This window comes from Bacillus sp. JJ1532 (assembly GCF_036965085.1).
Taxonomy (GTDB): domain Bacteria; phylum Bacillota; class Bacilli; order Bacillales; family Cytobacillaceae; genus Cytobacillus.
The window spans coordinates 1-52,027 of record NZ_JBALOW010000114.1 but is presented as its reverse complement, the minus strand read 5'-3'; the positions used below and the strand labels follow the sequence as shown (position 1 = coordinate 52,027).

Annotated in this window: 60 protein-coding genes; 16 read left to right on the top strand and 44 right to left on the bottom strand. The window is 36.6% G+C overall.

Annotated features, from left to right (window positions below; all coding sequences use genetic code 11):
* Positions 1–77: 77 nt before the first annotated feature.
* Positions 78–551, top strand: a complete 474-nt coding sequence (locus V7122_RS24250; RefSeq protein ID WP_335354304.1) for an N-acetyltransferase — start codon at positions 78–80, stop codon at positions 549–551.
* Between the two features lie 103 nt (positions 552–654).
* Here V7122_RS24250 and V7122_RS24245 read toward each other — a convergent pair whose 3' ends face one another.
* The 4 genes from V7122_RS24245 to V7122_RS24230 all read right to left on the bottom strand — a co-directional run bounded on the left by V7122_RS24245 (position 655) and on the right by V7122_RS24230 (position 2,958).
* A complete protein-coding gene (locus V7122_RS24245; protein WP_335347707.1) occupies positions 655–1,248 on the bottom strand; it encodes an RsfA family transcriptional regulator in 594 nt (197 codons plus the stop codon).
* A 100-nt stretch (positions 1,249–1,348) separates the two neighbouring features.
* Positions 1,349–2,107 (bottom strand): enoyl-CoA hydratase/isomerase family protein, encoded by a 759-nt coding sequence (locus V7122_RS24240; protein WP_335484453.1) that lies wholly within the window; start codon positions 2,105–2,107, stop codon positions 1,349–1,351.
* Between the two features lie 105 nt (positions 2,108–2,212).
* Positions 2,213–2,386, bottom strand: coding sequence for a 50S ribosomal protein L32 (gene rpmF, locus V7122_RS24235; RefSeq protein ID WP_003348855.1), 174 nt, complete (start codon positions 2,384–2,386; stop codon positions 2,213–2,215).
* 47 nt (positions 2,387–2,433) lie between these two features.
* The gene (locus V7122_RS24230) at positions 2,434–2,958 is read right to left on the bottom strand and encodes a YceD family protein (protein ID WP_335347709.1); all 525 of its coding nucleotides are present in this window, start codon (positions 2,956–2,958) and stop codon (positions 2,434–2,436) included.
* Positions 2,959–3,138: 180 nt separating this feature from the next.
* Between V7122_RS24230 and V7122_RS24225 the strand changes: the two genes are divergently transcribed.
* Positions 3,139–4,353 carry a nucleotidyltransferase gene (locus tag V7122_RS24225; protein ID WP_335529697.1) on the top strand — a complete coding sequence of 405 codons (1,215 nt, stop codon included), beginning with the start codon at positions 3,139–3,141 and terminating at the stop codon, positions 4,351–4,353.
* A gap of 35 nt (positions 4,354–4,388) precedes the next feature.
* On the opposite strand, the gene V7122_RS24220 is transcribed toward V7122_RS24225, so the two are convergent.
* Together V7122_RS24220 and V7122_RS24215 are read right to left on the bottom strand one after the other, a co-directional pair.
* Positions 4,389–5,405: a SepM family pheromone-processing serine protease gene (locus V7122_RS24220; protein WP_335346310.1), complete on the bottom strand. Its 1,017-nt coding sequence runs from the start codon at positions 5,403–5,405 to the stop codon at positions 4,389–4,391.
* A complete protein-coding gene (locus V7122_RS24215; protein WP_335346309.1) occupies positions 5,402–6,193 on the bottom strand; it encodes a patatin-like phospholipase family protein in 792 nt (263 codons plus the stop codon). The genes V7122_RS24220 and V7122_RS24215 overlap by 4 nt, the downstream gene beginning before the upstream one ends.
* Before the next feature lie 183 nt (positions 6,194–6,376).
* Between V7122_RS24215 and ylbJ the strand changes: the two genes are divergently transcribed.
* Entirely contained in the window at positions 6,377–7,588 is a 1,212-nt protein-coding gene (gene ylbJ / locus V7122_RS24210) for a sporulation integral membrane protein YlbJ (protein ID WP_335346308.1), read from the top strand.
* Positions 7,589–7,634: 46 nt separating this feature from the next.
* Here the strand turns inward: ylbJ and coaD are convergent, their stop codons facing one another.
* The 8 genes from coaD to V7122_RS24170 form a co-directional block, all read right to left on the bottom strand.
* Positions 7,635–8,117: a pantetheine-phosphate adenylyltransferase gene (gene coaD, locus V7122_RS24205; RefSeq protein ID WP_335346307.1), complete on the bottom strand. Its 483-nt coding sequence runs from the start codon at positions 8,115–8,117 to the stop codon at positions 7,635–7,637.
* Between the two features lie 19 nt (positions 8,118–8,136).
* Complete coding sequence (gene rsmD, locus V7122_RS24200; RefSeq protein WP_335346306.1) at positions 8,137–8,691, bottom strand: 16S rRNA (guanine(966)-N(2))-methyltransferase RsmD; 555 nt, start codon at positions 8,689–8,691, stop codon at positions 8,137–8,139.
* 365 nt (positions 8,692–9,056) lie between these two features.
* Positions 9,057–10,475 (bottom strand): stalk domain-containing protein, encoded by a 1,419-nt coding sequence (locus V7122_RS24195; RefSeq protein WP_335484456.1) that lies wholly within the window; start codon positions 10,473–10,475, stop codon positions 9,057–9,059.
* A 182-nt stretch (positions 10,476–10,657) separates the two neighbouring features.
* A complete protein-coding gene (locus V7122_RS24190; protein ID WP_335348471.1) occupies positions 10,658–10,933 on the bottom strand; it encodes a YlbG family protein in 276 nt (91 codons plus the stop codon).
* A gap of 161 nt (positions 10,934–11,094) precedes the next feature.
* Positions 11,095–11,538, bottom strand: a complete 444-nt coding sequence (locus V7122_RS24185) for a YlbF family regulator (RefSeq protein WP_335354524.1) — start codon at positions 11,536–11,538, stop codon at positions 11,095–11,097.
* Between the two features lie 49 nt (positions 11,539–11,587).
* Positions 11,588–12,016, bottom strand: coding sequence for a hypothetical protein (locus V7122_RS24180; protein ID WP_335346943.1), 429 nt, complete (start codon positions 12,014–12,016; stop codon positions 11,588–11,590).
* Between the two features lie 267 nt (positions 12,017–12,283).
* Positions 12,284–12,523: a YlbE-like family protein gene (locus V7122_RS24175; RefSeq protein ID WP_335346942.1), complete on the bottom strand. Its 240-nt coding sequence runs from the start codon at positions 12,521–12,523 to the stop codon at positions 12,284–12,286.
* 16 nt (positions 12,524–12,539) lie between these two features.
* On the bottom strand, positions 12,540–12,941 hold the full coding sequence (locus V7122_RS24170; protein ID WP_335346941.1) for a YlbD family protein: 402 nt from the start codon (positions 12,939–12,941) through the stop codon (positions 12,540–12,542).
* Positions 12,942–13,095: 154 nt separating this feature from the next.
* Between V7122_RS24170 and V7122_RS24165 the strand changes: the two genes are divergently transcribed.
* Together V7122_RS24165 and V7122_RS24160 are read left to right on the top strand one after the other, a co-directional pair.
* A complete protein-coding gene (locus tag V7122_RS24165; protein WP_335346940.1) occupies positions 13,096–13,581 on the top strand; it encodes a PaaI family thioesterase in 486 nt (161 codons plus the stop codon).
* Between the two features lie 15 nt (positions 13,582–13,596).
* Positions 13,597–13,953, top strand: coding sequence for a hypothetical protein (locus V7122_RS24160; RefSeq protein ID WP_335346939.1), 357 nt, complete (start codon positions 13,597–13,599; stop codon positions 13,951–13,953).
* 84 nt (positions 13,954–14,037) lie between these two features.
* On the opposite strand, the gene V7122_RS24155 is transcribed toward V7122_RS24160, so the two are convergent.
* From V7122_RS24155 to V7122_RS24145, 3 genes are all read right to left on the bottom strand, one after another.
* On the bottom strand, positions 14,038–14,904 hold the full coding sequence (locus V7122_RS24155) for a CAP domain-containing protein (protein ID WP_335346938.1): 867 nt from the start codon (positions 14,902–14,904) through the stop codon (positions 14,038–14,040).
* A 432-nt stretch (positions 14,905–15,336) separates the two neighbouring features.
* Positions 15,337–15,768: a CBS domain-containing protein gene (locus V7122_RS24150; protein WP_335347479.1), complete on the bottom strand. Its 432-nt coding sequence runs from the start codon at positions 15,766–15,768 to the stop codon at positions 15,337–15,339.
* Positions 15,769–16,419: a LysM peptidoglycan-binding domain-containing protein gene (locus V7122_RS24145; RefSeq protein ID WP_335347480.1), complete on the bottom strand. Its 651-nt coding sequence runs from the start codon at positions 16,417–16,419 to the stop codon at positions 15,769–15,771.
* 238 nt (positions 16,420–16,657) lie between these two features.
* Here V7122_RS24145 and V7122_RS24140 point away from each other — a divergent pair, with 238 nt between their 5' ends.
* Positions 16,658–17,017 carry a YugN family protein gene (locus V7122_RS24140; protein WP_335347166.1) on the top strand — a complete coding sequence of 120 codons (360 nt, stop codon included), beginning with the start codon at positions 16,658–16,660 and terminating at the stop codon, positions 17,015–17,017.
* Positions 17,018–17,075: 58 nt separating this feature from the next.
* Here the strand turns inward: V7122_RS24140 and V7122_RS24135 are convergent, their stop codons facing one another.
* The 7 genes from V7122_RS24135 to cyoE all read right to left on the bottom strand — a co-directional run bounded on the left by V7122_RS24135 (position 17,076) and on the right by cyoE (position 23,902).
* Positions 17,076–17,543, bottom strand: a complete 468-nt coding sequence (locus V7122_RS24135; RefSeq protein ID WP_335347167.1) for a DUF420 domain-containing protein — start codon at positions 17,541–17,543, stop codon at positions 17,076–17,078.
* 226 nt (positions 17,544–17,769) lie between these two features.
* On the bottom strand, positions 17,770–18,672 hold the full coding sequence (gene ctaG, locus V7122_RS24130) for a cytochrome c oxidase assembly factor CtaG (protein WP_335347168.1): 903 nt from the start codon (positions 18,670–18,672) through the stop codon (positions 17,770–17,772).
* Positions 18,673–18,766: 94 nt separating this feature from the next.
* A complete protein-coding gene (gene ctaF, locus V7122_RS24125) occupies positions 18,767–19,102 on the bottom strand; it encodes a cytochrome c oxidase subunit IVB (RefSeq protein ID WP_335347169.1) in 336 nt (111 codons plus the stop codon).
* Positions 19,103–19,106: 4 nt separating this feature from the next.
* The gene (locus V7122_RS24120) at positions 19,107–19,736 is read right to left on the bottom strand and encodes a cytochrome (ubi)quinol oxidase subunit III (RefSeq protein ID WP_335529693.1); all 630 of its coding nucleotides are present in this window, start codon (positions 19,734–19,736) and stop codon (positions 19,107–19,109) included.
* Entirely contained in the window at positions 19,736–21,619 is a 1,884-nt protein-coding gene (gene ctaD, locus V7122_RS24115; RefSeq protein WP_438823976.1) for a cytochrome c oxidase subunit I, read from the bottom strand. The genes V7122_RS24120 and ctaD overlap by 1 nt, the downstream gene beginning before the upstream one ends.
* Before the next feature lie 26 nt (positions 21,620–21,645).
* A complete protein-coding gene (gene coxB, locus V7122_RS24110; protein WP_335347170.1) occupies positions 21,646–22,737 on the bottom strand; it encodes a cytochrome c oxidase subunit II in 1,092 nt (363 codons plus the stop codon).
* A 226-nt stretch (positions 22,738–22,963) separates the two neighbouring features.
* Complete coding sequence (cyoE, locus tag V7122_RS24105) at positions 22,964–23,902, bottom strand: heme o synthase (protein WP_335347171.1); 939 nt, start codon at positions 23,900–23,902, stop codon at positions 22,964–22,966.
* 599 nt (positions 23,903–24,501) lie between these two features.
* On the opposite strand from cyoE, the gene V7122_RS24100 reads away from it, so the two are divergent.
* Positions 24,502–25,470, top strand: coding sequence for a COX15/CtaA family protein (locus V7122_RS24100; protein ID WP_335490884.1), 969 nt, complete (start codon positions 24,502–24,504; stop codon positions 25,468–25,470).
* A gap of 50 nt (positions 25,471–25,520) precedes the next feature.
* On the opposite strand, the gene pyc is transcribed toward V7122_RS24100, so the two are convergent.
* The 4 genes from pyc to glsA form a co-directional block, all read right to left on the bottom strand.
* The gene (gene pyc, locus V7122_RS24095) at positions 25,521–28,961 is read right to left on the bottom strand and encodes a pyruvate carboxylase (RefSeq protein ID WP_335343870.1); all 3,441 of its coding nucleotides are present in this window, start codon (positions 28,959–28,961) and stop codon (positions 25,521–25,523) included.
* 109 nt (positions 28,962–29,070) lie between these two features.
* Positions 29,071–30,273, bottom strand: coding sequence for an FtsW/RodA/SpoVE family cell cycle protein (locus V7122_RS24090; RefSeq protein ID WP_335343871.1), 1,203 nt, complete (start codon positions 30,271–30,273; stop codon positions 29,071–29,073).
* A gap of 323 nt (positions 30,274–30,596) precedes the next feature.
* Entirely contained in the window at positions 30,597–30,878 is a 282-nt protein-coding gene (locus V7122_RS24085) for a YlaN family protein (protein WP_335343872.1), read from the bottom strand.
* A gap of 91 nt (positions 30,879–30,969) precedes the next feature.
* Entirely contained in the window at positions 30,970–31,899 is a 930-nt protein-coding gene (gene glsA, locus V7122_RS24080) for a glutaminase A (protein ID WP_335343873.1), read from the bottom strand.
* Positions 31,900–32,044: 145 nt separating this feature from the next.
* Here glsA and V7122_RS24075 point away from each other — a divergent pair, with 145 nt between their 5' ends.
* A complete protein-coding gene (locus tag V7122_RS24075; RefSeq protein WP_335343874.1) occupies positions 32,045–32,545 on the top strand; it encodes a peptidyl-prolyl cis-trans isomerase in 501 nt (166 codons plus the stop codon).
* A gap of 46 nt (positions 32,546–32,591) precedes the next feature.
* On the opposite strand, the gene V7122_RS24070 is transcribed toward V7122_RS24075, so the two are convergent.
* The gene (locus V7122_RS24070; protein ID WP_335343875.1) at positions 32,592–33,920 is read right to left on the bottom strand and encodes a PhoH family protein; all 1,329 of its coding nucleotides are present in this window, start codon (positions 33,918–33,920) and stop codon (positions 32,592–32,594) included.
* Between the two features lie 184 nt (positions 33,921–34,104).
* On the opposite strand from V7122_RS24070, the gene V7122_RS24065 reads away from it, so the two are divergent.
* Positions 34,105–34,704: a YhcN/YlaJ family sporulation lipoprotein gene (locus tag V7122_RS24065; RefSeq protein WP_335529690.1), complete on the top strand. Its 600-nt coding sequence runs from the start codon at positions 34,105–34,107 to the stop codon at positions 34,702–34,704.
* 81 nt (positions 34,705–34,785) lie between these two features.
* Here the strand turns inward: V7122_RS24065 and V7122_RS24060 are convergent, their stop codons facing one another.
* A complete protein-coding gene (locus V7122_RS24060; protein ID WP_335343877.1) occupies positions 34,786–35,241 on the bottom strand; it encodes a pyridoxamine 5'-phosphate oxidase family protein in 456 nt (151 codons plus the stop codon).
* 200 nt (positions 35,242–35,441) lie between these two features.
* On the opposite strand from V7122_RS24060, the gene V7122_RS24055 reads away from it, so the two are divergent.
* Entirely contained in the window at positions 35,442–35,642 is a 201-nt protein-coding gene (locus tag V7122_RS24055) for a YlaI family protein (protein ID WP_315668405.1), read from the top strand.
* A gap of 172 nt (positions 35,643–35,814) precedes the next feature.
* On the opposite strand, the gene V7122_RS24050 is transcribed toward V7122_RS24055, so the two are convergent.
* The 3 genes from V7122_RS24050 to typA are packed head-to-tail and all read right to left on the bottom strand — an operon-like array spanning position 35,815 to position 38,303.
* Positions 35,815–36,105, bottom strand: coding sequence for a hypothetical protein (locus V7122_RS24050; RefSeq protein WP_335344760.1), 291 nt, complete (start codon positions 36,103–36,105; stop codon positions 35,815–35,817).
* Between the two features lie 17 nt (positions 36,106–36,122).
* On the bottom strand, positions 36,123–36,440 hold the full coding sequence (locus tag V7122_RS24045; RefSeq protein WP_335344759.1) for a YlaH-like family protein: 318 nt from the start codon (positions 36,438–36,440) through the stop codon (positions 36,123–36,125).
* A 24-nt stretch (positions 36,441–36,464) separates the two neighbouring features.
* Positions 36,465–38,303, bottom strand: a complete 1,839-nt coding sequence (gene typA, locus V7122_RS24040; RefSeq protein WP_335344758.1) for a translational GTPase TypA — start codon at positions 38,301–38,303, stop codon at positions 36,465–36,467.
* A 180-nt stretch (positions 38,304–38,483) separates the two neighbouring features.
* Here typA and V7122_RS24035 point away from each other — a divergent pair, with 180 nt between their 5' ends.
* Positions 38,484–38,669: a DUF5325 family protein gene (locus tag V7122_RS24035; RefSeq protein ID WP_335344757.1), complete on the top strand. Its 186-nt coding sequence runs from the start codon at positions 38,484–38,486 to the stop codon at positions 38,667–38,669.
* 41 nt (positions 38,670–38,710) lie between these two features.
* Here V7122_RS24035 and V7122_RS24030 read toward each other — a convergent pair whose 3' ends face one another.
* The gene (locus V7122_RS24030; protein WP_335344756.1) at positions 38,711–39,508 is read right to left on the bottom strand and encodes an inositol monophosphatase family protein; all 798 of its coding nucleotides are present in this window, start codon (positions 39,506–39,508) and stop codon (positions 38,711–38,713) included.
* 274 nt (positions 39,509–39,782) lie between these two features.
* Positions 39,783–39,977 carry a hypothetical protein gene (locus tag V7122_RS24025; protein ID WP_335344755.1) on the bottom strand — a complete coding sequence of 65 codons (195 nt, stop codon included), beginning with the start codon at positions 39,975–39,977 and terminating at the stop codon, positions 39,783–39,785.
* A gap of 238 nt (positions 39,978–40,215) precedes the next feature.
* On the opposite strand from V7122_RS24025, the gene V7122_RS24020 reads away from it, so the two are divergent.
* Entirely contained in the window at positions 40,216–40,836 is a 621-nt protein-coding gene (locus V7122_RS24020; protein WP_335354283.1) for a YktB family protein, read from the top strand.
* A 73-nt stretch (positions 40,837–40,909) separates the two neighbouring features.
* On the opposite strand, the gene V7122_RS24015 is transcribed toward V7122_RS24020, so the two are convergent.
* On the bottom strand, positions 40,910–41,185 hold the full coding sequence (locus tag V7122_RS24015) for a UPF0223 family protein (RefSeq protein ID WP_335344753.1): 276 nt from the start codon (positions 41,183–41,185) through the stop codon (positions 40,910–40,912).
* A gap of 37 nt (positions 41,186–41,222) precedes the next feature.
* The gene (locus V7122_RS24010) at positions 41,223–42,182 is read right to left on the bottom strand and encodes an NAD(P)H-dependent flavin oxidoreductase (protein ID WP_335344752.1); all 960 of its coding nucleotides are present in this window, start codon (positions 42,180–42,182) and stop codon (positions 41,223–41,225) included.
* A 225-nt stretch (positions 42,183–42,407) separates the two neighbouring features.
* Here V7122_RS24010 and V7122_RS24005 point away from each other — a divergent pair, with 225 nt between their 5' ends.
* Positions 42,408–43,877 carry an aminotransferase class I/II-fold pyridoxal phosphate-dependent enzyme gene (locus V7122_RS24005; RefSeq protein WP_335344751.1) on the top strand — a complete coding sequence of 490 codons (1,470 nt, stop codon included), beginning with the start codon at positions 42,408–42,410 and terminating at the stop codon, positions 43,875–43,877.
* A gap of 69 nt (positions 43,878–43,946) precedes the next feature.
* On the opposite strand, the gene V7122_RS24000 is transcribed toward V7122_RS24005, so the two are convergent.
* Together V7122_RS24000 and V7122_RS23995 are read right to left on the bottom strand one after the other, a co-directional pair.
* A complete protein-coding gene (locus V7122_RS24000; RefSeq protein ID WP_335344750.1) occupies positions 43,947–44,075 on the bottom strand; it encodes a GapA-binding peptide SR1P in 129 nt (42 codons plus the stop codon).
* A 144-nt stretch (positions 44,076–44,219) separates the two neighbouring features.
* The gene (locus V7122_RS23995) at positions 44,220–44,519 is read right to left on the bottom strand and encodes a DUF3055 domain-containing protein (protein WP_335354284.1); all 300 of its coding nucleotides are present in this window, start codon (positions 44,517–44,519) and stop codon (positions 44,220–44,222) included.
* 322 nt (positions 44,520–44,841) lie between these two features.
* On the opposite strand from V7122_RS23995, the gene V7122_RS23990 reads away from it, so the two are divergent.
* Complete coding sequence (locus V7122_RS23990) at positions 44,842–45,276, top strand: DUF1885 family protein (protein WP_335354288.1); 435 nt, start codon at positions 44,842–44,844, stop codon at positions 45,274–45,276.
* Between the two features lie 73 nt (positions 45,277–45,349).
* A complete protein-coding gene (locus tag V7122_RS23985) occupies positions 45,350–45,691 on the top strand; it encodes a hypothetical protein (protein ID WP_335354285.1) in 342 nt (113 codons plus the stop codon).
* A 24-nt stretch (positions 45,692–45,715) separates the two neighbouring features.
* On the opposite strand, the gene V7122_RS23980 is transcribed toward V7122_RS23985, so the two are convergent.
* Positions 45,716–45,958: a hypothetical protein gene (locus V7122_RS23980; protein WP_335354286.1), complete on the bottom strand. Its 243-nt coding sequence runs from the start codon at positions 45,956–45,958 to the stop codon at positions 45,716–45,718.
* A 245-nt stretch (positions 45,959–46,203) separates the two neighbouring features.
* Between V7122_RS23980 and V7122_RS23975 the strand changes: the two genes are divergently transcribed.
* Positions 46,204–46,593, top strand: coding sequence for a small peptidoglycan-associated lipoprotein (locus V7122_RS23975; RefSeq protein ID WP_335354287.1), 390 nt, complete (start codon positions 46,204–46,206; stop codon positions 46,591–46,593).
* A 62-nt stretch (positions 46,594–46,655) separates the two neighbouring features.
* On the opposite strand, the gene lpdA is transcribed toward V7122_RS23975, so the two are convergent.
* The 4 genes from lpdA to pdhA form a co-directional block, all read right to left on the bottom strand.
* A complete protein-coding gene (gene lpdA, locus V7122_RS23970) occupies positions 46,656–48,065 on the bottom strand; it encodes a dihydrolipoyl dehydrogenase (protein ID WP_335348406.1) in 1,410 nt (469 codons plus the stop codon).
* Positions 48,066–48,068: 3 nt separating this feature from the next.
* Positions 48,069–49,367 (bottom strand): dihydrolipoamide acetyltransferase family protein, encoded by a 1,299-nt coding sequence (locus tag V7122_RS23965; RefSeq protein ID WP_335348407.1) that lies wholly within the window; start codon positions 49,365–49,367, stop codon positions 48,069–48,071.
* A 128-nt stretch (positions 49,368–49,495) separates the two neighbouring features.
* Complete coding sequence (locus V7122_RS23960; protein ID WP_335348408.1) at positions 49,496–50,473, bottom strand: alpha-ketoacid dehydrogenase subunit beta; 978 nt, start codon at positions 50,471–50,473, stop codon at positions 49,496–49,498.
* 3 nt (positions 50,474–50,476) lie between these two features.
* Positions 50,477–51,598 carry a pyruvate dehydrogenase (acetyl-transferring) E1 component subunit alpha gene (gene pdhA, locus V7122_RS23955; protein WP_335348409.1) on the bottom strand — a complete coding sequence of 374 codons (1,122 nt, stop codon included), beginning with the start codon at positions 51,596–51,598 and terminating at the stop codon, positions 50,477–50,479.
* Positions 51,599–52,027 lie beyond the last annotated feature (429 nt).

The following is a 52,027-nucleotide window of genomic DNA, read 5'->3' as shown; positions in this document are numbered from 1 at the left end:
TAATAGAAGAAAGCGCCTACATTATTTAGATAAAAAAATCCTACTTATAACTATAGGATTAAAAGGGAGGAATATTCATGGAATACACGGTTGAAAAATTGGTTATTAATTATAAAACACTTGAAGAGTTTAAAAAATTTAAAGAATATGGCTTACAAGAGCTTTCTATGCTTGAAGATCTGGAAGCAAATATAATTGAGAACGATAGTAAGTCACCGTTTTACGGAATTTATTTTGGGGATAAGTTAGTTGCAAGAATGAGCCTTTATCAAGTTGAAAAAAACTTTGACAGATATTTCGAACCTGCTCAAGATTACTTAGAATTATGGAAATTAGAAGTAATCCCTGACTATCAAAATAAAGGCTATGGAACTGCACTTGTTGAATATTCGAAAAGTTTAGGTCTGCCAATTAAGACAAATCCAAGAGTAAAGTCAGCTGAGTTTTGGCAAAAGATGGGCTTTTCTTCTGTTCATTATGACATGGAAAGAGATCGTGGAGAAAACCCTCTAGTATGGTTTCCAGAAGGGGTTAAAGAGCAGACTCATTAATTAGGGATGCTTAAAGCTCCAATGACCTTGACAGTGAAATAGAATATGCAAAACGGACATATGTACGAAGCGGACAAAAATTGTCCGCTTTTATTTTTTCAGATTAAATTTTTTGCTGACTATCTTCATTTTTGATTGCAACCATTTTTCTTGCTCTTTCCATAATTTCAATTAATGACTTGTATTCCTTTTCAATTGAGTTTAATTCTTTGATTAAACGTTCGTTTTCTGATGCAAGATAATACAGCTGCTTTTCAAGCTGTTGAATTCTTGCTTCATTTGTTTTAATATCTTCACTTTGTGAACTGGACTCTTCAGCTTTGTGATAAAGGTTTTTTAAGTAGCTGATCAAATCTTCAAATTCCAACGGTTTTTCATTTCCATGTGAATTTTCTGCAAGAACTTCAAGATTATCCGCTACGTGGTCATTTTCTTGTAACTTTTCTGCCTCTTCAGCTTGAGGGTTGTGTTTTCTTTCCTTCCGCTGTTTTTTGGCTAGCTCAATACCAGATTTATATTGTTTTCTTACAAATGAATTCCAGCGAAATCCGCAAGCTGCTGCTGTCCTTGATAGTTTTTTCCCTACTTTTTCAAAAGCCTGAAGCTGTGTACCACCTTCTCTAATATGGCGAAGCACCAATTCAGCAAGAAGTAAATCTTCATCGTGAGTCCAAGCATCTTGTCGAGTTGAAGACATCAGAATATCCCTCCTAGTGTTTTTTATTTATACATATGCTTATGCTAGAAAAGATAGACTGATATCCTAAATGATTATCTATAAAGAATGTAGAAAAACCTTATTTTTTCTCCAAAAACTTGGCTACTTGCTGATGATGTGCGTCACTCTCCCATAATTTCGCACATCTCCTTACCTCTTCCTTCACTCTCTCTTGAAGCCCGGACTCATTCCATTTATTAATAAACATTGTTTTATAGGCTTTTAACACATCTGACTCTAAACAAAGTATATTTTTTAAGTATTTTCGGGCGCTTTCTAGAATATCCCCCTCGACAATAGATTGAACAAACCCTAGTTCTTTTAATTGTTCTGCTTCATAAGTGTGAGCTTCCATTAGCATTTTCATCGCATTCGCAGGCAAAAGTCTTTCAGATAGAAAGGTTCCGCCTCCCCAGCCAGTAGTAATAGCCAAAGAACCTTGGATAAATCCAGCCTTAACATGCTTACTTGCAATACGAAAATCACAGGCTGAAGCTAGCTCACAGCCTCCTCCAACGGCAGTTCCGTTCAGCAGGGCAATTGTAGGCTTTGGCAACAGCAAAAGCTTGACTAGTAAATCGGACATTCTACTAAGCATCACATAGGCTTCCTCCTCTGTTCTTAAACGATGGAAATCGGATAAATCCCCACCAGAACAAAACGCCTTTCCCCCTTGACCTGTTATTGCCAGAACCTTAATATCATCTTCATTAGCTAGAGACAGGGCTTCTTCTAAACCGTCCATAATTTCATAACTGATTGCATTTCTTTTATCTGGTCTGTTAATCGTAAACACTAATAATCCATCTGCATGCTTTTCCAATATGTATGAGTCCATGAGATCCCCCATCAGCATTTATATTGTTCTTTCTCCTTCTAATAGTAGCTCAAAACGATAAAAGCACAAGAACATTATGTTCTTGTGCTTTTATCTGATTGGAAATTAGTTGTTAACAACTTCTTTTCCTTTGTATGTTCCGCAAGCCTTACATACGCGGTGAGCAAGTTTCATTTCACCACAGTTTGGGCATTCTACCATACCAGGTACCTGTAATTTAAAATGGGTACGACGTTTTCTTTTCGCAGTTTTAGAAGTTCTTCTAAAAGGTACAGCCATTAGTCCCACCTCCTTAAAGAGATTTAGAGAGTGTAGTTTTCCTCCAATTATGAATCGGAAGAAGGATCACTATGATCAAAAAAATGAGCAAGTCCAGCAAGACGAGGATCTATTTTATCCTTTTTATCTTGCTCCTGAATGACCTCCCAATCCTTTCCAGACTGAGGAGCTCCTTCTTCACTGCTATCTTCGCAGAATACTTGCATTGGAACCTCGAGTAACAGGATCTCATGAATGACCGGCATTAGGTCAATCACATCACCTATTACTTGGTGAACTTCCTCATCGGTTTCATAATCTAAACCTTTTAAGAGAAAAGTTTCAGTTGTTTCTACATTAATTGGATAGCTTACGTCAACTAACGTACGAGAACAAGGAAGAATTATTTTCCCTTCCATTTTTAAATGGAAGGATACCTTTGCAGAATCAATATCCGCTCGGCCAGTGACCCTCATCGGTGATGCATCTCTAATTGTCGGATCAATGTTTTTAATCTCGTCAACTTCAACTAATTCATCAATGAGCAATTCCTTGCTTCGATATTTTTGTAACTGACTTAATGTCCATTTCATATAAATCACCCCAAGGCAACAAAGGTAATTATAGCTTTCAAATAATTATTTGTCAATAAAAAATCTTTACAGTATAATGTGTTCATTATCAGATTATTTAAACCCTTTGTCCTTTCTGCTTTTTTATTATCCTTCACCTCCCCACTCTCTTTTAAACTAATGTAAGGAGACAAAATGAAAATGAATGCTGTTGGCGTAATTGTAGAATATAATCCTTTTCATAATGGACATGCTTTTCATCTGCAGGAAGCAAAAAAACTTGCAGATGCTGAAGTTGTTATTGCGGTGATGAGCGGTAATTTTCTTCAAAGAGGCGAACCCTCCCTAGTATCAAAATGGAAGCGCACAGAGATGGCATTAAAGGCCGGAGCTGATATTGTTTTTGAACTGCCATATTCCTTTGCTACACAGCAGGCTAATTCATTTGCAAGCGGCGCAGTTTCCATTCTCGAAGCTTCAGGATGTCATTCCCTTTGCTTTGGAAGTGAATCAGGAGATATCGAAAGCTTTTACCGGACTATCACCTTCCTTGAAACAAATAATGAACATTATCAAAGACAAGTGAAATATTATTTAGAACGAGGAAATAGTTATCCGAAGGCAACTTCTTTATCTTTCCATGATCTATCCCCACATAAAGAGTTGCTTGATATGTCAAAACCTAATAATATATTGGGTTTTCAATATATAAAGGCTGTTCAAAAACAAGGTGCTTCTATTCAGCCTTTGACAGTGTCTAGGAAGAGTGCAGATTATCATGATCCTCATTTTTCTTCTGAAACGATTGCTAGTGCAACAAGCATTAGAAAAGCCTTATTCTCAGAGGAAGGTAATATGGCTGACCTTAAACAATACATGCCTAAAACATCCTATCAAGCACTACTTGATTATAGACAGGAATTCGGGCTTTTTCATCAATGGGAGACCTATTGGCCGTATTTAAAATATAGAATTCTGCATTCCACTTTGAAGGAATTAAGCTTTATTTATGAAGTGGAAGAAGGTCTAGAAAATCGTCTTGCTGACGCTGTACTCGTATCGAATAGTTTTAATGAGTTTATGAAAAAAATAAAAACGAAGAGGTATACGTGGACAAGGCTTCAAAGGGCATGTTTACATATTTTAACAAATACAAGAAAGAATGAAATGAATAATCAAGCTGAAAAAGCAGAATATTTGCGTCTATTAGGAATGACTTCTAAAGGGAGACAGTATTTAAACAAGAAAAAATCACGGCTGCAGCTGCCTTTAATTTCAAAAATTTCCTCAGTGCACAATAATCAACTAGCACTTGATATTAAAGCTTCCCGGATTTATTCAATGGGTGCCTTAGGAAATGCCCAGCAGCGCCTGTTGGAAATGGAATTTAAACAGCCGCCGCTTTTCCTGGAATAACAAAAATTCAACATCAAAAATAGCGGTTTATGCCGCTATTTTGATTTTAGTTTATATAAATAATCAATGGCTTCATCAAATGTATCAACGGGAACAACTTTCATTTTTGAACCAATATCCTTCGCCGTCTTTACTGCCGCATTATAATTAGAATCTTGTGCTCCACCTTCTTTTGGAGCAAAGAAAATTTCTGCACCAGCTTTATCAGCAGCAACAATTTTTAGCTCAATTCCCCCAATTCTCCCTATCACTCCTTTTGAGTTAATCGTTCCAGTTCCGGCAATTTTATATCCTCTCGTATAATCTTCTTCCACTAACTGATTATATATTTCCAACGAGAACATAAAGCCTGCGGAAGGTCCGCCAATATCCTCGCTGTTTATCGTTACATTTGGCTTTACCTCAATTTCCTTATCATCCACTAAGGCAATCCCAACACCAGCTTTTCCAGTCTCTTGAAGTTTTTGTAACGCAATCTTGATCTCACTTATTTTATTTTGGCGTTCAAATGTAAACTCTACTTCGTCACCTTCATTTTTTCCGGAAATATAAGTAATAAATTGATCTGAGGATTCAAATTCCTTCCCATCAACTTTAAAGATGCGGTCACCTGCTTTCAGTTTTCCATCAGCAGGCATACCAGGCTTCACATTCAAGACAAAAATGCCATGATACTTATAATGAATGGGAATTTTCGCTTTCTTGTATGCCGTTTCAATGGCTGACTGTTTAGAAGAAGACATTAAATGAAGCTGCCGAACATTATATTCTTCATCCGTTTCGTTTTCCCTCCTGATTTCATCAATTTGATATAGTTCATGATATGGGTTTAGCTTTGCAATGGCATATGAATATATATTTGCTTTCCCCATCCTCACAGTCGTCAGCATGAAGCTTCCTGCTTCCTCGTATCCGTTTTCGACTTGAATGATTGGTCCAAGTTCTTTTGCTAAGCCTGGCTTAGACACATAGTACGGTAAGGAATAAAAAGAACTTAATATTAGAATGATTGCTGCGGTCATGAAGGAACGTATAATGTATTTATTTCTCATTCACTTGCAGGCTCCTTCCACTGGTTGATTACTTCTTTAATTTGTTTAATTTGCTTTCTCGTTTCTTCTTCCCCAATTCGAATGATATCTTCAATATTTGTAAATGCTCTTGAACTATACATTTCAACCCGTGGCTTAATCATAAAATCCGAAACAATTTCCCGATGAGTGACTAATTCCATCTGCAAAATATCCAAACTCTGCATAATTACATCGTAAATGGATGTAATTTCAGCATTTGTTTTGACATGTGATACATCTATCGCAATGACAATATCTGCACCCATTTCCTTTACAACAGATACGGGGACACGGTCAACAACCCCGCCATCTACAAGGAGACGACCGTTAAGTTTTTCAGGAACAAATATCCCAGGAATTGATATACTGGCACGAACTGCATCAGCAATGGGACCTTTTTCAAAGATCACCTTTTCCCCAGTCATTAAATCTGTTGCAACTACCTTAACCGGCAGCTCTAATTGCTCTAAATGTTTGCCGTGAGTAAAAATACGTATAAGCTCCTTCACTTTTTTCCCTGCAATAAAACCCATTTTCGGAACAGTAAAATCCAGATAATATTTACGTTTAAAAGCTTTAGCTAATTTATATAAGCGGTTAATATCCAATCCGGCCCCGTAAAAACATCCAACCATCGCGCCCATACTGCTCCCAGCTATAAAATCAATCGGAATTCCTTCTTCCTTCAATACCTTAATAGCTCCTAAATGTGCAAACCCTCTAGCTCCTCCTGATCCAAGTGCCAATCCAATTTTCGGCCTTTCCAAAAAGATTCCTCCTTCGAGGCTATTTTTCTTTGTGTTATGAGCTGTATGCCTAAATGTGAGGTAATTAATGATTCATGTTCAATCTTATGGTCTATTTTACTGTTCTATGAGTATATTGATTTATAGAGGACAAGGCTTATTTGAAGTAACAGTCAGTTCAACTTTTGAGGGAGGCTCTGCCTAGTGTTACGTTCTAAAATAAAAACAATCATTCTTGCCTTATCCGTAACGATGATGGCCATATCACTTATATCTTTTCCTCAAGAGTCTGTAGATGCTTCCATAAGGGGCTTGAACATGTGGTGGGAAATCGTATTTCCTTCCCTTTTACCTTTTTTTATTGTTTCTGAAATGCTTATAGGGTTTGGAGTAGTCAGGTTCATTGGTGTACTCCTTGAGCCGCTTATGCGCCCATTATTCAAGGTTCCTGGTGTTGGCGGGTTTGTTTGGGCAATGGGCATGGCATCCGGGTTTCCTGCAGGTGCAAAATTAACTGCACGACTAAGACAAGAAGGTCAAATATCCAAAACTGAAGCTGAACGATTAGTTTCCTTCACTAATTGTTCCAATCCATTGTTTATTTTCGGTGCTGTGTCTGTCGGTTTTTTCCATAATGCAAAGCTTGGTGTAATCCTTGCATTAGCTCATTATTTAGGCAATATTACAGTTGGACTTTCAATGAGATTTTATGGCCGTAAAAACGAAGCGACTAACGAGAAGAAACAAAGAAAGCCCTCTATTAGATATGCATTATCCGTCCTTCATCGTACGAGAATTAATGATAATCGGCCGATTGGCAAGCTACTTGGCGATGCAGTCATGTCGTCTATTCGAACATTATTAATGATTGGCGGATTTATTATTCTTTTTTCTGTCATTAATAAATTACTTTACCATCTTGGAATTACCGCCTTTTTAGCTGGCGGATTAGAATTTATCCTGTCAGCATTTAGTCTTCCAGTTGAATTAAGCACTCCATTTATTTCGGGTATTTTTGAAATCACTCTTGGGAGTCAGTTGACCAGCCAAGTTCAGGAAGCAACTCTAATGCATCATGCAATCATTACAAGCTTTATTTTAGCATTCAGCGGCTTTAGTGTTCAGGCGCAAGTCGCAAGTATACTAGCACAGACTGATATTGATTTTAAGCCGTTCTTCATTGCACGGATATTTCATGGTTTTTTTGCTGCTTTATATGCAGCCCTTCTCTGGAATCCTGTATATGAGCGTTTTTACAATACTGAACAGCCTTCGAATGCAGTGCCAGTTGCCTTTTTGGGTGAAGGCTCCTGGATGCATAAATGGTTTACAAGTCTTTCGGAAGCCGGTCCTCTTATCACGATCTTCGCATTGCTATGTTACACAATATTACTTGCAAGAAGATTAGGAAGATAGCTTTAATGTAATGTAAATTAACGAGCACGAAATGTGCTCGTTTGTTTTATTTATTAAATTTATCCTTAAGTGCTTCTTCTACAGCAGGGGGAACAAGCTCAGAAACCTTTCCATTATATTTGGCAACTTCCTTTACAATACTAGAGCTTAAAAAAGAATATTGATTGTTTGTCATGATGAAAAAGGTTTCAATTTTATCATTTAGTACACGGTTCATGGAAGTGATCTGCATCTCATATTCAAAATCCGAAACTGCACGCAGACCGCGAATAATAGCGCTTGCATTTACCATATTCGCATAATCCACAAGCAAGCCCTGAAAGGCAGAAACCGTCACATTTGGTATCTCCTTAGTCACTTCCTTTATTAACTTTAACCTTTCATCAACAGTAAATAATGGATTTTTCGAAGAGTTATTTAATACAACAACATGAATTTGATCAAATACTTTTGCTCCTCTTTTAATAATATCCAGATGTCCATAAGTAATTGGATCAAAACTACCAGGGCAAACAGCAATACCGCCCATAATTATCCCCCTCGTATATTTATATCGGCATATGATAGATTGTTATCGCAATCATACCGTATTTTTCATATTTTCGCTTTTCAAGTCTTCCAACAGTGTCAGGTAATTGAATATCAGAGCCATGCTCACATACAATGGTTCCGCCTTCAACAAGCACATTTTCTGTATTAATTATTTCCATCAGTTTTAAAAGCTGCTGTTTTTTATAAGGAGGATCCATAAAGATAATATCAAAAGATAATTCTCTTTTTATAACTGCCTTCAAAGCTCTTTCCGCTTCATTTCGATAAATTTCTGCTCTGTCCTCAAAATCACATGTATTCACATTTTCGTGAATAGTCTGAATCGCTTTCCCATCCTTGTCTACAAAAATCGCCTTCTCAATGCCACGGCTTAAAGCTTCTATGCCAAGCCCCCCGCTCCCGGCGAATAAGTCAAGGACAGTTCCCCCATTAAAATAAGGTCCAATCATATTAAACATGGCTTCCTTCACTTTATCAGTTGTTGGTCTTGTTGAACTTCCAGGTACGGCCTTTAGTGCCTTTCCTTTTCTAGTTCCTGAAACTACTCTCATTATTCATTATCACCACTAATCATTACTCTGTCTATTTTTTCCTTCCTATCCTATCATAATTATTATCTGTCGCCAACATGTTATTCGATTCATCCCACCAAGGTGTAAAAAAATGATGATTGATCCATTTAATGGACCACTGGAAAAAAATATCCCTAATAGTGTATATCCAGAGCTATTGTGGAAATAATGTAATTAACAACATCTATTCGAGGATGTTGTTGCCAACCGCGGAGAAGACTTACGTTTCCCCATAAGTTCTTCCTCCGGTTTCTCCTCTCCCTTTGCCTTCTATCCTTAATGAGGATATAGAAGGACCCTGCAGAATTTCTGCAGGGTTTTTTATTTTTTCCAAACCTGTTATCTTAATAAGAAAAAATAATTTCATCATCCTCTTCTTCAATCGTAACCTTAAACAATGTTTCAATCCATTGCCCGCTCATATATATATTTCCATTAATGACCGCTAATGGTCTTTCTAATAAACCATAATCATCTTCGTTATATATAAAAATATTTCTGTTTAGAAAAAAACGGTATGTATTTGACCCTTTCTTTAGAAGAATAGTTTCCTTATCAGTAAGAACTTCTGCTTCATAATCTAATGCTATCATTGTATTAATAAAAGGAAACATACTATTTCCTTCTTCAAAAATAACCTCTAATCCTTCATTAGCAGTACCATTTACAACAACTTTTCGAGAATCGTAAAAATAAAGAGGAACAAGAGAGTCGACTTTCCCTTCATTCAATGTGAAAAATCGGGTACTTAAACCTCGGATTTCAGAAACAAAGTTATCTAAATTTTGTAAGGTTAAAGGTTTAGAACTACTATTAATAGCAGTAAAGAAATCCCCTATTTCCTCTTCTGTCAGCTTATTCTTCATTTCAAGTAAAACTTGATTGCCCTTTGCAGTGCCCGCTTGTAAATTAGCCGAATAGGAAGTAAGAACATCAATGACCCAATTTTCTTCATTTGGGAGATTTTTTAATTTTTTCTCATAAAAATAGTTAAATATTTTCCGTTTAAAAGCATCTTCTTTAATATCTGGTTTTGAAATTAAAAGACCTTTGCTAGACTGTTCATTAATTTGATTCGTAAAAATGACAGATATGTAAGGAAAATCTTTTAGACTTTGAATCTCCTTAATAATAGTATTGTTAATTTCTTGATTGCTAAAATAAGTAACCAGCCCATTTTTGCTTTCTGTAGCTAGGAGAGGTTCAGACTGCCAATAAACAGCAGGAGCGCTTCCGATTCCCTCAAAATAATAATAATCAATTAAATCCATTTCTTTGAATCCCTTCAGCATTGCCCCTGCTGCCCATGTACCGCCTTTTTTAACAGAATCAACAATAATAATAGATGATCTTGTTACAGCAACCTCAGACAAAGATGTGGTCCAATCTTCAAGTAAAAAGGCCTTACTATCCTTTGTAATCGGGATTATATATTCAAATACGAGCTGATTCTGTTCAGGGATTAAAATTAATGCCTGATCCTCCTTTGATTCGCAAGGTTTATTATTAATATTGATACATGACCAGCGAAAAAGGCTTTCAGGCTTTTCAACCTTATATTCATTCCCGGCTGTAAGTCCTGTTATCTTTTGTGTGATAGACAGCTCATTTGCGTTCGATTTAACAGTTATTTCTTGGACTGCTCTCTCAAAAGTTTCATTTGTGAATTCGTTTTGCTTTGAATATGCCTTCCATTGCCAAAACAACATACCTCCGATAACTGTTGTTAACACGATAGAAATTAGAACAAATGTTTTCCACATACTAATCCCCTTCACTAACTTTCCTAATAATAACCATAGCAAATCCGAGTGCATCAGTACATGAATTTTGTATAAATATGACGAAAAAATAGTTTTTTTCTTCGATCTGTTTATTTAGGTTAAAACAGTTAATAGCATGTAATGGAAAAATTGAAAAAGGCAAGGACTAATGCCCTCACCTTTTATATGCCCATCTTATAATCGTATTCCTTTGCTTTATCTGGCTTTGAATTCTCAAATTCCAACTTCAAGAAAGGTTTATACGATGGTTCAACCTTTTTTACAAATGAAAAAGCACTTATTTTTGCCATTATTTCCTCTGTTTCGTCAAGATTACAATATAACACTACATATTTTAATCTTTTAGAAACATAATGAACATTTCCGAATCTTCTTAACATTTTTGCCTGTTTTAAAGAATAAAGCCAGACAATAATCCCTTGCCGCTGACCCAGCATAATTTCTTCCCCTTCAAAAACAACTATTTTCATAAGTCTAGCACAAAAAAACATGATCTTTCAATGGGCTTGAATAGGAATACAAAATCTTTGCCATATTTGCTAAATGACTGTAATAAAAAAGAAAAACGGCATCGGAGTAATCCAATGCCGTATGTACATTAAGAGCAGCCACAGCTTCCTCCCGATCCGCAGCCTCCGCCACAGCTAGACATGCTGTCAAAAAAGGGATTTCCGGTTGGGACTTTTATCTGTTCGGAAACGGCATGTCCTATTATTACACTTACGTCATCTAGAATAAATTGAAGGTCATTTTCAGCCTTCCTAAACTCAGAAACATGTTCATCCATATCCATCTCTCTTTTTAATTCCCGGATCGATTTCATGACAGATTTATATTCAGGATGATACTTTCCAAATCGCTGAACTTCTTCGTAATGCTCTTTCATATTTACAAACTCACGAATTTTTCTTTGTGTTTCCTTGCTTGTCTTTAATCTATATAAACATTGACGGTACCTTTCCGCCTCCACTGAATGAATGATCATAAAAGCAATTTGTTCGGCAGACTCAAGAATTTCTACTCTTTCAGTTGTAGCAAGCATCAGTTCACCTCCGTTTCATATTTTACCACGAAACAGCGGAAATCAAAAGTTATGGGATTGTTACATAAAACTCCTTTTTCATGATTGGCTTCTTATGATTATCCTTCACTACCTCTAACTTTATTCGGTGTGTACCTGTAGGTACTCCCTTAACGATAAAAGCTGCTGATGAAATTTTCTCTTTCTTTTTCCCATCTACATATAAAATAATCGAGCCTTTATTTGCATTGTTTGATTCCCTAAAAGTAATACCTGGAACTACACATTCAATAAAGATATTTTTTCCTTTCACCTGATGGTTAACATAAAATAAATCCTTATTGCTTGTAGTTAAAGCTAACACAGGGACATCATGATTAAAATTAGATATGTTAACTGGCTGAATCTTTAACTTTGTTTCTGGCTTTGGCTTGTCATTTTGGCAACCAGCTAATCCCACGAATAAACATAGTATATATAAATAAATAAATCGTTTCACTTCGAGTAACACCCCTTTATTAAAAAAGCCTTTCATATGGAATTATTGTTTGCTTCATTAGCTATTTTTACTCTTTCCTGTCATGTCTTTTTATAAAGAAAACTCGCTGATTGGCGAGCCTTGAAAAGGTGAAGACAGATGCGTAGTTGCACTTATACTTAATTCCTAAAATTGGCAACTACGTTGAATCAACTTATGCGCTGACAATTTATACTTTCTTAACGTACAAAAATAAAAAGCTCTCTCAGTTTTACGAGAAAGCTTTCTTTAAGTTTGTGATTTCATTGCTTGGAACATACTCATCATCATAGAGGCCATTTGTACACTATTTGTAAATTTTTCAACTTGATGCGGGATTGTTCTTTGATAATAATGTAATGCGGCTATTTCAAGTGCTTGGATATCATTAGGATTACGTGATAATCGCCTATACCATAAAGGCTGCTCTCTCAAAAACCTTTGTAAATCCTTATTTTGACTGACATGCTCCATAACCTCTTTTCTCATCTCGGACCCCTTTTACCTAGTCTTTTTTAAACTTAAATGGGTTTGGAGGCGGTTGATTTGAATTGGTCAATTTATTCTGTGGGCTGCCTCCCTGAAATTGTGATAGAACACCTTGAACTGCTGCTAATGCCTGATTAAGATTTTGAATATACCCTTGTACCTGGTTTGAATCCATTTTCTTCAATGAGCCTACCATTTGGGACATCCAATCAGATTTTTTTTCTTCTGTTGTGCTTTTCACTTTCTCTTCTGATCGCACATTTTCCCATTTCGGATCATCTTCACCCAATAAATACCAGTCTTCATATAACTCCTGCCAAGTTTTATTTCCTTTTCGAACTTCTTGAACAATTTTTGGATTTCTTTTCACGAATTCTTTGAATTTTTCAACGGAAGGGTGGAGCTTTTTTTTAGTCATTTGCCTCATTCACCTCGGTTTGTTACAAATGCCTATCTTATTTTATGTTAGATTGAATAAAAGGTGAAAGGACAATTTAAAAATCAAAATATTCAACTTCAGACAAAAATGATAATATGTATACAGAATATAATGCTTGAAAGGTGAATATGAAATGAAAAACCAAGTAAGAGAGATTGTAGAAGACTGCTTAGAAAATATAACACCAGATGAATTAAATATTCTAACGGATTTATTGCGCGGTTTTCAAAAGAAACAACAGAAAATAAACAACTCATATGTTGACGGTTTAATACATATGGAAAAAACGGTGACGAACGAGCTTTGCGAAATAACTGTCCCAATTAGCCCTCTTCTATATAATTCATTTGGGATCGTACATGGTGGAATTACAGCCACTATTATCGATACGGCAATGGGAACATTGGCAAATTCATTATTGCCAGATGGCTATGGTGCTGTAACAACCCAATTGAATATTCATTATTTAGCTGTCGGTAAAGGGGATTATCTTCAGTGCAAAGCTCATCTTGATCATAAAGGCACGAAAACAATGGTTTTGTCAGCATATGTATATCGATCAGACGGCAAGAAAATTGCACATGCTACCGGAAGTTTTTTTATTATACGAAATAAATAAACAGGTGGTGTTCTAATGGTTACTGCCATTGTTATTCCAATTATTTGTATTTATTTTTACTGGCTAACAAAAAAGGAATTACGTGAAAGTAACGAAAAGTGGCTTAAGTTAAAAAATGTCCCTGAAGAAGCAATCATTTCGGGAACCATCGTCAATTTGAATGAAAGCAAACAAAGATTTTCTTATTACCGCTATGTTTATGTAATGGATATAAAAATTAAATCAGACCATTCTTATTGGGATGTTAAAAGAATGATTCCAATTGATAAAGAGTCGATCATTCCCCAACTCAATAAAGGCGAAATGATTCGAGTGTTCGGTAACTGGAAGGAAGATTATTTTCTCGTAAGTAGAATTGAACAATTAGGTTGAATCGTTTTTCAATTTATTCAATGGAATAAAAAGAGCTTGTTCATTCGGAACAAGCTCTTTCTAATAATATAAAATTATGATTGCTTATTCCTGCCATTTCTCAATAAAGTTTTGCGTATAATGCTTTTTATAAACGCCTACTCCCAAGTGGGTAAACTGTTCATTTAATAAACTTTCACGATGTCCCTTACTATTTAGCCAGCCTTCTACAGCAGCGGGTGCATCCATATAATTAGCAGCAATATTCTCCCCTGCTATTTGATAAAAGACATTTCCTGCTTCCAAACGATCTGTCAAATCCCCAAATTCCTCTGAAATATGGGAAAACTGCTGACTTTCATACATATCCTTACTATGTGCAAGTGCTACCTCAGCCGTTTGTTCATCCCATTCCAATGGTTCCAATTCATTACGTACTCGAAATACATTAGTAATATCAAAAACCTGTCTTTCTTTCCCTCTCTCCACTGCTTCCTCATTTATGTTCGTTTCCTGAAATCCCTCAAGCAGTTCTCCTCTATAGACCATTTCGTATGGATGCTGTTTTATCAAAGTTTCAGTATCTAGTAGGCGAATGCTGGAAAGAGTGCCGCTAAATTTGTCCAAATAAAGCTGTGCATAAACATTTCCAATCATAATTAGCGGACGCGTATTCAAATCATCTTCAGAGAGTTCAAATTTATAAGAACTATTATTATATTCAAGACTAATATTTGTATCAAACACTGTAGAGGAATAAAGTTCTGCCACTGGCTGTCCAATTTTGAATGGCGGGATTTGAATGTCTGTACCAGTTGCAAAAATAGTAACTATTACATCATCTTTGATGCCAGCCTGAATATATTTATGATAATTAATAGGGTAAATCCACCAATCAAACCCATACAATGATGGATCAATTCTTGCAGGCTTGCCCAGCTTATTAATAATATTACTGGTGGGCTTTCCCATTAAACTAACTAGCCCTTCGTTTGGCATCTTAAGAACGGAGGTATTTTCAGAACCTATTTCTCCTAAATCATGATCAACTTTTGGCTGGGTACTAACTTCATTTAATAAAATATCATTATTAGGAACTGTATCATTATTTAAGTAAAGTCCTACTGCAAGAAGAATGGAAATAATAATTAAAATCCTAATTAAGGTCCTCAGAGGCTTGCCTCCTTCCTGTATTTTATATTATATATATATGATAACTCTCAATTATTAGTATAACATCATTTACATTCTTTTTAATATAAAGGGCAGAAAATTCTAATAAATTTCACGAATTTTGGATAATAATTCTCTGTCCTTATATATAAAATACTTTGCTTTTGTCGTCATTCATTTCCTAGTTGTTACTATATTAAAAAAGAACACCCTAATAAGGTGTTCCATGCTTTAATGCTGAATTTCATTGCTTGCTTCGGAAATTTCAGTAAGGGCTTCCCCTGCCTTTTGGTCAGTTAAATGGTGCACAGCAAAATCACCTAAAGAAACAATTCCAACTAATTTGTTTCCTTCAACTACAGGTAATCGTCTAATTTGGTGCTTTGCCATTAAACTAGCTGCCTCATGAGCATCCATATCTTTTGTAACAGTTATTAAGTCTTTACTCATGATTTTTTCAACCTTTGAAGATGGCGGATTTTTCTCAGCCACACACCGTAATACGATATCCCGGTCAGTGATCATCCCAACAAGTTTTTCATTATCAACAATTGGAATTGCACCAACATTTAATTCCTTCATTTTAACAGCGACTTCAAATACATTGTCTAACAATGAACAACTATCAACTTTATCAGTCATAATATCACGGATCTTCTCCATCTAACTTCCTCCTTCTACTCTTTGAATAATTAGTACTGTCCAATAATGGCCATGAAGACCACCTTCTGCATGACCAACACCTATATGGGTAGACAGTTTATCTAATAGCTTTGACTGGTTAACGGAAGAATTCATCCATAGTGTGAAAATCTTTTCTGGTGAACTATATCCTGCACCAATACTTTCTTGGACCTTTTCAAATGGAATTTGAAAGGCTTTTAACATATTTGAAGAATCTCCATAGCTTGGTGAAATATGCGACACATATTCTTTTTCCATCATATCCAGAGCTTTTCTTCTCGCTGCTTTAGTCAAGTTATAATCAACTATTAAGGGCTTCAGTCCTGCATTTGCCCTCTTCGTGTTTGTAAGCTCCAAAAGACTTCTTTCGGAAGAAGATAATGAGATCCTCTTTTCTATTCTCTTTAGGTCCGGAATTGTTATTATTTGTCCTGGAAAAATTAAATGCGGATTTGATACTTGTGGGTTGCTTTGAATGATTGTTTTAAGCTCAATTCCATTAATTAAAGCAATTTTCCAAAGGGTATCCCCACGATTAACTACATATTGTGTTTCTGCCTCAGCATTGCCCATAGGAGCATAATAAAGGAATAGACATAGGCAAATAAAATATTTAATGATCCTCTTCATTCATAACCTCCTTCTCTTTCAATCATTATGTTCTCCAAAACTGCAGGAAAAATTTCCTGTTTAGTCATTGTAAATGCAAAATAGTGAATAAAAGATGAATTTCATTTGTTTTCTTCATGTATACATTGCATCTTCTAGCTATTTCTACTATTATAAGATTTGGATAGTAATTGTTGTTAATTTTGACTTAATATTAGCTATAGTCAGCTAATAATGGATTGTTTTAGGAGGGATACATATGAAGTTTGAAAATACGGGGATTGAAAAAAAGAAAGCGGACCTAGTTCGCTTAGATGAAGTCATGAATTCAAAAGGTCTTGTCCGTGAGGGTCAATGGGACTATGAAAGGGTCACATATGATCGTAGATTTGATTTAAAAGAAGGAACCTTCTATTTACGTGTATTTGGTCAAGCAGTTGAAGGGGATGTTGACACTTTCAAAGCCGTTATTCAATTAAAGACACCAGTGCTGGGTAAATATTATTATCCTCACGGTGTTGAATATGGCGAAGATGAGGTTTTCCCTAAGTCACTCGTAAATCAATGTGAAAAAATCCTTAGTGAACTTAATTCAGAGATAGAAAAGTTTGCAAAATAATGAAAAACGGACTCATGGCAACCATGTGTCCGTTTTTCATTATCTACAAAAATTGTTATCAAAAACCTAGAATGGCTTTAATAGCAGAGGTTGTTTCGCCTCCATGATAAATAACATATAATAACAAGTAAACGGCAACACCGGTAATGGCAGTAAAAAACCATACGATACTAGTAACCGGTCCTAGCCTTCTATGTTTACTCAACTTATTTTTGTAACCAGTATAAAGAGTTACAATGCCTAATACAGCGCCTATAGTCGCGAGAGTTATGTGGAAAATTAGGAATATAGTATAATATATCTTTATTTCGTCAGGTCCACCGAAGGCAGTATTTCCAATAAATATTGTTCTGCTAGCATAAATAATAAAAAATATTATTGCGAATACTGCGGCTAACATCATCGTCTTTTTATGGCTTTCTATTTTTCTTTGACGGATCTGCGCCCATCCGATTGCAACTGCAATGGCACTCAAAACAATAAATGTCGTGCTTATTGTTGGTAAAATTGGCAGTGAATAATTCATAATAACTTCCTTTCTATTCTCCCTATTCTCATCCACCTAAATTTAAGAAAGTCTCTTAATAATAAGAATGGTTCACAACGTTAATTCTATTAAAGTTCTGCTCCATAATCAACAAACATAGACCCCTTTTCGCAAAAGTTCCTAATTTGTTCAAATATTATATAGAGTAGCGTGATTATTTATACAGACATATTAAAAAACCTCATCCAAATAGATGAGGCACAAATCATTCAATGATGTGAGGGTTAAGGGAATGCTGTTTTTCAAGTTCGGTTTCTTCTTGCTCTTTACGATACCAGCTAAAGAAAATTTGCGCTAACGCCACACCGTAAACAACTTCTTGAATGATTTTCATAATAATCCCGCCTAGCTGCTGATCGTTTAATAAGGTCATGGAACTAAACATCTCTGGCCCGCTTAAAGTTAAGCCTGCCAGTGTGGAAGCAGGTACACAAAGCTCTAATGATTTCGCCCAAGCATCTGGATCAGAAAAAGAAGAGTATAATGGAGTATCAGCAAAAATGATCAAAGCACATGCTGGTAATAATAAGGCACTGCCTGCGAATATATATCCTACTTTCTTAAGGCCGCTTAAAGATTGACGATCTTCAAGTTTATTGTCAATTGGCCACCAAAAAATGATCCCCATAACAAACAATAAACTAGTATAGGCTGCGTGAAGCCAAAAACTTGTTTTAACTAAATCAAACACTAGAGGAATATGATAGATGGAGAATATCCCATTAAATAATAATAGGGCTACAACAGGCTTTGTCAGAAATGTAAAAACATTTTTTAATGCTGATCTTTTAAACAAATAACGCCAAATCCAGGCTGGTACTCCCAAAATAATAAATTGTGGGATAACTAGGCAAAGGATTGCCATCTGAATCATATGTGCATAAAACATAAGATGACCCATTAAATCAATTGGAGAGCCTTTTATTATATATAAAAGGACAATAGCTATAGAAAAGTGAATAGCTTGGCCTATCCTTAACGGTTCGCTGTCAGCAAATTTCTTTCTAAATTTAATTGTTACTAAAAAATAACCAACTAGCACAAGTGCTAAAAAAATAAAATAGTATGGGCTCCATAATGCTCGAAAACCAAATATTTGTATCGCCACTGCATAATCACCCCTTCGAAAGAAGTCCTAATATTAGTACTATTTCGTTAACATAAAAAGAAAACCGGCTGACAGCCGATTTCCCTTCTATTTATTACCACCAAATAATTGTCGTATAGCAAAGAATTGTTACAAAAGCAATAAGCATACCAGAATACATAAACAATTTTGGTGCTTCATGACCTTCATTGCTCATATGCATGAAGTAATATAACTGGAAAATTACTTGAACACATGCAAGGATTAAAATGAAAGGAACAATAAACCATCCAGAAAATCCTTCATACCCAACCGCCACGAAGGCAACGAGCGTTAAGAAAATCATTAATGAGAAAGATATAATATGATGCTTCATTTCTTCAGCACTTTTTCTGCGGCGATATTCAATGTCTACTCGAGGGTTGCCTGAGTTTAATTGTTCATTTGTCATCAGTTTATCCCACCATTCCCATTAAATATACAACTGTAAAAATAAATACCCAAACTACATCAATGAAGTGCCAGTATAAACTAGCTACATAAAACTTTGGTGCATTGTAAAGGTTTAATCCACGTTTGCTGTTACGGATCATTAATGAAATAATCCAACCTAATCCAAAGGCAACGTGAGCTCCGTGGAACCCTACTAATGTATAGAATGCTGATCCGAACGCACTGCTTGTAAATTTATGATCAAATTCATGAACATAATGATTAAATTCATAAATCTCTAATCCTAAGAATGCAAAGCCAAGCAATACTGTAATGCCAAGCCATAATTGCATTTTCTTAAAATTAAAGTTTTTCATATGGTACATTGCATAAACACTTGTTAATGAACTAGTCAATAGAATCATTGTCATCGCAAAAACAAGTGGAATCTCAAATAGATCCTTTGCTAATTTCATATCACTGCTAGGGACTGAATCTTTTAATGCAAGATATGTTGCAAAGAGGGAGGCGAAGAGAACAGTCTCTCCACCTAGGAATAACCAAAAACCTAAAAACTTATTTTTCCCCTCGAGGGTTTGCAGTTCAGGCGAAGCAGGCCATTTTTCAACCGTCATTTTTTCTTCTGCGTGCATTATGCCTTAACCCCCTTATTATCGTCATCCATATCATCCATTAAATCTTCTTTATGAATATGGTACCCATGATCATCTTTTATAGAACGTGTTAGCATCGAACCAAAAGTAATCACTAAACCAAGAATTAATACTGGAATACCCCACGTATTTCCTTCATCACCATGATACATTGCACCAAATGCGGCAATGAATAAGCCTAGTGAGATAACGAAAGGAATAAATGAATTATTCGGCATATGAATATCACCTAGCGGCTCAGCAGGCACCATGCCTTTTTTGCCTTCCATTTTCTCGATCCAGTATGCATCTAGACCACGTACTAGTGGAAGTTGCTTAAAGTTATAGAATGGAGGCGGAGATGAAATTGCCCACTCAAGTGTTCGGCCGTCACCCCAAGGATCATTGCCAACCTTAACATTTTTCACACTTGTCATAACAATGTTGATTAGCATAATTACAACTGCTACAGCCATAAAGAATGCCCCAATTGTACTTACAAAGTTTCCAGTTTCAAGACCTTGACCTGGAAGGAATGTGAAAATGCGTCGTGGCATTCCCCATAATCCTAAGAAATGCTGGATAAAGAATGTTAAATGGAAACCAATAAAGAATAATACGAATGTAATTTTTCCAAGGAATTCATTTAGCATTGTACCAAACATTTTAGGCCAGTAAAAATGTGTTCCCGCAAGCAAAGCAAACACAACCCCACCTACAATTACATAGTGGAAGTGAGCAACAACGAAATAAGTATCATGATACTGATAATCCGCTGCGGCAGCACCAAGCATTACCCCAGTTACCCCACCCATTAAGAAGGAAGGAATAAATGCCACGGCATACAGCATTGGTGTTGTAAATGAAATACTTCCACCCCAAAGCGTAAACAACCAGTTGAAAATTTTAATTCCTGTCGGTACTGCAATTGCCATTGTAGCTACGGCAAAGATCGCATTAGCAATTGGGCCTAAACCTGTTGTAAACATATGGTGAGCCCAAACCATGAATCCTAAGAAACCGATTAGTACGGTTGCGAATACCATTGAAGAGTATCCGAAAAGACGCTTTCTTGCGAATACTGCCATAATCTCAGAAAAAATACCAAATGCCGGTAAAATTAAGATATAAACTTCAGGATGTCCGAATATCCAGAAGAAGTGCTCCCAAATGATTGTATTTCCACCCATTGAAGCATCAAAGAAATTCGAACCGAACATTCGGTCAAACATTAGTAAAAAGATACTTACTGTTAATGGAGGGAATGCAAATAGAATTAACGATGAAGCAACAAAAGTCGTCCATGTAAACATTGGCATACGCATATAAGTCATTCCCGGTGCACGCATATTAATAATGGTTACAAGGAAGTTAATTCCACCCATTAACGTACCAAAACCTGAAATTTGCAATCCAAGTACATAGAAGTCTATTCCATGTCCTTCAGATGCAAGCGATAAGGATGCATAGGAAGTCCATCCAGCATCAGGAGCTCCTCCTAAAAACCATGAAAGGTTTAAGAATACTCCCCCAAAGAAGAATAACCAAAATCCTAAAGAATTAAGGAAAGGGAATGCTACGTCACGGGCTCCAATTTGGAGTGGCATGACGGCATTCATAAATCCTAATAACAATGGCATCGCGGCGAGAAATATCATCGTTGTTCCGTGCATTGTTAGCATTTCATTAAATAATCCAGCACTGACAAAATCATTATTTGGTTTTATTAGCTGAATACGGATAATCATAGCTTCTATTCCACCGAGAAGGAAGAAGAATCCGCCAGCAAAAAGATAAAGGTGTGCAATTTTCTTATGGTCTACAGTTGTTAGATAATCCCAAAGAACCGCACCAAAACCTTTCTTTTGAGCAATGGTACTCACAATTTTACCTCCCTTTAGCAATTACACTATTTCCCCTGAACTTTTAATCCCATCAAATATTCAGTTAAGGCATTTAATTCATCATCTGTTAATTCACCATTAGGACCAGAACCAGTATACGTACCAGTCATTTTATTAGCTGGCTTATATTTTTCAGGATCAGCTAACCAATTCTTTAAGTCCTCTTCTGTATGATCCAAGATGCCGGCAATCTTCTCACGCTCACCAAAGTTTGTTAAGTTTGGTGCTAGTCTTGCTGCCTCTGGAGTTGTGTTTGCAGGAGTTACTGCATGACATCCGATACAGCTTTGATTAAAGATTTCCTGCCCTTGCTGTGCAGAAGCAGTAGTAGCCTTAATTGGCTCTTTAACACTTTGCATATCACTTACCCATTGGTCGAATTCAGCCCGTGGAACTGCTTTCACTTTAAAATCCATTAGAGCATGTGACGGACCACAAAGCTCAGCACATTTCCCGTAGAATACATTATTGACGTCCGATGATTTTTCATCATTAAATTCCAGCCAGAATTTATTCACGTTATCCGTGTTAGTATCTAACTTTCCACCAACAGCTGGAATCCAGAATGAATGCTTAACATCTGAAGCGATTAGGTTAAAGTAGACCCTTTCATCGGTTGGTACAACAAGATCTTGGCTTGTAATAATTTCTTCGTTTGGATATTCAAATTCCCACCAATATAAATTGGCGCGTACATTTACTACAAGAGCATCTGTTTTGCCATCTTCATTTTTCTTTTCCATAGGAGACACATCAGCTAATTTAAAAGTAGCTGAAACTGTTGGAACAGCTAAAACAAGAACAAGTAAAATCGGAATGACTGTCCAGATAATTTCTAATGCGTGACTTCCTTCTACTTGCTTTGGAATTTTTTCGTCCTTACGACGGAATTTCACCAAAACGATAATGAAAATCACTGCTACAATTGCAATTACCCCTACCATAATTGCAGTACTTAGCACCATCAAATCATATTGTTCTTGTGCAACCTCACCTGCAGGCTGTAAAGTAGATAAATTCGCATTACCACATGCAGATAGTATGAGCGCCAGAATCGCGAACAACGAAGCCAGACGCCATTTTGCAAGCCTTTTCATAGCTTAATCAAACCCCTCTTTCGTATAATTTCTGTTTGAAATGTTTGATCGAAAAAATTATATATAAATTCTTTCTAAGATATAGGAAAAGAAAGAATTTCCTAACAAAGATTATTATGTAGTATGCCTAAATAAAGGAAACTAATATTATGATATCTGTTTTTTTTTGATAGGGTTGGAGCACAAGCAATAAAAAAAAGCCATGTAGTCCCCCCCTAAAACTATTTTATATTAATGTGATAATAACCATAGCTACAAACATAATTGTCAGATATTGTAGTGAATATACAAACATTAAAGTAGCCCATTTTATATCGTCTTTAAACTTTCTTGCATAAATCCCTGTTGCAATCCAGCCTATGTTCAAAATTGTTGCGAGAACCAGAAAAGGAATTCCTAATTCTGGAAGCAAAAACGGAAGAGGCAATAACCCTGCCACCCATAAGTAAATAGAGGTTTTTGTTCTTTTAAATCCTTTAACAACAGGAAGCATTGGTACATTAGCAGCACGATATTCTTCACACCTTCTCATAGCAAGCGCATAAAAATGAGGAGGCTGCCAAAAAAACATAATTAAGAATAATCCCCATGCCATAATGTCAAGATTAGCATCAACTGCAGCCCAGCCGATAAGCGGAGGTGCTGCACCAGAAATACTTCCTATAATAGTGTTAGAAACGTATCTCCGTTTTGACCAGATTGTATATAGAACAATATAGCTAAATACTCCTACTAAACCGAGCAAAGCGGCAGTTACAGTAGTGAGCAGAAGCAATCCTGTACCAATTCCGATTAACAAAAAGCTTAATATCGCCACTCTGGCTGGTGAAACCCTTCCAGTTACGGTTGGCCTATTCTTCGTTCTTTCCATATAAGGATCTATATCTCGATCAATATAATTATTTAGGGCACAGGAGCCAGCTATAATTAGTGATGATCCTATTACAGTATAGAGAACAATATCCAAATTATTCAAAAAGCCTTTTCCTGTAAAGTGAAGTGCAAGCCATAAACCAGTGAAGGTTGTTATTAGATTCGAGTTTACAATTCCTATCTTAATCAGTGATAAAAAATCCTTCCAAACTGTTGTCCTTGGCACTTCATTCTCTAGGCTCCCACTGCTGTTTTCTAAACGAGCATTAACAAAGGCCCTCGAGTTAGACATATTTTTTCCTCCTTTATCCCTTATCACAAATACGACAATGATACTACAACTACTATAAAGCATTCTAGCTGACAATGCTATATTTGCAATAAAAAACGAAGAGCATTTCCAATATGATGACAACCTCAATAGTTTTCTACTATTGTAATTGTAATAATACTGTTAATTAAATATCATGAAAAAGACATCTTCCTCTGTATATTAAATCACACTTCAATGGTTTTTTGTGAATAATTTTCGAATAAATTATGAATAATTTGTGTCTTTGTGTTTTTTCGCTTAAATAATTGTTGCTTTTCTGCCATAATATAAATGGCGTGTAAAAATACAATAGTACCTTTCATTAAATATAAACGAAGAATTAATAATGTACATAACGTTTTTAATATAAAGACAGTGAATACTAATTAATTAATTGTAAAACAAGTATAAATGCTGTAGTATTCGATAGGGTTGTACTCATTTCTATTTCTCTTCTATACTATTTATAAATATAAGATAGAAGTGGAAAAATACTTTCTAATTTTATTATGCTGATTATATTAGTCAATTACCTCCTATTACAAATTAAAGAATTATTTAGAAGAGGGTGTAGCACTTTGCAACGATCACTTAAATGGTTCGCCGTTTTAACAACAATTGGGATGCTGTTAGTCCTTTTAGGCGGAGCTCTTGTTACAAAAACAGATTCCGGCATGGGGTGCGGAGATTCTTGGCCGCTCTGTCATGGTGAAATTCTTCCAAAGAATATAACACCTGAATTAATTATCGAGCTTGCCCATAGGGTAGTCTCGGGTGGTGTAGGGATCATGGTTCTAATCCTTTCTGTTTGGACATGGCGCGCTATTGGCCATATTCGTGAAACTAAATTTCTATCTATTACTTCTTTCTTTTTTCTAGTCCTTCAAGGATTAATTGGAGCTGCCGCTGTTAAATGGGGACAATCTGATTTTGTTCTTGCCTTGCATTTTGGTATTTCATTAATTTCCTTTTCAACGGTTCTGCTGCTCACACTTCTCATTTTTGAAGTTGATAAAAAGTTTGAAGCCGAAAAGATTGTCCTCGACAATAGAATGAAGAAGCATATAATTGGCGTTACAATATACAGCTATATTGTCGTTTATACAGGAGCCCTTGTCAGACACGTTAATGCAAGTTTAGTGTGCAGAGATTGGCCGCTCTGCATTAACAACTCCTTTTCCTTACCTACAAATATGTATGAATGGGTACAAATGGGGCATCGTGCCGCAGCTGGAATCATATTTTTATGGATTGCCTATATTACCTATATTGCTGTTAAACATTATAAAGATCAAAAAGTGGTTTACTGGGGCTGGATTATTTCCTTTATTCTAGTGTCTTTACAAGTGATTGCAGGTGCCTTAGTTGTATTATCGAAATTAAATTTATATATAGCATTGGCACACGCCTTCTTTATTTCTTGTTTATTTGGTGTTTTAAGTTACTTTATTCTTCTTTCCTCACGCAGCAAGAGAAACGCCCTTTCACTTGAGAAAGTAAAGGAAGATAATAAGCTCCCTTCAGCACCGCCAGTTACAGTACAATAAAGAACAAAAAGGAAGAGTTGCAGTTCATTTCAACTGCAACTCTTCCTTTTTTATTTTGAAATTTCGATTAGCAGATCCCCTGTTTGAATGGCTTCCCCGTTTGAAACATAAATATCTTCAATTACTCCAGAAAACGGAGCTTGTACGGTTGTTTCCATTTTCATTGCTTCTGTAATCATTAAATGATCGCCTTTTTCAACCTTTTCGCCCTTTTTAACTAAAACCTTAATAACCGTTCCTGGCATCGATGCCCCAATATGGCTTTCATTATGTGGATCTGCCATTATTTTTGACACTACTGTTGCTTTAATACTTTCATCCTTAATAACAACTTCACGAGCTTGCCCATTCAATTCAAAATAGACAATTCTTGTTCCATCAGCTTGTGGCTGACCGACTGAAATAAGCTTTACAATTAATGTTTTTCCAGTCTCTATTTCTATCTCAATCTCTTCACCTAACCTCATTCCAAATAAAAAGGTTGGAGTATCAAGGACAGAGACATCCGAAAATTTCTCTACTATTTTAGTATAATCAATAAAAACCTTTGGGTAGAGGGCATATGCAAGCATGTCAAAGCTTGTCACTTGTCTGCCAAGCTCTTTGAAGAGCTTTTCTCTCAATGCTTCGAAGTCAACATCTTCTAATAGCTCCCCAGGACGAACTGTAATTGGCTCTTTATTTTTCAAGACTACCTTTTGAAGTTCTTTTGGAAATCCGCCATATGGCTGCCCAAGATATCCTTCAAATAGCTCAACAACTGAGTCTGGAAAATCTAAAGTCATCCCTTTATTAATAACATCTTCTTCTGTTAATTGATTTTGAACCATATATAATGCCATATCCCCAACTACCTTAGAAGATGGTGTAACCTTTACAATATCACCAAACATAAGGTTTACACGGGAATACATTTCCTTAACTTCATCCCATTTTTCCCCAAGCCCCACACCTTTAGCTTGCTGCTGAAGATTACTATACTGACCACCCGGCATTTCATGCTTATAGATTTCTGTATGTGGAGAAATCATACCGCTTTCGAAATCTCGATAGTATTTTCTTACATCTTCCCAATAGTAAGATAATTGTTCTAAAGCATCGATATTAATATTTGGTTTTCGGTCAGTACCCTCTAATGCATAATATAAGGAATTGGCACTAGGCTGCGAGGTTAATCCCGCCATTGAACTAACAGCAACATCAACGATATCAACTCCAGCTTCAATTGCTTTTGCGTACATAAATATTCCATTTCCACTTGTATCATGTGTATGAAGATGAATTGGAATATTGACCGTATCTTTTAATTCAGAAATTAACTGGTAGGCTGCCTGCGGTTTTAATAAGCCGGCCATATCCTTAAGGCCTAAAATATGCGCACCTTGATTCTCAAGTTCTTTAGCTAACTCTTTATAATAATTAATATGATATTTCGATCTTGAAGGGTCGGTAATATCACCAGTATAACAAATAGCAGCTTCAGCAATTTTCCCATTCTGGCGTACAGCATCAATCGCTACTTCCATCCCTTTGATCCAGTTAAGGCTATCGAAAATTCTGAATACATCGATTCCAGCTTGTGATGACTTTTCAACAAATTCACGTATAACATTGTCTGGATAATTCGCATAGCCAACAGCATTAGAACCCCGTAAAAGCATTTGGAATAAGATATTTGGTATTTTCTCTCTTAACGTCAGCAATCTTTCCCAAGGATCTTCTTTCAAGAAGCGGTAGGCGACATCAAATGTAGCTCCTCCCCACATTTCAGAAGAAAACAGACCTGGCAATAATTTTGCTGTTGGTTCAGCTATCTGTTTAATATCATTTGTTCGAACACGGGTGGCTAATAATGATTGATGAGCATCACGGAATGTTGTATCAGTAAGAAGTACTTCCTTCTGTTCTTTTATCCATTTAACAAGACCATTAGCTCCATGTTGTTCTAAAATTTGTTTCGTTCCTTGCTTGTATTGCAATTCGCTGCTTAATGTCGGTATTCTTGGCTGATCAAATACTGGCCGCTTTCTTTTTTCAATACCAGGGAAACCATTCACTGTAACGTTCGCAATATATGAGAGCATTTTTGTTCCACGATCTTTTCGTTTTGGGAACAAGAATAACTCTGGAGTTTTGTCAATAAAGGAAGTGTTGTACTCCCCTTTAATAAACTTTTCATGTTTTACTACATTCTCTAAGAATGGAATATTTGTTTTGATTCCGCGGATTCTAAACTCCTGAAGATTCCGAACCATTTTTGCAGCAGCTTGTTCAAAAGTCATTGCCTGTGTTGATAATTTAACAAGCAATGAGTCATAGTAAGGTGTAATAACCGCACCTTGAAACCCATTACCCGCATCAAGCCGAACTCCAAAGCCACCGCCAGATCGGTAAGCCATAATCTTTCCAGTATCAGGCATAAAATTATTCAATGGATCTTCTGTTGTTACACGAGATTGAATGGCATACCCATTCACATGAATATTTTCCTGTGTTGGAACTCCAACTACTCCACTATGAAGAGAATGGCCCGCTGCAACAAAAATTTGGGTTTGAACAATATCAATCCCTGTAACCATTTCAGTAATTGTATGCTCAACTTGGACACGCGGATTCACTTCGATAAAGAAAAATTCATCACCAGATACTAAAAATTCAACTGTACCTGCATTAATATAGTCAACCTTTTTCATCAATCTCAATGCAGCTTCACAAATCTCATCTCTTAGTTTAGGAGAAAGAGATACACATGGGGCAACTTCAACTACTTTTTGGTGACGGCGTTGTACGGAGCAATCCCTTTCATATAAATGAACGATATTTCCGTGCTTATCTCCAATGATTTGAACCTCGATATGCTTCGGTTTATCAATAAATTTCTCAACATAAACCTCATCATTGCCAAATGCAGCTTTAGCTTCTGATTTTGCACGTTCGTATGATTCCTTAACTTCCTCAAGATTATTAACAATTCTCATCCCTCTGCCGCCGCCGCCGAGAGAAGCTTTAATAATAATTGGGAATCCATAATTCTTTCCAAAGCTTATTACTTCATCTAAACCGTTTACTGGGCCATCACTGCCTGGGATAACAGGGATTTCTGCAAGCTGTGCTTGTGTTCTAGCTTTAACCTTATCTCCAAACATATCCAAGTGACGAGATTCCGGGCCAATAAAGATGATCCCTTCTTCCTCACAACGTATAGCAAAATGGATATTTTCGGACAAAAATCCGTAACCCGGGTGAATAGCATCTACATCACTATTTTTAGCAATTTCAATAATTCCATCAATGTCTAAATAGGCATCGATCGGTTTTTTTCCTTCTCCTATTAAATAGGCTTCATCTGCCTTATATCGATGATAGGATCCAGAATCCTCTTTCGAATATATAGCTACTGTCCGGATATTTAATTCAGTACATGCTCTAAATACCCGAATAGCAATCTCACCTCTGTTAGCCACTAACACTTTGTTGATACGTTGGTTCAAGAGAAACACCTCATCTTTACTTTTTGATTTTTCTGGAAATTGAAGCTGTGCTACGGCTGTTGTATAGCCGTTAGCCGTAATTTATTAACAAGTGCAGATATACTGACACTTATTTACGATATTGATAGACCCGATTTAGAACATTTCTTTTTTGCCCCTGCTGCTCTTTCTCTGCAGTCCCTTTATACTTTTGTTCATAAGTAACAAACATCGAAATATTGACAAGAATCCCCATTGCCATAGAAAGCTGTAAAATGGATGATCCTCCGTAGCTTATGAAAGGCAACGGAACACCTGTTAAAGGAATAACGCCTGAGATTCCAGCGAGATTAACAAAAGATTGAATACCTATCATACTAGAAATCCCAATTGCTAGTAAACTGCCAAAAGGATCCATACATTTTAGCCCTATATACAACCCTCGAAGAACTAAATATCCAATAAGAAGTAATACAAAGCAAACACCAAAAACACCAAGCTCTTCAGCAATAACCGCCATAATAAAGTCAGTATGGGATTCAGGTAAATATCCTAGCTTTTGAATACTTTGGCCTAGTCCTAAACCTTTTAGTCCACCAGCACCGAGTGCTAAATATGAATTAACCAAATGGTAGCCAAAATCGGTTTGAAATGGGTCTTGAAATGCTTCTATACGCCCCATACGTACCTTTGTAAAAATCTTATCCTTCATGATAAGTACGAGAGGCGCTACAATTAGGATGCCAATAGTACCAAGTTTAAGGACATTTTTATAGCTCATACCTGAAGAAAAAATGATAACCACAGCAATAGCAAAAATGATAGCAGCAGTTCCAAAGTCAGGCTGAATTGCTACAAATAAACAAGCAAGAAACAAATAAGCAAGCGGGGGGACTACTCCCTTATTAAACTCGTTTATATAAGATTGTTTCTTTGCATATACAGCAGATAAATAAATAATAACTGTGAGTTTAACAAATTCAGAAGGCTGAATACTTCTGCTGCCAAACTTAAACCAGCTCTGAGCATTATTGGTAGCATGTCCAAAAAGATAGATTGCAAATAAGCCAGCTAATGAAAGAAAAACCATTGGTACGAGAATTTTATTGCTTAACATTGCTTTATACGGAAAAATAGCCATAAACATAAATGCAATTGCTGATAAAATAAGATGAAGCTTTTGCTTATCATAAAAATAATCGCTTGGATACCCCCAGCGCTGTACAGCTGTAACCATACTTGCACTATAAATCATGATCAGGCCAAAAACCGATAATAGTATAACAGCAATAACCAAAGTATAATCATATGATTTTAAGATTTTTTTTAACATTCGACCTCTTCCCTTATCTTCTATGTAGAGTAATTTATTCAATTAAAGCATTAAAACATCCTGCATCGAAGAAAAGTTGTTATAAATGTAACACACTATTTACGAAAAATCTATAATTATGTCATACTAATTAAATTATTTTTTACATTTTTTATATCTTTTCAGTCATACTCAAGATGTTTGAGTTATACTAATTTAATTATAAAAAAACTCAAACAATCCATTTAGAATGTTTGAGTTTTTCTACTGTCCAGCTTCAGCGCCTACCCCCGATGTACAGGACGTACAAGTGTCGACAACGCGAAAGGACGTCGCGTTTCTTTTTATTTTCTTACAGAGGCATCGTGCAGAATAGATAGTTCCTTTTCTAATTCAGCCATAATTGCCTTTCCATCTTTTTCTTCAATGAGGCCAAGACGGACCGCAAAATCTATTTCCCGAGACAACCCAAACATTTGCGTATCAAGCACCTCTTCATATAAAGGGCATTGAGGCATGGTAAGATTGTCCATCTGCACTTTAATTAATTTCAATATTTTATCTGCGTCAGCCTTTAATAGGGCATTTGCTCTTTCCTTATGGTCAATAATCATTTCTGAAGCCAACTTTCAATCCCCCATTTCCGAGCGATTATCTTATCTATAAATTTTATACTTTAGATGAGAAAAAAGCAAGAATAATAAGGATTGAATCCCTTTAAAATATACTAAAATCATAACGCAGAGCAAGTTCCTCTAACAACTTTATACCTGCTATGCTGTTCCCTTTTTCATCGAGTGAAGGACCGAATATACCGATCCCGAACTTATCGGGAACGACAGCGAGAATGCCTCCAGAAACACCGCTCTTCGCTGGTATTCCTACTTTAATAGCAAATTCTCCTGAAGCATTGTACATCCCGCAAGTGACCATAAACGTTTTACAAATCCTTGCAATTTCCAAAGGCAAAAGCCTTTCACCTGTTTCAGGGTCAATTCCATTTAAAGCAAAAACCGCTCCTATCTTCGCTAATTCAAAGCAATTCATTTCGATGGCACATTGTTTCGTATAAAGCATCATTAATTCTTCGATATCTCCTTCTATCACTTTATGCTGCTTCATAAAATAGCATAATGATCGATTAAGCCATGCGGTTTCAAGCTCAGAGGCAGCCACTTCCTTGTCATATGTCAGATCCTTCTTGATTCCTAAACATTGTACAAATTGAAGGATTCGCCCCCATCTTTCAGCTTCATTATTCCCTTTTATCATATTTGTAACAGCAAGTGCCCCGGCATTGATCATCGGATTTAAAGGCTTTGATGGAATAGAGGTTTCAAGCTTCGAAATAGAATTAAAAGGATCTCCAGTCGGCTCCATTCCAACTCTGTCAAACACATAATCAACACCCCTGTCTTGTAAGGCAAGTGCTAATACAAGGACTTTAGAGATGCTTTGTAATGTGAATTTTTTCGTGTAAGTACCCGCATAGAGACATTCATTATTACTTTTATAGATGGCAACAGATAAATCACTTTTGTTTGCCTTGGCAAGCGCTGGAATATAATCTGCTACCTTTCCTTCCTCTGTTATTGAATAAACGTCATTTACAATCATTTGTAAGTCTTCATTTGTTTGACATACCAACGGAACTTCCCCCAAACATCGCTAAATATTTTGGTTGATACTGGAATTTCCATTTTATCATTTGAACGAATGTATGACAATTCCATCAATAATCTGTATACTTACCTTTGTAAATAAGTTTTTTGCCTTTTTAGGAGGAATTTTAATGGAAAATATTATTTCATTAAGCGGGAAAGTTAAATATTCGATTACACTTGATCCAGGGGTTTGGATATTCGATGATCGCCGAGTTGATTTATTATCATTTTTTGAAACGGATCAAGAATTGCAGGATGGTCTTGAGGAATATACAAAATCAATCTCCAAGCATTGGGATAGAGAAATTATGGAAGGTGCTGTTTTTCCCCCAACTTTAAAAACCGAAAAGAAATTTGAAAAGGAAAAAGTATTGAATGGAACTTTTGGCATCCCTTTAAAACCATTTATCCAAAATGCAGAACCTGAAAGAGATGCAGCCACACTCATTATTGTAAGTGAAGAAGAAGGAGAGATAAGTATGCCCCTTCATGAGGGCATGGGGCTAATTCTTGGCTTTTCCATTAATGGCAAGCCTTTAAAAGAGGATGGTCCGGTTTATGTTTATTATAGCGATGGAAGAAATAAAGATAACCCAATAAAAAAAGTTAAAGCTTTGAAGATCAGTTAATCCCTGCGGAAGGGGCGATAATTCCGCCCCTTCTTCATACTGGACGCTATAATAGATCAGCAGCTAATTGTGCAAGTCCAGATCTTTCTCCCTTTATGAGCTTAACATGACCCGCGATTGTTTGGTCCTTAAACCTCTCTACCACGTATGTTAATCCATTATTATAAGCATCTAAATAAGGGTGATCAATTTGTTCAGGATCTCCCATTAACACTATTTTACTTCCCTCTCCTACGCGTGTAAGAATCGTTTTAACCTCGTGTTTTGTTAAATTTTGTGCTTCATCAATGATGATATATTGATCTGGAATGCTCCTTCCTCTAATATAAGTTAATGCCTCAACTTCAATGGAACCCATCCCAGCCAATATGGCATCCAACTCCCCAGGCTTTTTAACATTAAATAAATATTCCAGGTTATCAAAAATCGGCTGCATCCATGGCCTAAGCTTTTCCTCTTTTTCACCAGGCAGAAAGCCTATATCTTTTCCAACTGGTACAATCGGGCGGGCTACAAGCAGCTTTTTGTAATATCCATAGTCTTCTGTCTGCATAAGTCCAGAGGCAAGAGCAATAAGTGTTTTTCCGGTTCCTGCCTTCCCTGTTAAGGTAACAAGAGGAAGATCCTTTCTTAATAGAAGTTCCATGGCTATCGTTTGCTGAACATTTCTAGGTTTAATTCCCCATATATGGTCATAATCAAAAATAAGCTTCTTAACTTTTTTTCTTGTTTTATCTACAATTCCTATTGCTGACGACGATGATCCTAATGCATCCTTCATTACAAGAAATTGGTTAGGGAATACTGGAAAAGTGACGGCTTCTGAGATGGAAAGCTCACCCTTTTCATAAAAACGATTCAACGTTTCCTTCGCAATATATACTTCCAAAAATCCAGTATATAGGTGATCATTCTCAATAACCCGATCACTAAGGTAATCTTCACTTATTAGACCGATTGCATCTGCTTTAACCCTTACGAGTGCATCTTTACTTACTAATATGACCGTTTTTCCATCTTCCTTTGTTTCTTCCTCTAATGATAAATTTTTTGCTACTGCCAAAATTCGATTATCATTCGTTTTTTCAATAAAAATATCTTGTAACTGTTGAAATGAACGATGGTTTAATTCAATTCGCAAGCTTCCGCCATTTTCAAGAGGAATTCGTTCATGAAGTTTTCCTGTACCCCTAAAGCTGTCAATCAGCCTTGATACGTGTCTTGCATTCCTGCCAATCTCGTCCATATATCTTTTCTTCGAATCAACTTCCTCTAGCACTACGGCTGGAATAACCACTTCATTTTCTTCAAAGGAAAAAATTGAATGCGGATCTTGTAACAAGACGTTTGTATCTAACACATATATTTTACTCAATCTGATGCCTCCTGCTCCTCTTAGGTCTATTAAACAGTGGAACGAATGGAACTTTGGTAAAATATATGATTTACCGTATAAAGATAGACGAAATTTTGCACAATAACCGTTAATGATTCCTTTAATAATGCTTTAGCTTTCTGAAATGGACTAGCTAAAGCCTAAGTATAGGAGATGGTGAAAATTGAAAAAGCAGTTGTTTATCGGACTTGCAATCATACTGATGGCGGGATGTGGAATCAATAATAATCAAAGCCAAGAAAATCCAAATCAAAATTTAGTAAATGTCAAAAACAGTACTATACAAGAAGTTGATCGTACAACTGGGCAGCATATCTCAAAGCGTTTAGTCAACCTCGCTACAAGCATTCCTAATGTAAACGATGCTACCGCAGTTGTTCTCGGCCGATATGCGATTGTCGGAATTGATGTCAACAAAATCTTGGAGAGATCAGAGGTTGGTGCCATTAAATATTCAGTAGCGGAAAGCTTGAAAAATGATCCTGACGGAGCAAGAGCTATTATCATTGCTGATCCTGACATAAATGCACGTTTAAGAGAAATTTCAGATGATATTCAAAACGGGAAGCCTATTCAAGGAATAATGAATGAATTAGCAGACATTGCCGGCCGTTTAATGCCTGAAATTCCAGCAGACATTATAGATCCTAGACCAAAGAATGCCCCAGAGGAACCGAAAAAGAAATTAAATAATCCTGATGAACGAAAGCTTGAGAATGAACAAGAAGAACAGTCAAACCACTTTAAGGATAAACATGAATAAGTAATCAAATAAGGAAAAGCGGCCAATGGACTTTGTCGATGACAATTTCTAATAGCGCACGAAAAAGGCCCAGTCATTCGACTAGGCCTTTTTCATTGCGTCCATTACCTGTTTATCTAGACGTGCTGCTGCATCCTTATCATATGTTTTGTCATATTGGGGTTCAGAAATAATCTTGGAACCGTAGAACATGACATCCCGTACTTCATGAATAGACAATTCTAGAAGAGCAAGCTTTAATGGAACACCATCTAGCTTTTCCTCCTTAACAGTAACATCTCCTGTTATGGAATATGTAGATTCATTTGCGATTAAATTAATTACCGCCTTTTTGTTCTCTTTTATGTTTTGAACAATTCTTGAACGATTATCAACCGCAAATTGAATAGTCCCTTCATCTTTGGCCAGTACCCATGAAATGGCACTAACATTTGGTCCGCCCGTTTCGAAATCAATTGTCGATAACGTGACAAACCTTTCTTGCTGCAATGCATCAAAAAGTGGTTTAATTAATTTTGGTTCTACTTGATTTGCCATTCAAATTCCTCCTTCATTCTACATCATATTATGCCCATCCTTAACTTTCAACCGATACATATTATCAGCATACAAAAAGAAAGTCGTATTAAAGATATACATCATATATAATTATAATAGGCTTTAGTGAACTTACCAAACGAATAGGATTACAAGGCAATGAATAAATCATTTATGAAAATAGTTTTGAGGTGTACGCGATGAGAGTTAAATGTGTTTTATGTGATAAAATTGAATCCATTGAAGATCAATCATTTCAGGCAAAAAGACTTAGGAACAGGCCGATCCATACTTATATGTGTAAGGATTGTGAAGCTAGAATAACAGCAAATACCCAAAAAAGAATGGAAACTGGCAACTTTAAATTGTACCAAAGCAAAGTAAAGGAAGAAGAATGGTAACAAGAAAAGCGGAAGCGCCTTGTTCACCCCCGACAAGCACAAGACGAGCCTTTCGGAAAGGTGTTCTTTACCTTTCTGGAAGGATTGGCTTGTGACCTCGAGGGGGTAGGCGCTGGAGTTAGACAATTCAAAAGAGGGAGGCCTTTGCCTCCCTCTTTTGTCATATAAAATCCTACTCTTCTGGGTAATTTACATATTTTTCAGGTTCCGATTTAATCTGATTCAGCATGACTTCAATAAGTTCTATTGGAAAACGGGATTTTTTTCTTTCTCCGTCTTGATCAAAGTGAACATAGTACATGATTTCATCTTTTTCAATTTGAATATCTGATAGTCCGTGCTCTTCTATTAGCATATCCTCAAACATTTTTACTGTTTCAGCTGCAGCTTTATCATCTGGCCGTTCCAAAATAACAACTTTAATCGATAGCCAATTATACAAAGTATCTTGTAATGATTTCATATTATATCATCTCCATCCTACACCTGTTTTCCTTCTTGCTTTTTTGACTGATGAAGACGGATTTTGTAAATAATTAATATTAATGCTGCAACTACTAAGCCTTCTGTAATCGGGAGGAATACTGCAAAGAATGTCAGGACAGTACACCCTAGAATAAGAAAGAGATAGATAATAGCCGATTTTGCTAACGGCAATTTTTTCGCAAAACCTAATTTAAATACAATAATACAGAGCAAAATAATGGTCAAATATAACATCCACATTCCTAAGCTTGAATTTTCTTGCACTTTAAATAAAGCAGCGAAAAAAGACAGCCGTTCATTTATATCAACCATTTTCTTCTCCCCCTTAAAAGTTTTTTAGCTCATTTCAGCATATTTTTTCTTTTTCGCAATTCTTTCACGTTCATTTTTATCAAGGATTTTTTTACGTAAACGAATTGATTCTGGTGTTACTTCACAATATTCATCTTCGTTTAAATATTCTAAAGCTTCTTCAAGCGTCATAATACGCGGCTTCTTCATTGTTGTCGTTTGTTCTTTCGTTGCAGAGCGAACATTTGTAGCTTGCTTAACTTTCGTAATATTAACTGTGAGGTCACTTTCACGATTGTGCTCCCCGACAATCATTCCTTCATAAATTTCCGTTCCTGGCTCGACAAAGATTGTTCCACGATCCTCTACCTGCATTATCCCATAGGTTGAAGACTTTCCGCTTTCCATGGAGACGAGAACACCTTGACGTCTTCCGCCGACCTGTCCTTGTGCCATTGGCTGATAGCTATCAAAAGTATGATTGATGATTCCGTAACCGCGTGTTAATGTTAGGAATTCAGTTGTGTAACCAATTAGCCCACGGGCTGGAACATTAAAGATTAAGCGTACTTGACCATTCCCATTATTAATCATATCAATCATTTCGCCTTTTCTAGCTCCAATTGATTCCATAATAGAACCTGTATGCTCTTCAGGTACATCGATTTGCACACGTTCAACAGGCTCGCATCGCACACCATCAATTTCCCTTACAATGACCTCTGGCTTGGATACTTGAAGCTCATATCCTTCACGGCGCATATTTTCAATTAATATAGATAAGTGTAATTCTCCACGGCCTGAAACAATCCACGCATCTGGAGAATCTGTATTATCGACTCGAAGACTTACATCTGTCTGCAGTTGTGAACGGAGTCTTTCTTCCACTTTTCTAGAAGTAAGGTATTTACCTTCTCTGCCGGCAAACGGACTATTGTTCACAAGAAATGTCATTTGCAATGTTGGTTCATCGATACGAAGAATTGGCAAAGCCTCTTGATGTTCAACAGGACATACGGTCTCACCAACATTGATATCCTCCATGCCTGATAGAGCAATTAAATCCCCGGAATAAGCTTCTTCAATTTCCTGGCGTTTAAGACCAAAGAAACCAAAGATTTTTGTTACCCGAAATTGTTTAATGGAACCATCTAGCTTCATTAATGCCACTTGCTGACCAACTTTAATCGTTCCACGAAACACTCGTCCTATACCAATTCTACCTACATAATCATTATAATCAAGTAAAGCTACTTGAAACTGTAAAGGTTCTTCACGATTGTCTACTGGTGCCGGAATATGATTTACTATCGCATCATATAGAGCCTGCATGTTCTCGTCTTGTTTAGATGGATCCGTACTTGCTGTACCATTGATACCTGATGCGTAGATAACCGGAAATTCAAGCTGATCTTCAGTTGCTTCCAGTTCAATAAATAAATCTAGCACCTCATCAATTACTTCCTCTGGACGGGCAAAATCACGGTCAATTTTATTGACTACAACAATCGGTGTTAAATTTTGCTCTAATGCTTTTTTAAGAACAAAGCGTGTTTGTGGCATGCAGCCTTCATAAGCATCAACGATAAGCAGAACACCATCAACCATTTTCATGATACGCTCTACCTCACCGCCAAAATCAGCGTGTCCAGGTGTATCAAGAATATTAATTTTTGTATCTTTATACTGAATCGCGGTATTTTTTGCTAAAATAGTAATTCCGCGTTCTCTTTCAATGTCACCTGAATCCATTGCACGTTCTTCAACATGCTCATTAGATCTAAAAGTGCCAGCCTGCTTAAGCAGCTGGTCAACCATTGTTGTTTTACCATGATCAACGTGAGCGATGATAGCAATATTTCGAATGTCTTCTCTAAGTTTCAAGGAAGTTCCTCCTACCTGTATTTAACAATTAACATCAATTTCACTTTTTCAAATCTATAACTGAGACATTATATCATAAATATAGTGGAAACTTAAATCGTTTTTGTGTAAAATAATTATTTGTAGACAATGTTTTTCATAAGAGGCAAAATAAACACCCAAAATGGGAGGTTACATAAAATGAAACAAATCAAATGGCCATTATTAGCTTTTGCGATTGCGGCCGCACTATGCATGATGGGAATTGGAGTTGCAATTGCTGAAAAAAGTGTTGCAGGGATTATTGGCGCAATCATATTATTAATTTTGACAATGGGCTTTGGATTTAAAACAAAGAAGAAATTGAGAGAAAGCGGACTTCTATAAGATAAAAAAACGACCGCCAAGTTTATTGGACGGTCATTTTTTTACCATTTGCCATTATTTAAATACTTCTCCATTATTTCCTGATGAAGGCCTGGTTTTGAAATAAAAACTGTATTATTTTCAAGCATGCTTAAAGCATCGCCCTTTAATGTAGTGGCAAGACCGCCAAGTTCTTCAACCAATATAATCCCAGCTGCAATATCCCATGGTGCAAGACGCATCGTGATATAAGCATCTAGCCTGCCTGAAGCAATATACGCCATCTCCAAAGCGGCAGATCCATATGAACGAGTTCCTCGTGCATCCTTCACTAATGGAGATAAGAGAGCTGGATCAATGCGTTTATTTTCAGTAACCCATGTGGCATTTATTCCAATAACGGCTTCCGAAATAGACACTTTCTCTAGCGGAGGCAATGGTAGATCATTTAGAAATACCCCGCTCCCCTTCATTGCATGATAAAGCTCATCGTGAACAACATCGTATATTAAACCAACCTTCCCAACACCGTCTTCATAAATTCCAATAGAAATTGCAAAATTCCTCTGCTGATGTATGAAGTTCATTGTCCCATCTATTGGGTCAATGATCCAAACAACACCAGTTAAATTATTTAACTTGTCACCAAAACCTTCCTCACCTAGGATTTTATGGTCGGGAAAACTTTCCTTTATTTTTTTAATGAAAAATTGCTCTGTACTTTTATCAATATCTGTTACTAAGTCATTTGCATTCGTTTTTGTTTGAATGACTAGGGTTTTACTAAAGGACCTTTTGATATTTTCTCCAGCTTCTTTAATCCATTTCGTTGCACAATTATTAATTTCTGTCCAATTCATTGTGGTTGAACCCTCCCCATCATCCCGCATACTCGCTATTTCACCTAAAGGGATATTTATTAATCATACAATAAATAACAATAGCTTAATTGAAGCAGAATGACACTTCAAGCATTATCCTTTCACAGTAGTAATAAATTTAATCGTTTATTGAAAAAACAACAAAACGAACTCCCAAATTTGGTGAAGGAGTTCGTTGTTATAGGTTAAGTCTAATTTCAATATACATTTTCTATTTTCTTTCCCCTTTACCTCTTTCATTCAGACACTTTAGTTAAAGTGCTTTAAGGCGTAAAAGTTCTTGTCTGATTTTTTCAAGTTTTTGTTTACTTTTCAATTGTAAATCTTCATTCTTATCATTCATTGCATCAAATAATGTTGCTAGTTCGTAATCTAATTCTAATCGAAGGACTGCGGTACGTTCTCTTTCGCCTGCTTTGTTTTTAACTGTGTTCATCAGTTGTTTCATAAAAATCACCCCTTTCTAAAAATCTAGTTTAAATTTTCTGACTATTATTTATTTATAATATGAGGAATTTGAGTCAGTTGCAACAAATATGTGTGAATACCTATATTTACAAAAATGCCTGAAGCATAGCGGTTTTTGTTTATGAACAGGTATGCTACAATATTTCAGAATATATTTTTTTTGATAATGACTAAGTATTTTGGATAATTAATACTGTTTAGTTTTGAGGAGGTTGCAAATGTCATTTTCAGGATTTACGAATAAAGATTTTGATGTTTTTAAGATCGATGGACTAGAGGACCGGATGGAGGCCTTAATTACTCATATACGACCAAAACTTGATGAATTAGGACAATATTTTGCTCCAATGCTTGCCATTCAGACTGGAGATGAAATGTATCCACATGTAGCCAAACATGCACGCCGGACAGTAAACCCTCCTAAGGACACCTGGGTTGCCTATGCAAGTAATCCTCGGGGTTATAAAATGCTGCCTCATTTTCAAATAGGACTTTGGGAAACACATGTTTTCATCTGGTTTGCTCTTATATATGAAGCTCCTAATAAAGAAGACTTCGGAAAAAAATTAGAAAAGAATTTAAATAAAATTTATAAACAAACTCCTAAACACTTTGTTTGGTCTGCAGATCACACTAAACCGATGGGACAGCTGCATGGAGAACTGACTAAAGAAGACTTAAAAGACATGTTTATTCGGTTACAAAAAGTAAAAAAAACGGAGATTTTATGCGGCTTACATATTCCAAGAAAAGAAGCAATAGAAATGGATCCTCATGCTTTTCTTGAAAATGCAGAATCTGTTTTTAAAACATTAATACCTTTGTATAAAATGTTTTAAACAAAAGAGAGAGAAAATAGGCAGTGGCCCCTATGGCTTTTTTAGGCGGCCACATGCCATTATTCACATTTTTTTATTTCTTAATTCTAACCTCTTTTCCTGCTTCTGACTCTTTTACAGCCTTTAATGTATGATATGCTGAAAAGCCGCTTACCTCTTCAAACTCATTGCAAATATTTCGTTCCTGGGCTTTACCTGGAACGATTTCTTTAAATCTTCTATACGCATCTAAATATTTTTCACGGTTTACACCTTTCCCATAGATCTCCTCAACTAACTGAAAGTAATGAATAACATCAATTATTTCATCTGTTGACCAATCTGGGTCAATTGGGTATTGGTATTCCATTTCTGTCACCTCTTTTGCCTAAAACATTATTTATGTATTACATTGTCCATTTTTTGCGAATACTCTCTCCATCTGAGATCATTCGACTAAATAGTTCTTGTACAGTTGGAACATCATTAATTAGTCCCATTACTTGCCCTGCCCAAGCAAATCCTTCTTCCTCTATCCCTTCGTGAATATATTTTTTATTAGCCTTCCCGCTAATCAAGTCTTTCAATTGCTCAAAGCCGCCATTTTGCTCCTCAATTGCTAGAATTTTCTCTGTCCATGAATTAGAAATGACTCTGGCCGGAGCCCCTATTGTTTTTTTAATAACAACAGTATCATTTTCACTTCCTTCGACAAGCCTTTTTTTATAGATGTCTGATGCATGAATACACTCCTTAGTCGCAATAAATCTCGTTCCCATTTCAATGCCCTCTGCACCAAGGCTAAGGGCCGCCATAAGCCCCCTGCCATCCCCAATCCCTCCTGAAGCGATTACAGGGATGGAAACTGCATCTACGACTTGAGGGGTTAATACGAACGTTCCAATATCGTCTCGTCCTAAATGACCTCCCCCCTCTTGTCCGACAACCATAACCGCATCTGCACCAAGCTCTTCAGCTTTCACTGCCTGCCTTTTTGCCGCAACGAGAACTAGCTTTTTCACATTTACCCCTTTTAATTGCTCAAAAATGGGAGCTGGGTTTCCACCAGTCATCGAAATAACAGGAACCTCTTCCTCAATCGCCACATCTAAATAGTGTGAAAATGGCCTGCCATGCTGCCCGATGGCAAAATTAACACCAAATGGCTGATTCGTCAATATCTTCACTTTTCGAATTTCTTCTCTTAAAGCATCCGGGCTTTCTAATGACATTGCCGTTACTTGTCCAAGTCCTCCAGCATTCGAAACAGCAGCTGCTAAATCTGAGTAAGCAAGATGGGCAAGCCCTCCCTGTATGATCGGGTATTTAATGTTTAATAATTCTGTTACTCTTGTATTCCAGTTCATAAAAAAACCTCCTTCAAACCCTTATGTATGTTAACTTCTATTTTACTGTTATATTTTCCTGTTAACATCTAAAACTAAAGAAGATAAGATAATTTTCTCCTAAAAAAAATAATACGATTATTACTCATCAAATTTTCTATGCAAAGAAAGGGAATAGTGCTATAATTCAAATGTTTTATGACTTTTTGTGATGCAAAATTATAATTAAAGAGGTGTGGAAATACATTGTCACAATTAGAAACACCGTTATTTAGCGGCTTACTTGCACATGCTAAAAAAAATCCAATTCAATTTCATATACCAGGCCATAAAAAAGGAGCGGGAATTGATCCCGAATTCAGAGAATTCATTGGCCACAACGCACTTTCAATAGACCTTATTAATATCGGTCCTCTTGATGATCTTCATCAGCCTAAGGGTATGATTAAAGAGGCTCAAGATTTAGCTGCAGAAGCTTTTGGTGCAGACAGAACCTTCTTCTCTGTACAAGGAACAAGCGGAGCAATTATGACAATGGTCATGGCCGTTTGCGGACCTGGAGAAAAAATAATTGTTCCAAGAAATGTTCATAAATCAGTCATGTCAGCGATTGTTTTTTCGGGTGCAACCCCGATATTTATTCATCCCGAAATCGATAAAGAACTTGGGATCTCTCACGGAATTACAACCGAATCTGTCTCGAGGGCTCTTGAACAGCACCCTGATGCAAAAGGAGTTCTCGTCATTAACCCAACCTATTTCGGAATTTCGGCTGACTTGAAGAAAATTGTTGAAATTGCTCATTCATATCAAGTCCCCGTTCTTGTAGATGAAGCGCACGGTGTTCACATTCATTTTCATGATGAATTACCGCTATCCGCCATGCAAGCAGGCGCTGATTTAGCAGCAACTAGTGTTCATAAGCTTGGCGGATCGATGACACAAAGCTCGATATTAAATATGCGTGGAAACCTTGTTTCAGCCAAAAGGGTACAGACCATTCTAAGTATGCTTACGACAACATCAACATCCTATTTATTGCTTGCCTCCTTGGATGTTGCTAGGAAACGCCTAGTTAATGAAGGAAAAGAATTAATCGATAAAACAATAGAACTTTCACAGTCTATACGCCGGCGCATAAATGAAATTGAGCATGTCTATTGTGTTGGAGAAGAAATCCTTGAGTCTGATGCTGCACATGGCTATGATCCAACAAAGCTGATTATTTCTGTTAAGGATCTTGGGTTAAATGGGTTTGATGTAGAAAAGTGGCTACGTGAAAAGTACAATATTGAAGTCGAAATGTCTGACCTATATAATATCCTTTGTATTATTACGCCTGGAGATACTGAATATGAGGGGGATATGTTAGTAAAGGCGCTTCAAGAATTATCTGCGGAAAGACACGGATTAACTGAAAAGCTTGATACTCAGGTATTATTGCCTGATATTCCTGTATTGGCCGTTTCTCCTCGCGATGCCTTCTATGCTGAAACTGAACTCGTTCCTTTTGATGAATCAGAAGGAAGAATCATTGCAGAATTTATTATGGTCTATCCTCCTGGTATTCCTATTTTTATTCCGGGAGAAATCATAACGAAAGAAAATCTTACTTATATTAAAACAAACATGGAAGCTGGCCTTCCTGTTCAAGGGCCAGAAGATTATGATTTTAAATATTTGCGAGTGATTAAAGAGTATAAAGCTATCAGATAGAAAAGAAATTCAAAGAAAAACCTTCCCGAAATAAATTGGGAAGGTTTTATTTATAAACGAAATTTATTATTATATTTCTTCTTGATGATGGCTTCCCTCACAGCAGCTGCAATCTGCCTTGGAATATAGAACTGTTACTTTCTCATCTTCGAAATAATCAATTGTAGAATTACACGCTTGGCATACAATTGTACCCATTCTTTCATTCCCCTTTGTAATTAAGATCAATTTGAAAACGCTTAATCATCGTTAATTACATAATAATATAACACAATTGTTTTATCAAGGGTTAATTGTATGTCACATTAAGAAATAAAACAGGCTATTTTCAGCCTGTTCTTCTCATTCATATTGGGTATGGAAAGTAGTCGCTGGTAAGGTGAGCTTAAAAAATTCACATAAGTCTTCTGCTTGGTGGCGATTATCCAATTTAAAGGCGTGTTGCAAATGTTCAGCATCTTCGAGGTCCTTAGGGTCGAGGAGTGTGGAGCGGCCAGTTTGCATACATACAACAAGAGGTTTTCCGAAAAATAAATTTGTAAACACAATCCCAAAATCATAGCGTGTTAGTTCAGTAGTAAAACCAACAAATCGGACCTTCACATTTTCATGCTCATCATAGAGCTTTTCAAATAGATCCATATTACTCCTCCTTTAATTTTAATATTTAGAATATTATTATAATTTAAATTCAGTTGCATTACAAGGTTTTTGTGAAAAATCTTTGTTAAAGCTGTTATTCGTTTTTATTCAGTGCTAGAATGAAAGGGAAAGTATTATAAGAAAAGCGGAAGCGCCTTGCCCACCCCCGACAAGCACAAGACGAGCCTCACGGAAAGGTGTTCTTTACCTTTTTGTGAGGATTGGCTTGTGACCTTGAGGGGGTAGGCGCTGAAGCTAGACAGTTCTCAAATTCGAGAAAAGTTATACTTTCTTATCTTTTGAAAAAATGGGGGGATGGATGTTGGCAAGTAACGCATACATAAAACTCGTGCCTTCATCAGAAAAAGAACATATTACGACAGATGAAGTAAAAGAATTATTTCAATACTATAAAGCCATTACTGCGAAAACAGGTGACCAAGTTGATTGGAAGTACAATGAAGCTGCTTTTCCATATGAAATAAAAGAAAAACCCGAGGGAAAAGGGAAATGGTTCTATCTGCACTCCAACAATGACAGGTATCACACAATTTTACTAGGAATAGACCAAGAAACAATTCGGAACGAAGATGGATCCGATCGGGAACAATCATATATTCAAGTAACGTTGCCGGAATCAGCTACATTCGGCGATAAAGGGAAAGCTAACGAGTTTTGCCGCTATTTAGCAAAGAAGCTAAAAGGCGAATTGCATTTATTCAATGGAAGAGTTATGTATTTTTATCCCAGAAAATAATAGAAAATAGTAAATAAATAGAAGAACAGCAAAAGGCTGTTCTTCTATTTTGCAATCTAATGAGGTGAATAAATTGTTAACAAAAAAAATAATTTTCTTTGGAGTATTAGCTCTTGTCATCACTTTAAGTACTCCTATTATTTTCGTCTCCTATTTCGAGACAAAACCTGCACAATTAAGTCAGGACATTTTATTTGGCGGACCTTTTCCTTTCGCTGAACAACGGAATTCTCTGCCTGAAGCTGAACATGATTACCCTTTAGAATTAAAGTTTACCTCTCCTCTTGAGAAAGAAACAAACTTTAAGGTAATACCCTTCCTATTTTCGTTTATTTGTTTTTATCTATTTTTCTTCTCTTTATACTACATCATTTCTAGATTTTTCAGTGGACGTCAATTAAAAGAGCCAAAATAAGGGCTCTTTTTCCCTTCCCTCAGCTCAAACTCCCATTAAAGTCATTGTAAAATGAAACGATGCATATAAAGACAAGCTAAGTGCTGTAACAAAGAATGTTTTTTTTACTGATCTCACAATGTAATTTCCAATGATGATAGCTAAATATAAAAATACGAAGAACATCAGTACTTTAAAAATAAGCTGATCGTACCTCGATAGCCACTCAATAAAGGTGTAGCCGCTCCATATAATTAGCTGCAGCAGCAATGCAGTATATACCTTCATTTTTCCACCACCAGATTTGTTATTTCATATCTCTTATTAGCAAAAATTGATTGAGAGCCAAGTTCCAAAGATATATGTCTAAGTAATATATGTTGAACCTGCTCATCTTATTTTTCATTTCTGTAACATTTAGGTGACAAGTCACTAATATCCATTTTTTATGATAAAATACTTATTAATCTCTAATAATTGGATAATTAAACTTAAGTAACTGATACAAATAATGAAAAAGTGAGGAATAGAATATGAAAGTGTTTTTGCTTTTTTTCATAGCCTCTTTCTTGTTTATTACCTCATGCAATCATTTTAAACCTCAAGATGAACTGATTTTTGATAATAATAGAAAGCAAATTATTTTCTTTTCAAATGAAAAGGATTATGAAGAGGAAGCCTCCTACTATGATGCGATTATCGAGCTAAAGAAGGAATTTCCAGACGAAATTAAAAATATGAAAATTATCTCAAGCGACAAAGCCAAAAGATATTATGAAGCATTTGATGTCCAGAGCAGCCCCACTATCTTAATCATTCATCAAGAAAAAGTAATCGTCAAAATTAAGGGTGATACTTCAACAGAACAAATAATCAAACCTTTATCAGATGCCTTAAAAAGTGAATGGTCGACAAGCAATTAACGTATAGTCCTATACATATAAAAAAGTCCTTTTCCAATTGGAAAAGGACTTTTCTGATTATGTTATTTAATAATATGGATCGGACTGCCTAGTGCAACTTCTGCAGCTTCCATTGTAATTTCGCCTAATGTTGGGTGAGCATGAATGGTCATTGCAAGATCTTCAGCCGTCATACCCGCTTCAATAGCTAAGCCTAATTCTGCAATCATATCTGATGCACTTGCTCCAGCAATTTGAGCACCAATCACCAAGCCATCTTCTTTACGTGTGATTAGCTTAACAAACCCATCTGTTGCATCTAACGCAAGTGCACGGCCATTTGCCGCAAATGGGAATTTAGAGGCAATTACCTCAATACCTTCTTCCTTAGCTTGCTGTTCAGTATAACCTACTGAAGCAAGTTCTGGATCAGAGAATACGACTGCAGGAATCCCTAGATAATCAATTTCAGAGCTATGTCCTGCAATGGCTTCAGCAGCAATTTTCCCTTCGTATGAGGCTTTATGTGCTAATTGAGGACCTGCAACAACATCACCAATTGCATAAATATTGCTGATATTCGTACGGCATTGCTTATCTATTTCTATTACGCCGCGGTCACTCATTTTTATGCCTACTTGCTCTAAGCCTAATTCGTCAGTATTTGGGCGTCTTCCTACCATAACGAAGAGATAATCTGCTTCAAGAGTTTTCTCTTCACCTTTAACCTCATACTTCACAGTGACACCATTTTCACTCTCTTCAACACCTTTTGCAAGTGCTTTCGTGATAAATTCGGCACCTTTTTTCTTAAGGTTACGTTTGACAAGAGCCGTCATTTGCTTTTCAAAACCAAGGAGGATATCATCTGCGCCTTCAAGGATTGTTACCTGTGTTCCGAAATTCGCATAAGCACCGCCAAGTTCAATTCCAATTACCCCGCCGCCAATAACAACGATTTTTTCAGGGATTTCTTGAAGAGAAAGTGCCCCTGTTGAATCTAGAACACGTTTTGAATATTTAAATGTTGGAAGCTCAATTGGACGTGAACCTGTTGCAATGATTGCATTTTTAAAGGTATACGTTTGCGCTGAGTTTTCATCCATAACACGGAGAGTGTTGGCATCAACAAAATATGCTTCACCACGTACAATATCAATTTTATTTCCTTTTAATAGACCTTCCACACCGCCAGTAAGTTTTTTCACTACACCGGCTTTAAATTCCTGTACCTTTGTAAAATCAACAGTTACATTCTCAGCTGTAATCCCAATTGAATCAGAATGCTTAGCTGTTTCATAACGGTGTCCTGCAGCAATCAATGCTTTAGATGGGATACATCCCACGTTTAAGCAAACACCGCCTAAATTTGCCTTTTCAACGATAGTCACTTTCTGGCCGAGCTGTGCTGCACGAATAGCAGCCACATACCCGCCAGGACCTGAGCCAATGACAATTGTATCTGTTTCGATTGGGAAATCTCCTACTACCATGTTTTATGCCTCCATTAACAATAGTTCAGGATCGTTTAATAAACGTTTAATATGATTTAACGCATTCTGGGCAGTTGCGCCATCAATGATGCGATGGTCAAAGCTTAATGATAATGTTAATACTGGAGCTGCAACAATTTCACCGTCTTTTACAATTGCCTTTTCCGAAATACGTCCAATGCCTAAAATAGCAACTTCTGGGTGATTGATAACAGGGGTAAACCATTGTCCGCCTGCTGATCCAATATTTGTAATTGTGCAGGAAGCCCCTTTCATTTCCTCAGAAGATAACTTGCCATCACGCGCTTTTGCAGCAAGCTCACTAATTTCATTTGAAATTGCAAACATAGATTTACGATCAGCATCTTTTACAACTGGTACTAAAAGACCCTTTTCAGTGTCTGCTGCTATACCAATATTGTAATAATGCTTTTGTATAATTTCTTGTGCGGCGTCATCAATTGATGTATTCAATACTGGGTATTCACGTAAAGCACTTGTTAATGCCTTCACTACATATGGAAGGAACGTTAACTTAATTCCTTTATTTGCAGCAACTTCTTTGAACTTTTTACGATGAGCTACAAGCTTTGTCACTTCAATTTCATCCATTAAAGTCACGTGTGGAGCTGTATGTTTTGAGTTTACCATCGCTTTTGCAATTGCTTTACGGATGCCGCTCATTTTTTCGCGAGTTTCAGGGTATTGCCCTTGTGGAATAACTTTTTGAACTGGAGCAGCTGCCACTTCTTCAGGTGCTGCCGTTGTTTCTTGTTCTTGAGCCACTGGTTGCTGGACTTGAACTCCCCCGCTTAAGAACGAATCAATGTCGGTTTTTAAGACCCGGCCATTATTACCGCTTCCCGCTACTTGCTGAATATCAACACCTTTATCACGAGCATATTTCCGAACAGAAGGCATCGCGATAATTCGGCGGTCAGATTTAGCACTTGTTTGAGTTTCGGCTTGATTTACTTCAGCTTCACCCGTTTTCTCTGGAGCTTGATCTGCGGGCTTATCATCTTCTTGATGTTCATCGCCTTTGAATTTTAAATTTTCATATCCAGGCGCATCAAATGTAATAAGAACTTGGCCAACAGTTGCAACAGTTCCTTCCCCGACTAAAATTTCTTCAACCGTTCCTTTAACAGGTGAAGGAATTTCTACAACTGCTTTATCATTCTGAACTTCGCATAATACATCATCTTCTTGTACTTTATCGCCTGCTTTAACGAACCACTTAACTATTTCCCCTTCGTGGATCCCTTCACCAATGTCAGGCAATTTAAATTGAAATGACATTTAGAATCATCCTCCTACACTAACAATATAAGGAAGGACAGAAGCTGGAAAGAAGAAAATCGGTATTTGTACCGATTTTCTATTACTTCCTTCATTCTCCCCTTCGAAAGAACATAATTACCTGCTTTTTAGAAAGTTAATACTTTCTTACCAGTTTCAATAATATCCTTATAGTTTGGAAGCCAAACTGTTTCAGCTTGCGGGAATGCAAAAACTGTATCCGGCGCTGCAACGCGAAGGACAGGAGCTTCAAGACTTAAGATTGCACGGTCATTTATTTCTGCTACAACATTAGCAGCAATACCAGCCTGTTTTTGAGCCTCTTGAACGACAATCGCACGTCCTGTTTTTTCAACCGATGCAATAATAGTATCAATATCAATTGGTGATACTGTACGTAAATCGATTACCTCTGCAGAATAGCCTTCTTTTTCCAATTCTTCAGCAGCCTTTAATGCTTCATGCACCATTGCTCCATACGTAATGATCGACAAGTCTTTTCCTTCACGCTTCACTTCAGCTTTACCTAATGGAATTGTGTACTCTTCCTCAGGTACTTCTTGACGGAAAGAACGGTATAATTTCATATGCTCAAGGAAAATGACTGGGTCATTATCACGAATGGCAGAAATTAAAAGCCCTTTTGCATCATAAGGTGTTGATGGAATGACAACCTTTACCCCAGGCTGTTGAGCCATTAACCCTTCCAAGCTGTCAGCATGCATTTCTGGAGTATGTACGCCTCCCCCAAAAGGTGAACGAATAGTCACAGGCGCATTATATCTCCCTCCAGAACGATAGCGCATACGTGCCAGCTGTCCAGAAATAGAATCCATTACTTCATATACGAATCCGAAAAATTGAATTTCAGGTACTGGACGGAAGCCTTGTAAGCTAAGACCAACCGCAAGGCCGCCGATTCCAGATTCAGCTAGAGGTGTATCAAATACACGCTCTTCGCCGAATTCATTTTGAAGGCCTTCAGTAGCACGGAACACGCCACCGTTTACGCCCACATCTTCTCCGAATACAAGAACATTCGGATCATTTTGCAATTCTGTGCGTAAGGCATCAGTAATTGCCTGAATCATTGTCATTTGCGCCATAGCTTACTTCGACTCCTTTTCTTTATATATTTCATATTGTTCTTTTAAGTTATAAGGCATTCCTGCTTCTTCATGCATGATTGAAATGAGATCAGTTACTTTTTGTTTAGGTGTATCATCTGCTTGTTTTATCGCAACTTTAATATCTTCTTTAGCTTTTTCAATTGTTTCATTTTCCATTTCTTCATTCCAAATTCCTTTATCCTCTAAGAACTTGCGGAAACGGACAAGCGGGTCTTTCTTTTCCCACTCATTATCAAGATCAGCTGTACGGTAGCGTGTAGGATCGTCTCCTGCCATCGTATGAGGACCATATCGGTAAGTTAGGGTCTCAATTAATGTTGGGCCTTCCCCATTGATTGCACGCTCACGCGCTTCTCGTACAGCCACATAAACAGCCAATGGATCCATTCCATCAACCTGAATTCCTGGAATTCCAGCTGCAACAGCTTTTTGAGCAAGTGTTTTAGCTGCAGTTTGTAAAGAAACTGGAGTAGAAATAGCGAATCTATTATTTTGAACAATAAAAATTGCTGGAGCCCCATAAGAACCTGCAAAGTTAATTCCCTCATAGAAGTCACCTTGCGAAGTACCGCCATCTCCTGTATAAGTCACAGCAACTGCTTTTGTTCCACGTTTTTTCATTCCTAGTGCTACCCCTGCTGCTTGAATGTATTGAGCACCGATAATAATTTGCGGAGCTATAACATTTACACCTTCTGGAATATTCCCACCCTCATAGTGTCCTCTTGACCATAAGAAAGCTTGAGATAATGGCAGACCATGCCAAATCATTTGCGGAACATCACGATACCCAGGAAGAATAAAATCTTCTTTCTCTAAAGCAAATTGGGAAGCTAATTGAGAAGCCTCTTGTCCTGCTGTTGGTGCATAAAACCCAAGTCTTCCTTGTCTATTTAAAGAAATAGAGCGTTGATCTAGTATGCGTGTATATACCATCCGACGCATTAATTCCTGAAGCTGCTCATCACTTAAATCAGGCATTGCAGATTCATTTACTACTTTTCCTTCCTCATTAAGAATTTGAAACGTTTGAAATTGTTCTTCAACATTTTCAAGCTGCTTCTTAACATCTAATTGTGCCAATCTTGTATTAGAAGCCATACGAGTCACCCTTTCCATTATTTTAAAAGAGACTTAATAATATGAGTACAATACAATTTCTAGATTGCCCAAAACTAAGTTAAAATAGAAAGCCAAAGCAGAGTGAATTGTATTTGGTAAAAAAAGAAAATATTCAGAAATAAATAATTGCCTAGATTCCCTGCTTCATTAGGTTTCCATTTTCTTAAGTTTATAACTTCTATTGTTGTTAACTCATATTCTATCTTATTCTGTATCAATTAAATTTGCAACAGAATTGATACACATTTCTATCAATGATTTTAAGTTTAAATCACATTATTTCTCCCGTCAACTACTTGATATTAAGTTTTTACAACGTTTTCACGTTTTTTAAGTAATTCCCTTCTATAAATTCTGTATTATAATTCTTCGTATCCTGTTCTATAAAAAAACGAAACACTTTCAGTG

Excerpts from the sequence above, each read along its gene's own strand:
- V7122_RS24245 (WP_335347707.1), bottom strand. The coding sequence starts at position 1,248 with ATGTCTTCAACTCGACAAGATGCTTGGACTCACGATGAAGATTTACTT.
- V7122_RS24090 (WP_335343871.1), bottom strand. The coding sequence starts at position 30,273 with ATGTTAAAAAAAATCTTAAAATCATATGATTATACTTTGGTTATTGCT.
- V7122_RS24155 (WP_335346938.1), bottom strand. The coding sequence starts at position 14,904 with ATGGGAAAGCCCACCAGTAATATTATTAATAAGCTGGGCAAGCCTGCA.
- V7122_RS24225 (WP_335529697.1), top strand. The coding sequence starts at position 3,139 with ATGAATGCTGTTGGCGTAATTGTAGAATATAATCCTTTTCATAATGGA.
- cyoE (WP_335347171.1), bottom strand. The coding sequence starts at position 23,902 with ATGTCTAACTCGAGGGCCTTTGTTAATGCTCGTTTAGAAAACAGCAGT.
- V7122_RS24135 (WP_335347167.1), bottom strand. The coding sequence starts at position 17,543 with ATGAATTATTCACTGCCAATTTTACCAACAATAAGCACGACATTTATT.
- V7122_RS24015 (WP_335344753.1), bottom strand. The coding sequence starts at position 41,185 with ATGGAATACCAATACCCAATTGACCCAGATTGGTCAACAGATGAAATA.
- V7122_RS24240 (WP_335484453.1), bottom strand. The coding sequence starts at position 2,107 with ATGGACTCATACATATTGGAAAAGCATGCAGATGGATTATTAGTGTTT.
- V7122_RS24195 (WP_335484456.1), bottom strand. The coding sequence starts at position 10,475 with ATGTGGAAAACATTTGTTCTAATTTCTATCGTGTTAACAACAGTTATC.
- V7122_RS24220 (WP_335346310.1), bottom strand. The coding sequence starts at position 5,405 with ATGAGAAATAAATACATTATACGTTCCTTCATGACCGCAGCAATCATT.
- V7122_RS24145 (WP_335347480.1), bottom strand. The coding sequence starts at position 16,419 with ATGAAGAGGATCATTAAATATTTTATTTGCCTATGTCTATTCCTTTAT.
- V7122_RS24075 (WP_335343874.1), top strand. The coding sequence starts at position 32,045 with ATGGAAAATATTATTTCATTAAGCGGGAAAGTTAAATATTCGATTACA.
- rpmF (WP_003348855.1), bottom strand. The coding sequence starts at position 2,386 with ATGGCTGTACCTTTTAGAAGAACTTCTAAAACTGCGAAAAGAAAACGT.
- V7122_RS23980 (WP_335354286.1), bottom strand. The coding sequence starts at position 45,958 with ATGAAGGTATATACTGCATTGCTGCTGCAGCTAATTATATGGAGCGGC.
- V7122_RS24020 (WP_335354283.1), top strand. The coding sequence starts at position 40,216 with ATGTCATTTTCAGGATTTACGAATAAAGATTTTGATGTTTTTAAGATC.
- V7122_RS24150 (WP_335347479.1), bottom strand. The coding sequence starts at position 15,768 with ATGGAGAAGATCCGTGATATTATGACTGATAAAGTTGATAGTTGTTCA.
- V7122_RS24190 (WP_335348471.1), bottom strand. The coding sequence starts at position 10,933 with ATGCTGGGTCAGCGGCAAGGGATTATTGTCTGGCTTTATTCTTTAAAA.
- ctaF (WP_335347169.1), bottom strand. The coding sequence starts at position 19,102 with ATGACAAATGAACAATTAAACTCAGGCAACCCTCGAGTAGACATTGAA.
- V7122_RS24025 (WP_335344755.1), bottom strand. The coding sequence starts at position 39,977 with ATGAAACAACTGATGAACACAGTTAAAAACAAAGCAGGCGAAAGAGAA.
- V7122_RS24250 (WP_335354304.1), top strand. The coding sequence starts at position 78 with ATGGAATACACGGTTGAAAAATTGGTTATTAATTATAAAACACTTGAA.
- V7122_RS24000 (WP_335344750.1), bottom strand. The coding sequence starts at position 44,075 with ATGGGTACAATTGTATGCCAAGCGTGTAATTCTACAATTGATTATTTC.
- V7122_RS23975 (WP_335354287.1), top strand. The coding sequence starts at position 46,204 with ATGAAAGTGTTTTTGCTTTTTTTCATAGCCTCTTTCTTGTTTATTACC.
- V7122_RS24165 (WP_335346940.1), top strand. The coding sequence starts at position 13,096 with ATGAAAAACCAAGTAAGAGAGATTGTAGAAGACTGCTTAGAAAATATA.
- V7122_RS24230 (WP_335347709.1), bottom strand. The coding sequence starts at position 2,958 with ATGAAATGGACATTAAGTCAGTTACAAAAATATCGAAGCAAGGAATTG.
- coxB (WP_335347170.1), bottom strand. The coding sequence starts at position 22,737 with ATGAAAAGGCTTGCAAAATGGCGTCTGGCTTCGTTGTTCGCGATTCTG.
- lpdA (WP_335348406.1), bottom strand. The coding sequence starts at position 48,065 with ATGGTAGTAGGAGATTTCCCAATCGAAACAGATACAATTGTCATTGGC.
- V7122_RS24170 (WP_335346941.1), bottom strand. The coding sequence starts at position 12,941 with ATGACTAAAAAAAAGCTCCACCCTTCCGTTGAAAAATTCAAAGAATTC.
- V7122_RS24010 (WP_335344752.1), bottom strand. The coding sequence starts at position 42,182 with ATGAACTGGAATACAAGAGTAACAGAATTATTAAACATTAAATACCCG.
- pdhA (WP_335348409.1), bottom strand. The coding sequence starts at position 51,598 with ATGGCTTCTAATACAAGATTGGCACAATTAGATGTTAAGAAGCAGCTT.
- V7122_RS23965 (WP_335348407.1), bottom strand. The coding sequence starts at position 49,367 with ATGTCATTTCAATTTAAATTGCCTGACATTGGTGAAGGGATCCACGAA.
- V7122_RS24055 (WP_315668405.1), top strand. The coding sequence starts at position 35,442 with ATGAGAGTTAAATGTGTTTTATGTGATAAAATTGAATCCATTGAAGAT.
- coaD (WP_335346307.1), bottom strand. The coding sequence starts at position 8,117 with ATGGGCGGTATTGCTGTTTGCCCTGGTAGTTTTGATCCAATTACTTAT.
- V7122_RS24035 (WP_335344757.1), top strand. The coding sequence starts at position 38,484 with ATGAAACAAATCAAATGGCCATTATTAGCTTTTGCGATTGCGGCCGCA.
- V7122_RS24050 (WP_335344760.1), bottom strand. The coding sequence starts at position 36,105 with ATGAAATCATTACAAGATACTTTGTATAATTGGCTATCGATTAAAGTT.
- V7122_RS24175 (WP_335346942.1), bottom strand. The coding sequence starts at position 12,523 with ATGAGAAAAGAGGTTATGGAGCATGTCAGTCAAAATAAGGATTTACAA.
- rsmD (WP_335346306.1), bottom strand. The coding sequence starts at position 8,691 with ATGAGAGTAGTTTCAGGAACTAGAAAAGGAAAGGCACTAAAGGCCGTA.
- V7122_RS23995 (WP_335354284.1), bottom strand. The coding sequence starts at position 44,519 with ATGGATCTATTTGAAAAGCTCTATGATGAGCATGAAAATGTGAAGGTC.
- V7122_RS24045 (WP_335344759.1), bottom strand. The coding sequence starts at position 36,440 with ATGGTTGATATAAATGAACGGCTGTCTTTTTTCGCTGCTTTATTTAAA.
- V7122_RS24140 (WP_335347166.1), top strand. The coding sequence starts at position 16,658 with ATGAAGTTTGAAAATACGGGGATTGAAAAAAAGAAAGCGGACCTAGTT.
- V7122_RS24120 (WP_335529693.1), bottom strand. The coding sequence starts at position 19,736 with ATGCACGCAGAAGAAAAAATGACGGTTGAAAAATGGCCTGCTTCGCCT.
- V7122_RS24160 (WP_335346939.1), top strand. The coding sequence starts at position 13,597 with ATGGTTACTGCCATTGTTATTCCAATTATTTGTATTTATTTTTACTGG.
- V7122_RS24060 (WP_335343877.1), bottom strand. The coding sequence starts at position 35,241 with ATGGCAAATCAAGTAGAACCAAAATTAATTAAACCACTTTTTGATGCA.
- V7122_RS24030 (WP_335344756.1), bottom strand. The coding sequence starts at position 39,508 with ATGAATTGGACAGAAATTAATAATTGTGCAACGAAATGGATTAAAGAA.
- V7122_RS24185 (WP_335354524.1), bottom strand. The coding sequence starts at position 11,538 with ATGCTTGCTACAACTGAAAGAGTAGAAATTCTTGAGTCTGCCGAACAA.
- V7122_RS23960 (WP_335348408.1), bottom strand. The coding sequence starts at position 50,473 with ATGGCGCAAATGACAATGATTCAGGCAATTACTGATGCCTTACGCACA.